At 64.7% G+C, this 55,301-nt stretch carries 53 protein-coding genes and 1 pseudogene (2 of these 54 only partly in view); 20 read left to right on the forward strand and 34 right to left on the reverse strand.

Annotation, left to right across the window (positions count from 1 at the left end; translation table 11 throughout):
* Nucleotides 1-134 carry the beginning of a LysR family transcriptional regulator gene (locus F0A17_RS16540; RefSeq protein ID WP_149329454.1) on the reverse strand. Its footprint begins 793 nt before the window's first position, so only the first 134 of its 927 coding nucleotides appear in the window; the start codon lies at nt 132-134; the stop codon falls past the left edge of the window.
* A 149-nt stretch (nt 135-283) separates the two neighbouring features.
* Here F0A17_RS16540 and F0A17_RS16545 point away from each other — a divergent pair, with 149 nt between their 5' ends.
* Nucleotides 284-1,060 (forward strand): ferredoxin--NADP reductase, encoded by a 777-nt coding sequence (locus F0A17_RS16545; RefSeq protein ID WP_149329455.1) that lies wholly within the window; start codon nt 284-286, stop codon nt 1,058-1,060.
* 87 nt (nt 1,061-1,147) lie between these two features.
* Here the strand turns inward: F0A17_RS16545 and glnK are convergent, their stop codons facing one another.
* The 3 genes from glnK to F0A17_RS16560 form a co-directional block, all read right to left on the reverse strand.
* Entirely contained in the window at nt 1,148-1,486 is a 339-nt protein-coding gene (gene glnK, locus F0A17_RS16550; protein WP_149329456.1) for a P-II family nitrogen regulator, read from the reverse strand.
* A 137-nt stretch (nt 1,487-1,623) separates the two neighbouring features.
* Nucleotides 1,624-2,949: an ammonium transporter gene (locus F0A17_RS16555; RefSeq protein ID WP_149329457.1), complete on the reverse strand. Its 1,326-nt coding sequence runs from the start codon at nt 2,947-2,949 to the stop codon at nt 1,624-1,626.
* A 30-nt stretch (nt 2,950-2,979) separates the two neighbouring features.
* A complete protein-coding gene (locus tag F0A17_RS16560; protein WP_149329458.1) occupies nt 2,980-3,318 on the reverse strand; it encodes a P-II family nitrogen regulator in 339 nt (112 codons plus the stop codon).
* Nucleotides 3,319-3,605: 287 nt separating this feature from the next.
* Here F0A17_RS16560 and F0A17_RS16565 point away from each other — a divergent pair, with 287 nt between their 5' ends.
* The 4 genes from F0A17_RS16565 (at nt 3,606) to F0A17_RS16580 (ending at nt 12,316) form a co-directional block, all read left to right on the forward strand.
* Entirely contained in the window at nt 3,606-3,935 is a 330-nt protein-coding gene (locus tag F0A17_RS16565; protein ID WP_149329459.1) for an accessory factor UbiK family protein, read from the forward strand.
* Nucleotides 3,936-4,010: 75 nt separating this feature from the next.
* Nucleotides 4,011-5,516: a YifB family Mg chelatase-like AAA ATPase gene (locus tag F0A17_RS16570; protein WP_149329460.1), complete on the forward strand. Its 1,506-nt coding sequence runs from the start codon at nt 4,011-4,013 to the stop codon at nt 5,514-5,516.
* 780 nt (nt 5,517-6,296) lie between these two features.
* Nucleotides 6,297-10,946, forward strand: coding sequence for an autotransporter outer membrane beta-barrel domain-containing protein (locus F0A17_RS16575; protein WP_149329461.1), 4,650 nt, complete (start codon nt 6,297-6,299; stop codon nt 10,944-10,946).
* Between the two features lie 311 nt (nt 10,947-11,257).
* Nucleotides 11,258-12,316, forward strand: coding sequence for a sodium:calcium antiporter (locus tag F0A17_RS16580; RefSeq protein WP_149329462.1), 1,059 nt, complete (start codon nt 11,258-11,260; stop codon nt 12,314-12,316).
* Between the two features lie 18 nt (nt 12,317-12,334).
* Here F0A17_RS16580 and F0A17_RS16585 read toward each other — a convergent pair whose 3' ends face one another.
* Nucleotides 12,335-12,817 (reverse strand): hypothetical protein, encoded by a 483-nt coding sequence (locus tag F0A17_RS16585; protein WP_149329463.1) that lies wholly within the window; start codon nt 12,815-12,817, stop codon nt 12,335-12,337.
* Entirely contained in the window at nt 12,811-13,794 is a 984-nt protein-coding gene (locus F0A17_RS16590; RefSeq protein WP_149329569.1) for an alpha/beta hydrolase, read from the reverse strand. Before F0A17_RS16590 ends, F0A17_RS16585 begins: the two co-directional genes overlap by 7 nt.
* A 311-nt stretch (nt 13,795-14,105) precedes the next feature.
* On the opposite strand from F0A17_RS16590, the gene F0A17_RS16595 reads away from it, so the two are divergent.
* Together F0A17_RS16595 and F0A17_RS16600 are read left to right on the forward strand one after the other, a co-directional pair.
* Complete coding sequence (locus F0A17_RS16595) at nt 14,106-16,280, forward strand: malate synthase G (protein ID WP_149329464.1); 2,175 nt, start codon at nt 14,106-14,108, stop codon at nt 16,278-16,280.
* Between the two features lie 140 nt (nt 16,281-16,420).
* On the forward strand, nt 16,421-16,834 hold the full coding sequence (locus tag F0A17_RS16600; protein WP_149329465.1) for a PaaI family thioesterase: 414 nt from the start codon (nt 16,421-16,423) through the stop codon (nt 16,832-16,834).
* Between the two features lie 36 nt (nt 16,835-16,870).
* On the opposite strand, the gene F0A17_RS16605 is transcribed toward F0A17_RS16600, so the two are convergent.
* Entirely contained in the window at nt 16,871-17,251 is a 381-nt protein-coding gene (locus F0A17_RS16605; RefSeq protein ID WP_149329466.1) for a DUF423 domain-containing protein, read from the reverse strand.
* A 103-nt stretch (nt 17,252-17,354) separates the two neighbouring features.
* Here F0A17_RS16605 and thiS point away from each other — a divergent pair, with 103 nt between their 5' ends.
* The 3 genes from thiS (at nt 17,355) to trmB (ending at nt 19,184) form a co-directional block, all read left to right on the forward strand.
* Complete coding sequence (gene thiS, locus F0A17_RS16610; RefSeq protein WP_149329467.1) at nt 17,355-17,555, forward strand: sulfur carrier protein ThiS; 201 nt, start codon at nt 17,355-17,357, stop codon at nt 17,553-17,555.
* A 62-nt stretch (nt 17,556-17,617) separates the two neighbouring features.
* Nucleotides 17,618-18,415, forward strand: coding sequence for a thiazole synthase (locus F0A17_RS16615; protein WP_149329468.1), 798 nt, complete (start codon nt 17,618-17,620; stop codon nt 18,413-18,415).
* Nucleotides 18,416-18,437: 22 nt separating this feature from the next.
* Nucleotides 18,438-19,184: a tRNA (guanosine(46)-N7)-methyltransferase TrmB gene (gene trmB, locus F0A17_RS20830; protein WP_149329469.1), complete on the forward strand. Its 747-nt coding sequence runs from the start codon at nt 18,438-18,440 to the stop codon at nt 19,182-19,184.
* Between the two features lie 10 nt (nt 19,185-19,194).
* On the opposite strand, the pseudogene F0A17_RS16625 reads toward trmB, so the two are convergent.
* A pseudogene (locus tag F0A17_RS16625) lies at nt 19,195-20,049 on the reverse strand (DMT family transporter); the annotation flags it as partial.
* Between the two features lie 105 nt (nt 20,050-20,154).
* Between F0A17_RS16625 and F0A17_RS16630 the strand changes: the two are divergent.
* The gene (locus F0A17_RS16630; RefSeq protein ID WP_149329471.1) at nt 20,155-21,063 is read left to right on the forward strand and encodes a LysR family transcriptional regulator; all 909 of its coding nucleotides are present in this window, start codon (nt 20,155-20,157) and stop codon (nt 21,061-21,063) included.
* A gap of 221 nt (nt 21,064-21,284) precedes the next feature.
* Here F0A17_RS16630 and F0A17_RS16635 read toward each other — a convergent pair whose 3' ends face one another.
* Nucleotides 21,285-22,202, reverse strand: coding sequence for an AEC family transporter (locus F0A17_RS16635; protein ID WP_149329472.1), 918 nt, complete (start codon nt 22,200-22,202; stop codon nt 21,285-21,287).
* Nucleotides 22,203-22,386: 184 nt separating this feature from the next.
* Here F0A17_RS16635 and F0A17_RS16640 point away from each other — a divergent pair, with 184 nt between their 5' ends.
* Nucleotides 22,387-22,839: a hypothetical protein gene (locus F0A17_RS16640; RefSeq protein WP_228716939.1), complete on the forward strand. Its 453-nt coding sequence runs from the start codon at nt 22,387-22,389 to the stop codon at nt 22,837-22,839.
* Entirely contained in the window at nt 22,839-23,438 is a 600-nt protein-coding gene (locus tag F0A17_RS16645) for an SCO family protein (RefSeq protein ID WP_422671012.1), read from the forward strand. The genes F0A17_RS16640 and F0A17_RS16645 overlap by 1 nt, the downstream gene beginning before the upstream one ends.
* 5 nt (nt 23,439-23,443) lie before the next feature.
* Here F0A17_RS16645 and F0A17_RS16650 read toward each other — a convergent pair whose 3' ends face one another.
* The 7 genes from F0A17_RS16650 to F0A17_RS16680 form a co-directional block, all read right to left on the reverse strand.
* Nucleotides 23,444-24,502, reverse strand: a complete 1,059-nt coding sequence (locus tag F0A17_RS16650; RefSeq protein ID WP_228716940.1) for a poly(3-hydroxybutyrate) depolymerase — start codon at nt 24,500-24,502, stop codon at nt 23,444-23,446.
* Complete coding sequence (locus F0A17_RS16655) at nt 24,489-25,172, reverse strand: FKBP-type peptidyl-prolyl cis-trans isomerase (protein WP_149329474.1); 684 nt, start codon at nt 25,170-25,172, stop codon at nt 24,489-24,491. The genes F0A17_RS16650 and F0A17_RS16655 overlap by 14 nt, the downstream gene beginning before the upstream one ends.
* A 104-nt stretch (nt 25,173-25,276) precedes the next feature.
* Nucleotides 25,277-25,720 carry a universal stress protein gene (locus F0A17_RS16660; protein WP_149329475.1) on the reverse strand — a complete coding sequence of 148 codons (444 nt, stop codon included), beginning with the start codon at nt 25,718-25,720 and terminating at the stop codon, nt 25,277-25,279.
* A gap of 27 nt (nt 25,721-25,747) precedes the next feature.
* A complete protein-coding gene (locus tag F0A17_RS16665) occupies nt 25,748-27,031 on the reverse strand; it encodes a TRAP transporter large permease (RefSeq protein WP_149329476.1) in 1,284 nt (427 codons plus the stop codon).
* A 23-nt stretch (nt 27,032-27,054) separates the two neighbouring features.
* Nucleotides 27,055-27,633, reverse strand: coding sequence for a TRAP transporter small permease (locus tag F0A17_RS16670; protein ID WP_149329477.1), 579 nt, complete (start codon nt 27,631-27,633; stop codon nt 27,055-27,057).
* Nucleotides 27,634-27,820: 187 nt separating this feature from the next.
* Nucleotides 27,821-28,837, reverse strand: coding sequence for a TRAP transporter substrate-binding protein (locus F0A17_RS16675; RefSeq protein WP_149329478.1), 1,017 nt, complete (start codon nt 28,835-28,837; stop codon nt 27,821-27,823).
* 113 nt (nt 28,838-28,950) lie between these two features.
* On the reverse strand, nt 28,951-29,454 hold the full coding sequence (locus tag F0A17_RS16680) for a TIGR02444 family protein (RefSeq protein ID WP_149329479.1): 504 nt from the start codon (nt 29,452-29,454) through the stop codon (nt 28,951-28,953).
* Nucleotides 29,455-29,555: 101 nt separating this feature from the next.
* Here F0A17_RS16680 and F0A17_RS16685 point away from each other — a divergent pair, with 101 nt between their 5' ends.
* Entirely contained in the window at nt 29,556-31,499 is a 1,944-nt protein-coding gene (locus F0A17_RS16685) for an ABC-F family ATP-binding cassette domain-containing protein (protein WP_149329480.1), read from the forward strand.
* Between the two features lie 135 nt (nt 31,500-31,634).
* Here F0A17_RS16685 and dtd read toward each other — a convergent pair whose 3' ends face one another.
* The 3 genes from dtd to thiD form a co-directional block, all read right to left on the reverse strand.
* On the reverse strand, nt 31,635-32,072 hold the full coding sequence (gene dtd, locus F0A17_RS16690) for a D-aminoacyl-tRNA deacylase (protein ID WP_149329481.1): 438 nt from the start codon (nt 32,070-32,072) through the stop codon (nt 31,635-31,637).
* A gap of 64 nt (nt 32,073-32,136) precedes the next feature.
* Nucleotides 32,137-32,982, reverse strand: a complete 846-nt coding sequence (locus F0A17_RS16695) for a universal stress protein (RefSeq protein ID WP_149329482.1) — start codon at nt 32,980-32,982, stop codon at nt 32,137-32,139.
* 80 nt (nt 32,983-33,062) lie between these two features.
* Nucleotides 33,063-33,875 carry a bifunctional hydroxymethylpyrimidine kinase/phosphomethylpyrimidine kinase gene (gene thiD / locus F0A17_RS16700; RefSeq protein ID WP_149329483.1) on the reverse strand — a complete coding sequence of 271 codons (813 nt, stop codon included), beginning with the start codon at nt 33,873-33,875 and terminating at the stop codon, nt 33,063-33,065.
* Between the two features lie 40 nt (nt 33,876-33,915).
* Here thiD and F0A17_RS16705 point away from each other — a divergent pair, with 40 nt between their 5' ends.
* Entirely contained in the window at nt 33,916-34,347 is a 432-nt protein-coding gene (locus tag F0A17_RS16705; protein WP_149329484.1) for a YqaA family protein, read from the forward strand.
* A 30-nt stretch (nt 34,348-34,377) separates the two neighbouring features.
* Here the strand turns inward: F0A17_RS16705 and F0A17_RS16710 are convergent, their stop codons facing one another.
* From F0A17_RS16710 to F0A17_RS16730, 5 genes are all read right to left on the reverse strand, one after another.
* A complete protein-coding gene (locus tag F0A17_RS16710) occupies nt 34,378-35,781 on the reverse strand; it encodes a TRAP transporter large permease (RefSeq protein ID WP_187774724.1) in 1,404 nt (467 codons plus the stop codon).
* Between the two features lie 11 nt (nt 35,782-35,792).
* Nucleotides 35,793-36,341 carry a TRAP transporter small permease subunit gene (locus F0A17_RS16715; protein ID WP_149329485.1) on the reverse strand — a complete coding sequence of 183 codons (549 nt, stop codon included), beginning with the start codon at nt 36,339-36,341 and terminating at the stop codon, nt 35,793-35,795.
* 104 nt (nt 36,342-36,445) lie between these two features.
* Nucleotides 36,446-37,201, reverse strand: a complete 756-nt coding sequence (locus F0A17_RS16720) for an endonuclease/exonuclease/phosphatase family protein (RefSeq protein ID WP_228716948.1) — start codon at nt 37,199-37,201, stop codon at nt 36,446-36,448.
* An 82-nt stretch (nt 37,202-37,283) separates the two neighbouring features.
* A complete protein-coding gene (locus tag F0A17_RS16725; RefSeq protein WP_149329487.1) occupies nt 37,284-37,934 on the reverse strand; it encodes a thiol:disulfide interchange protein DsbA/DsbL in 651 nt (216 codons plus the stop codon).
* Nucleotides 37,935-38,117: 183 nt separating this feature from the next.
* Nucleotides 38,118-38,738 (reverse strand): c-type cytochrome, encoded by a 621-nt coding sequence (locus F0A17_RS16730; protein ID WP_149329488.1) that lies wholly within the window; start codon nt 38,736-38,738, stop codon nt 38,118-38,120.
* A 255-nt stretch (nt 38,739-38,993) separates the two neighbouring features.
* Between F0A17_RS16730 and yihA the strand changes: the two genes are divergently transcribed.
* Nucleotides 38,994-39,608, forward strand: coding sequence for a ribosome biogenesis GTP-binding protein YihA/YsxC (yihA, locus tag F0A17_RS16735; RefSeq protein WP_149329489.1), 615 nt, complete (start codon nt 38,994-38,996; stop codon nt 39,606-39,608).
* Here the strand turns inward: yihA and F0A17_RS16740 are convergent.
* Genes F0A17_RS16740 through argH form a run of 7 tightly spaced genes read right to left on the reverse strand, consistent with a single transcriptional unit; the run spans nt 39,605 to nt 45,748 of the window.
* Entirely contained in the window at nt 39,605-40,363 is a 759-nt protein-coding gene (locus F0A17_RS16740; protein WP_228716941.1) for an HAD family hydrolase, read from the reverse strand. The genes yihA and F0A17_RS16740 overlap by 4 nt on opposite strands.
* The gene (locus F0A17_RS16745) at nt 40,360-41,274 is read right to left on the reverse strand and encodes a tyrosine recombinase XerC (RefSeq protein ID WP_149329490.1); all 915 of its coding nucleotides are present in this window, start codon (nt 41,272-41,274) and stop codon (nt 40,360-40,362) included. The genes F0A17_RS16740 and F0A17_RS16745 overlap by 4 nt, the downstream gene beginning before the upstream one ends.
* Nucleotides 41,267-42,004 carry a DUF484 family protein gene (locus tag F0A17_RS16750; protein WP_149329491.1) on the reverse strand — a complete coding sequence of 246 codons (738 nt, stop codon included), beginning with the start codon at nt 42,002-42,004 and terminating at the stop codon, nt 41,267-41,269. Before F0A17_RS16750 ends, F0A17_RS16745 begins: the two co-directional genes overlap by 8 nt.
* A gap of 35 nt (nt 42,005-42,039) precedes the next feature.
* Entirely contained in the window at nt 42,040-42,870 is an 831-nt protein-coding gene (dapF, locus tag F0A17_RS16755; RefSeq protein ID WP_149329492.1) for a diaminopimelate epimerase, read from the reverse strand.
* Nucleotides 42,870-44,162 (reverse strand): diaminopimelate decarboxylase, encoded by a 1,293-nt coding sequence (lysA, locus tag F0A17_RS16760; protein ID WP_149329493.1) that lies wholly within the window; start codon nt 44,160-44,162, stop codon nt 42,870-42,872. Before lysA ends, dapF begins: the two co-directional genes overlap by 1 nt.
* 3 nt (nt 44,163-44,165) lie before the next feature.
* Nucleotides 44,166-44,333 carry an LPS translocon maturation chaperone LptM gene (lptM, locus tag F0A17_RS21035; RefSeq protein WP_149329494.1) on the reverse strand — a complete coding sequence of 56 codons (168 nt, stop codon included), beginning with the start codon at nt 44,331-44,333 and terminating at the stop codon, nt 44,166-44,168.
* Entirely contained in the window at nt 44,330-45,748 is a 1,419-nt protein-coding gene (argH, locus tag F0A17_RS16770) for an argininosuccinate lyase (RefSeq protein WP_149329495.1), read from the reverse strand. Before argH ends, lptM begins: the two co-directional genes overlap by 4 nt.
* 253 nt (nt 45,749-46,001) lie before the next feature.
* On the opposite strand from argH, the gene hemC reads away from it, so the two are divergent.
* The 4 genes from hemC to F0A17_RS16790 are packed head-to-tail and all read left to right on the forward strand — an operon-like array spanning nt 46,002 to nt 50,605.
* Complete coding sequence (hemC, locus tag F0A17_RS16775) at nt 46,002-46,940, forward strand: hydroxymethylbilane synthase (protein ID WP_149329496.1); 939 nt, start codon at nt 46,002-46,004, stop codon at nt 46,938-46,940.
* On the forward strand, nt 46,941-47,738 hold the full coding sequence (locus tag F0A17_RS16780) for a uroporphyrinogen-III synthase (RefSeq protein WP_149329497.1): 798 nt from the start codon (nt 46,941-46,943) through the stop codon (nt 47,736-47,738).
* Between the two features lie 6 nt (nt 47,739-47,744).
* Nucleotides 47,745-49,370, forward strand: coding sequence for a uroporphyrinogen-III C-methyltransferase (locus F0A17_RS16785; protein ID WP_149329498.1), 1,626 nt, complete (start codon nt 47,745-47,747; stop codon nt 49,368-49,370).
* Nucleotides 49,367-50,605, forward strand: a complete 1,239-nt coding sequence (locus F0A17_RS16790) for a heme biosynthesis HemY N-terminal domain-containing protein (RefSeq protein WP_149329499.1) — start codon at nt 49,367-49,369, stop codon at nt 50,603-50,605. Before F0A17_RS16785 ends, F0A17_RS16790 begins: the two co-directional genes overlap by 4 nt.
* A 74-nt stretch (nt 50,606-50,679) precedes the next feature.
* Here F0A17_RS16790 and F0A17_RS16795 read toward each other — a convergent pair whose 3' ends face one another.
* The 3 genes from F0A17_RS16795 to ybiO form a co-directional block, all read right to left on the reverse strand.
* Nucleotides 50,680-52,827, reverse strand: coding sequence for a pyrroloquinoline quinone-dependent dehydrogenase (locus F0A17_RS16795; protein WP_149329500.1), 2,148 nt, complete (start codon nt 52,825-52,827; stop codon nt 50,680-50,682).
* Nucleotides 52,824-53,225, reverse strand: coding sequence for a hypothetical protein (locus tag F0A17_RS16800; protein WP_149329501.1), 402 nt, complete (start codon nt 53,223-53,225; stop codon nt 52,824-52,826). The genes F0A17_RS16795 and F0A17_RS16800 overlap by 4 nt, the downstream gene beginning before the upstream one ends.
* Before the next feature lie 213 nt (nt 53,226-53,438).
* Nucleotides 53,439-55,301, reverse strand: the 3' portion of a protein-coding gene (ybiO, locus tag F0A17_RS16805) for a mechanosensitive channel protein (protein WP_149329574.1). 417 nt of this gene lie beyond the right edge of the window; the window shows 1,863 of its 2,280 coding nt (coding positions 418-2,280); its start codon lies beyond the right edge, outside the window; it ends in the stop codon at nt 53,439-53,441.

Below are 55,301 nucleotides of genomic sequence, written 5' to 3' on the forward strand. Positions count from 1 at the left end.
AACTGCCGCTCGAGCTCCGCCAGTGCGGTGCTGGTGGCCGACTGCGACAGGGATAGCGCCCGTGCGGCGTGGGACACGCTTTCTTGCTGGGCCACAGCGACGAAGACTTCCAACTGGCGCAGGGTGAAATGCATGGGAGATGGGCTCTGGTTTGATCTATATCATTAGTATAGATAAACGATATCCATACAATCCAATTAACAGATAAACCTGACGCTCTTATAATCCAGCTAAACCATATTGCCTTAGGCGTTATTCGCTACTGGAATATCAAGGAGCCGGCATGAGCAAGTTTGCCTTGGAGGACGTGCTCAGCGTCCACCACTGGAACGATACCCTTTTCAGCTTCCGTACCACGCGTGAGCGGAGCCTGCGTTTCAAGAACGGCCAGTTCGTGATGATCGGCCTCGAGGTCGAGGGCAAGCCGCTGATGCGGGCCTATTCCATCGCCAGCCCCAACTACGAGGACCACCTCGAGTTCTTCAGCATCAAGGTGCCAGACGGCCCCCTGACCTCGCGCTTGCAGCATCTCAAGGTAGGCGATCAGATCATGGTCAGCCGCAAGCCTACCGGTACGCTGGTCACCGACGACCTGCTGCCGGGGCGCAACCTCTACTTCCTCTCTACCGGCACCGGGCTCGCGCCGTTCATGAGCCTGATACAGGATCCGGAAGTCTACGAGCGCTTCGAGAAGGTGATTCTGGTGCATGGAGTGCGCAGCGTCAGCGAACTCGCCTATGCCGACTTCATCCAGAAGGAGCTGCCGGCGCATGAATACCTGGGCGACGACATCCGTGAGAAGCTGGTCTACTACCCCACCGTGACCCGTGAGGAATTCCACACCATGGGGCGCCTCACCGACCATATCCGCAGCGGCAAGCTGTTCGAGGACACCGGTGTGGCGCCGATGGACCCGAAGCAGGATCGCGCCATGATCTGCGGCAGCCCGGCCATGCTCGACGAGACCAGTGCGCTGCTCGACGACCTGGGCTTCAATATCTCGCCGCGCATGGGGGAGCCGGGGGATTATGTCATAGAGCGCGCCTTCGTCGAGAAGTAAGAAACGACGCTCGCTCATGTTTCGGTCTAGCCAAAAGACTCACGGTTCTACGCCGTGGGTTTTGGCATGCCTGGGTGGGCTTGCGCCTTATACCGCATCCTTGCCGGTTTCACCGGTGCGGATACGAATCACCTGTTCCAACGGGGTGATGAAAATCTTGCCGTCGCCGATCTTGCCGGTATTGGCCACTTGGGTGATGGCATCGATAACCTGCTCGGCCATCTCATCGTCGACGGCGATTTCGACCTTCACCTTGGGCAGGAAGTCGACCACATACTCGGCGCCACGATAGAGTTCGGTATGCCCCTTCTGCCGGCCGAATCCCTTCACTTCGGTCACGGTGATGCCCTGGACCCCGATTTCCGAGAGCGACTCGCGAACGTCGTCGAGCTTGAATGGCTTGATGATGGCGGTCACCAGTTTCATGGTCTGATTCCTCGTATCCGTAGAGAGCGGCGGGGTGGCCGCCGCAGTATGAGACCTCGTTGGGCTCAAGCATACACCGCCATTGACAGGAAGAAAAAAGGCTCCCGGGCAGGGAGCCTTGTAGAGTCATCAGGCGCTTACTCGACGTGAGGTTGCTGGCCGATGGGCGCGGCGGCACGGTAGCCGGATTGCGGACGTCCGCCTCCGCCGCCATACACCCTGGCGACGCTGAACTCGGGATAGGCCTCCATGCCGCATTCGACGAGATCGACCCCTTCGTACTCTTCCTCTTCGCTGACCCGTACGCCCATGATCGCCTTGAGCGTCAGCCATACGGCAAGACTGGCGGCGAAGACCCAGACGAAGATGCTCAGCGCGCCGATGATCTGAGCGCCGAAGCTGGCATCCGCGTTGGATAGCGGCACCGCCAGCAGGCCCCAGAGACCGGCCACACCGTGGGCGGAGATGGCGCCGACCGGGTCGTCGATCCTGAGCTTGTCGAGGGTCACAATGGCGGCCACCACGATCAGGCCACCCACGCCGCCGATCAGCGTGGCGCCCAGCGCCGAGGGAGCCAACGGCTCGGCAGTGATCGATACCAGGCCAGCAATGGCGCCATTGAGAGCCATGGTCAGGTCGGCCTTGCGGAACCACAGCTTGGCCAGGACCAACGCGGCGATCACTCCGCCGGCCGCGGCGGCATTGGTATTGACCAGCACTTGGGCCACGTTGTTGGCCGAGGCGACATCCGAGAGCTTGAGTTCGGAGCCGCCATTGAAGCCGAACCAGCCCATCCACAGGATGAAGGTGCCTACCGTGGCCAGTGGCAGGTTGGCGCCGGGGATGGCGTGAATGCTGCCGTCCTTGCCGTACTTGCCCTTACGCGGGCCGAGGACCAGCACGCCGGCGAGCGCTGCGGCGGCACCGGCCATGTGCACAATGCCGGAGCCGGCATAATCGGAGAAGCCCACGGCGTCGAGCCAGCCGCCGCCCCAGGTCCAGTAGCCGGATACCGGATAGATAATGCCGGTCATGACCACGGCGAAGGCGAGGAAGGCCCACAGCTTCATGCGCTCGGCCACGGCACCGGAAACGATCGACATCGCGGTGGCGACGAACACCACCTGGAAGAAGAAGTCGGCCCGCATCGAATAGTAGGGAGCGTCGTCGCCGCCGGCGGTAACGGCCTCGACCCCGTTTTCGCCGCCGATCAGCACGCTCAGATTGGGCAGGATGCCGCCCGCGTCGCTCGAGTACATGATGGCGTAGCCCACCAGCAGGTACATCGTGCAGGCGATGGCGAACAGGGCGATATTCTTGGTCAGGATCTCGGCGGTATTCTTGGCACGCACCAGGCCGGCCTCGAGCATCGAGAAACCGGCGGCCATCCACATCACCAGCACGCCGCAGATCAGGAAATAGAAGGTGTCGAGCGCGTAGCTCAGCTCAGCAAGGTCACTCATGGGAATCTCTCCGTTGTGCTTGTTGTGGCATTACACGGCGTCGGCGCCGCGCTCGCCGGTTCGGATGCGGATCACATCCTCCAGCGGGGTCACGAAGACCTTGCCGTCGCCGATCTTGCCGCTGTTGGCGGCGCTGCAGATGGCGTCGAGCACGCCCTCCAGTCGCGAGTCGTCCACGGCGACCTCGACCTTCACCTTGGGCAGAAAATCGACCACGTACTCGGCGCCGCGGTAGAGTTCGGTATGACCCTTCTGACGGCCGAAGCCCTTGACTTCGGTGACGGTGATGCCCTGTACGCCGTTGTCGGCCAGTGCCTCGCGCACGTCGTCGAGCTTGAATGGCTTGATGATGGCAGTAATGAGCTTCATCGCGTTTCTCCCTGCTGGATTAGGGGGCGGCGAAGTTCGCCGGCCGGCTATACCACGCGATATGCTCAGACCATGCCAGATTGGCCGATTATTACCCGCAAACAGGCGGTTGCGGGCGCGTTCGCCCGGGAGATGCGCTGCGATGGCGCATCGCCAGCCACCACTCTGCACCAGGCTGGTGCTGGCCGCGGTGCAAGTGCGCCACGACGGGGCGGGAGAATCGAATGCGTCGGGCCGGGCCCTTGCGTATCCTGTAGGCAACGACTCGAGCACAGGAGAAACGCACCATGGCGAACCAGGACCCTATCAGCCGGCTGGCGCAGCAGCTGGGCGAACGCCTTCAGGGAGCGGCCCAGGCTCCGGAGGAGTTTCAGAAGGGCGTGCAGCAGATCGTGCGCGGCGCCTTCGATCGCCTGGAGCTGGTCTCGCGGGAGGATTTCGACATCCTCATGGACGTGATGCAGCGCACGCGCATCCGGGTCGAGGCGCTGGAACAGCAGGTGGCCGCGCTGGAAACGGCGCTGGCCGCGCGCGACACCCCTGCGCCACGGGCGACCCTGGAACATCCCGGGAACGGCAAGGAAGACGAGACCGGGGTGATCGACCCCGATCGCTGAGCCAGCGTCGAGCACCCGCTGCGGCACAGTGCTAGTATCTAGGCCTTACGCTAATTAACTGCGAGGGACCGCACGATGCTGGCGATCATTGCCACGCGGGCCGGCCTGGGACTGGAAGCGCCCGAGGTACAGGTCGAAGTACACCTGGCCAATGGCCTGCCGGGAATGACCCTGGTCGGCCTGCCCGAGGCCGCCGTCAAGGAGAGCCGCGAGCGGGTGCGCAGTGCACTGGTCAACGCCGGCTTCGATTTCCCCAACACCCGTCGAATCGTGCTCAACCTGGCGCCCGCCGATCTGCCCAAGGTCGGTGGGCGCTTCGACCTGCCCATCGCGCTGGGCATCCTGGTGGCCTCCGGTCAGCTGCCTGGCGAGGCACTCGAGAGCATCGAGAGCGTCGGCGAACTGGCGCTGGACGGTCGGCTACGCCCGATTACGGGGGTACTGCCGCTGGCCATGGCGGCGCGCCGGGCGGGCCGCAAGCTGATCGTGCCGCGCGAGAACGCCGACGAGGCGGCGCTTGCCGGAGACCTGCAGGTGCTCCCCGCCGACCACCTGCTCGATGTGATGGCGCATTTGCTGGGGCAGACGCCGATCGCTGCGCATCGCCTCGCGGTGCCGCCCGTCGCCGATGGCATCGAAGGCGATCTCGCCGAGGTGCGCGGGCAGCACCAGGCGCGCCGCGCGTTGGAGATCGCCGCGGCCGGCTCGCACAACCTGCTGTTTGCCGGTCCTCCCGGTACCGGCAAGACCATGCTGGCCAGCCGGCTGCCCGGCATCCTGCCGCCGCTCACCGAGGACGAGGCGCTGGAGGTGGCCGCCATCCGCTCGGTGTGCGGCCTGCCGCTGGCCGAGCAGTGGGGGCGACGGCCGTTTCGCGCTCCCCATCATACTGCCAGCGCCGTGGCCCTGGTCGGGGGCGGCTCCTGGCCGCGCCCGGGCGAGATCTCGCTGGCCCACCACGGCGTACTGTTCCTGGACGAACTGCCCGAGTTCAGTCGTCACGTGCTCGAGGTGATGCGCGAACCGATGGAGTCGGGGCGCATCCATATCGCCCGGGCCAATCACGAGCGGCGCTTCCCGGCGCGCTTCCAGCTGGTGGCGGCGATGAACCCTTGTCCCTGCGGTCACCTGGGCGACCCGCGCCAGGCCTGCCAGTGCTCCGCGGCGCAGATTCAGCGCTACCAGTCACGGCTCTCCGGGCCGCTGCTCGACCGTATCGATCTGCAGATCGAAGTACCGGCGTTGCCGCCGGAGCAGCTTACGTCTCGCGATGTGGGCGAAAGCTCGGCCGAGGTGCGTGCTCGGGTCATGGCGGCGCGCGAACGGCAATACGCACGGGGTGCACTCAACGCCCACCTGGGCGGTCGCGAGCTGGAGGCGGCCTGTGCCCTGTCGACGGAGGATCGCGCCTGGCTGGCCGGCGTGCTCGAACGGCTGCGGCTCTCGGCGCGCGCCTATCATCGCGTGCTGCGGGTGGCGCTTACCCTGGCCGATCTGGCAGCCAAGCCGCATCCCGAGCGCGGCGAGCTGATGGAGGCGATCGGCTACCGCCAGCTCGATCGCCAGTTGCGCCAGGGTTGAGGAAGGACGCAGCGGGGCTACGCTGAAGAGCGGGTCGCCATGGCGATGGCGCCCGTAGGCGACCATCCCCAGGGAGGTGCCATCCTGTTGATGAAGAGAAGCACCGATTGATGCTGAGCGTTTTCTAAGCAGGCTTCAGCATGAGAAAAAGCTGCTAAGCATGCGGGCGCAAGCATCTTTTCTGTATAGAAGGTAAAAACTCAGATGTCAGGTGTCTAATTTTAATTAAACCTCTTGCGAAAAGTTTAAATGATAGTTCGATGCTCGACCTGTTCACACGGTCGTGGCCTTCCTGCTCCAGTGCACAGGATTAGGCATGAGACAATTCTTATGAGTAAGTAAGCGTTCCTCCATCCAGGCTGTAAGAAAATGCTTACATGTCGTTCGGCAACCATGTCGGCAGCGTCCCTGCTGGGCTTCAATCTCTGAGATTAAGCTCGCTGACCCCACCAAAGAGCAGATACATAAGACGCAAAAATTAGGCGTCCTAACTAATTATTGCTAGTCTTTAAGCGCTAGAGCACAGGATGTTAGCTGATCATCTTTCAGCCAAGGAGCGTTAAAAAAATGTTGACCACAATATTGCTTTGCATAGACCTCTCCCCTGCTTCTTTTTTCACACCGCTATTTCGCGGGCAGTGCCATGAATGCCCTGAGCGAACACAAAATGCTAAGGGAACCCTAGGGAAACCCGTCTGGCGGCCTACTGCCCCCTTTTAAATTCTTCAGAACAAGTCATTGGTCAGTCATAGGTTCCTGCGTAAAAAGGAGAAAAAATGTATGAACAAAGTACATCGCACCCTGTGGAGCCATGCTCGCCAAGCATGGGTAGTAGCTTCAGAATACGCACGCGGGAACGGCAAACCGGTCTGTGGCAAGGCTGCCGTTGCTGGGCGTCTGCACAAGGCTACATGGCTAATAGCGGCTACCGTGGGGCCTGGCATACACAACGTTACCGCATATGCGTTCGATTATACGGCCTCTAATGAAGCAGAATTGCGTAGTGCCATTGCTCAAGCAAACGCAAGTGGTGACAGTAGCTCTACTATTGAGCTCACTTCCAGCATTGCCTTATCGGACCCCGTCCTGCCGGATGTGGCGGCTGGGCGAATCGTGACCATTGATACTGGCGCTTTCACTCTGACTGCGCAAACCGCTCCTCTTAATTCGCCGGGTAAAGGAGCAACATTTGGAAGTGGAAGCATAGTGCTCCAAGGCAGTGTAGTAGGCGGCAGCACGACCTCTAGCACCTCAGCCGAAGCAGTGGCCAAAGGCGGAGATGGGGTGACTGCAAACGGTGCAGACATCACTAACAGGGCTACCGTGACAGGAGGCGACGGTGGTTCTCGCTTATACTCGAACCAAGCCCGAGCCGGAGACGGTGGCAGCGGCATGACGTTGTCAAACAGTTCCTTGACCAATGCTTCGACCGGTTCCATTTCGGGGGGAGATGGGGGTTCTGTGGATGTAAGCAATATGCCGACCAGCGGAGGTAGCTCGAACTCTGGAAATGGTGGCATTGGTGTTCAGATCACAGATGGCATGTTGAACAACGAAGGCCTCATAAGTGGGGGCGAAGGCGGCAGTCCCGCGAACAGCCCTGCAGGTGGCGACAATCAGTGGGCTGGGATTGGGGGTACAGGGGCAATTCTTATAGGAGGAGATGACCACAACAATAGTGGCACGATCATTGGGGGAAATGGTGGTACAGGTTCAAATCTGGGTGGATCGGGGCACGGTGCGGGCGGTGTAGGGGTAAGGCTGGCCGATGGTAGCTTGAACAATACATCGACCGGGTCAATTAGTGGTGCCGATGGAATTGCAGGCGGCGGCTCTGTAGTCGGAACAGGTAGCGCGGGTGGCAACGGCCTCGAACTCTCGAACGCCACTTTACGGAACGAAGGAACAGTCACCGGTGGTGATAGCGCTGCCTCGGTAGGGGCTCAAGGAGGTGGCATAGGCATCACTGGCTCAGATGCCACAATCATTAACAACGGCCAGATCACAAGTGGCCGTAATGGCGACGGTGGCTTGGCCTATGCCATCCATTTCACCGGTGGAACGAATTCGCTCGAATTGCATAGCAACTCGACCATCACTGGCAATGTCCTGGCCGCTACAACTGCGGATACGCTGGCGTTAGGCGGGAGCGCTAACGGCATCTTCGACACCGACCTAATTGGCGTTCAATACCAGAATTTTGGCGTTTTCAACAAGACAGGTACGAGTACCTGGGCGTTGACCGGGGCAACGAGCGAGGTGACATCATGGAACTTGCTCGAAGGCAAGCTTTCTGTCAGTGACGATAGCAGCCTGGGGGACGCTGCGGGAGAATTGAATTTTGACGGCGGCATTCTCCAAATCACGGGCACGACTTTGGACCAGACGGCGCGCACCATCAACTGGGGCGCAGCAGGCGGCGGTTTCGACATCGTCGATGGAGCTAACACATTTATCGTCGATCAGGCGCTGGTGGGCGGGGGGCCGCTTTCCAAAGAGGGTGCGGGCACGTTGGTGTTGACCGCTGAAAACTCCTACAGTGGCGGCACCCGCATAGAGGCTGGCGTGCTGCAGCTGGGTGATGGCGGGAATAGCGGCCGCATATCTGGCGACGTGCTGAACAATGGAACGTTGCTTGTGGACCGAGCGGATTCTCTTGCCATTGGAGGCACGATCTCTGGCAATGGCGCTCTGGTTCAGGACGGCAGCGGCACAACGATACTCAGCGGTGACAATACATACAGCGGCGCCACGAACATCAACCAAGGTACCTTACTGGTCAATGGCGACCAGTCAGCCGCGACCGGGACGGTCACTGTGGCAAGCGGCGCTACGCTTGGCGGTAGCGGTGAACTAGGGGGAACAGTAACAGCTCTGAATGGCGGTCGCATCTCGCCTGGAAACAGCGCAGGCACACTCACCATGGGAAACCTGGCCTTATCCAGCGGCTCCTTCCTAGACTTCGAACTTGGTGCCAAGAATATTATCGGTGGAACGCTGAATGACCTGCTTGAAGTCAACGGCGACCTGACGCTGGATGGAACCCTGAACGTAGACCTGACACCAGGCGGAGCCTTCGACCCGGGTATATACCGTGTCATCAACTATTCGGGGGGGATGACCAATAACACGCTGGATCTAGGCACACTGCCAGCTGGCACGGCACCCGGCGACGTTTATATCCAGACGGAAGTGGCTCAACAAGTAAACCTCATCAACACGAATGGCTTGACCCTTCGCTTCTGGGACGCGCAGGGCCCTAATAACGGTCTTTATGATGGAGGAGATGGCACTTGGTACGCCACAACCACCACTAACTGGACTGACAGCGATCCTGCGTTAAATAACGCATGGACAGATAATGCCTTTGCCGTTTTTCAAGGGCCCAAAGGAACCGTCACGGTAGATGACAGCCTAGGGACCATTAATTTCTCAGGAGGGCAATTCATCACCGACGGCTACGTCATAAATGGACCGGGTACGTTGACCACGAACACAGCGGATACCGTAATCCGAGTGGGTGACGGCACGGCAGCAGGACAGACTACCAGCGCCACGATAAACGCCAACATCGCCGGTACCGGGGGGCTGATGAAATCCGACGTCGGCACGCTGGTGCTAGGGGGCGAGAACAGTTACACGGGCGGCACCACAGTTGCGGCTGGTACATTGCAGGTCGCCAGCGATGCCAACTTGGGCGCAGCCAGTGGAGAGTTAAACCTTGATGGCGGCACGTTGAGCATCAGCCAGGATTTTGATTCGGCACGTGAATTCAATGTACTGACTGGGGGCGGCGTTATTGATACCCAAGCAAATACCGTCGGTTTGAGTGGGCCATTATCTGGCGCAAGCAACTGGAGCAAGCTAGGTAGCGGCACTTTGAAGCTATCAGGCACTAACAATACAACCGGCAGGGCTACGGTTGCGGAAGGCACGCTCGCAGCTGGTGCTGCGGGCGCCTTTGGCCCAGCTGCCTCATATAATGTTGCCACAGGCGCTACGCTTGACACCGCCGGCTTTGATCAGTTGATCGGCGATCTAACTAACGCAGGCACCGTGTCGCTCATCGGTGATGTGCCGGGCTCAACGTTAACGGTGCAGGGCGACTATATAGGCAACGACGGCTTGTTACGCATGAGTACTAAACTAGGAGCCGATGACAGTGCAACGGACCGTTTGGTCATAGACGGCGGTACGGCCAGCGGGACGACGATGGTTGAGGTAGTAAACTTGGGCGGCCTTGGCGCTCAGACTACTGGTGATGGCATCGAGCTGATTAGTGCAATTAATGGCGCCACCACGACAGCGCAGTCAACACAGGATGCGTTTGCGCTGAATAGTGGCCACCTTGCTGCAGGCGCATTCGAATATCGCCTATTGCCAGGTGATGCTGGGGGCGCCGGTGAAAACTGGTATCTGCGCTCCACTTTGGCCAACCCGAGCACACCGACGAAACCGAGCCCAGTCACTTATCGCCCTGAAATCGCCTTGAACGCTGTGCTGCCTAGCATGCTGACACATTCTGATATGACAATGTTAGGCACGCGACACCTGCGCCTAGGCGACGACGGCAGTGGGACACCTAAAACCACTACCGACCTATCGCAGCGCGTCTGGGCGCGGTACATACATAACGAGCTTGAGAACCGTCAGAGTGGTACCGTCTCTCCGAATAACGAAACGGAGTACTCAGGCGTGCAACTTGGCTTGGACCTCCTGCACAACGGCAGCGAGCGCTTGGGTCTGTATGCAGGTCGTCTGGAATGGAATGGCGAAGTCAACGGTTTTGCCAGCGGTGTGAGTAATAACTCGGTCGGCGATCTGGCAGGTCATAGCAATTATGCGGGCACGTACTGGATACACACAGGCGAGTCGGGCTGGTATAGCGACCTTGTGTTGCAGTACGGCTGGCATAATGGCGATGCGAGTTCCAACGGTGGTAGCGAGAACAGCTTGGATGGAAACAGCTTGATGGCCTCGCTTGAAGTGGGGAAACCTTTTGCCCTCAATGCAAGCTGGGGCCTGGAGCCACAAGCGCAGGTCATCGTCGGAAGACAAGACTTGGATACCGCCTCGATTTCCGCAGCAAAAATCGTGCATGAAACGGACACGACCATGACTGGTCGCCTAGGCCTTCGCTTGGTAGGAGACTTCCAGACCAATCACGGACGAGTGCAACCCTATGGGCGGATCAACTTGTGGCATGGCTTGAACGGCACGGACGAAATGCTTGTATATGGTCCGGGAGGCAGCACAACCATCGATACCAAGCGCGGTTATACCTCAGGTGAAGTCGCTGTGGGTGCCACTTGGTCAGTCAGCGACCGCATAAATTTTTATGGTGAAGTAGGCCGTCTGGAAGACGTGGGAGGCAACCAAGAGATTAGCTCGTCATATAATTTGTCCGCCGGGGCACGAATTACCTGGTGAATCGCTATGGACAAGCTGGACAGGGAACCAGCTTGTCCCACTTGCCGCTATGTCTTACATCGCAGCAGAAGCGAGAATACCTTGCCGCCGTCCTGTGCCTGTCGGTGGAAGACCGCGCCTGGCTGGCGAGCTGATGGAGGCGATCGGCTACCGCCAGCTCGATCGCCAGTTGCGCCAGGGTTGAGGAAGGACGCAGCGGGGCTACGCTGAAGAGCGGGTCGCCATGGCGATGGCGCCCGTAGGCGACCATCCCAGGGAGGCCCTATGCGCAGCACATCGCCGACGCCTGTTCGCTACCGCTTGCGTGCCCTATGTTCCTGAGCCCGGAAAGCCTATCCCTGCCGCTGGCCATCGCGCTGTTCGTCGCGACGGCAGCGTTGATCGGCGTGGTGGGGACTCGGCTGGCGCGTATCGTCGATGAACTGGCCGATCGAACGGGATTGGGCGAGGCGATCGCCGGGGCGGTACTGCTGGGGCTCGCGACGTCGCTGTCAGGGATCGTGCTGTCGGTCTCGGCGGCCTGGGGCGGGCGGGCGGAGCTGGCGATGAGCAATGCGCTGGGGGGGATCGCCGCCCAGACTCTGTTCCTCACCGTCGCCGACATCTCCTACCGGCGTGCCAACCTCGAGCATGCTGCCGCTTCCCTCGGTAACCTGCTACAGGGGGCGTTGTTGCTTTGCCTGTTGTCCCTGTTATTGGTGGGACGCTTCTCCCCCGAGCTGACGCTGTGGCATGTCCACCCGGTCACGCCGCTGTTGTTCTTCGGTTACCTGTTCGGCCTGCGCCTGATCCACCAGGCGAAATTCGAGCCCATGTGGAGCCCTGCCCAGACCCTCGAGACGCGCGCCGACGAGCCGGATGCCGCCTCGGCAGGACGAGCGCTGACCGGGCTCTGGTTTTCGTTCGTCGTACTCGCCGCGATGCTGGGTGTGGCCGGCTGGCTGATGGAACGCAGCGCCACGGCACTTTCCGCGACCACCGGCCTCGATCAGGCGGCGATCGGCATCCTGCTGACCTCGGTGGCAACTTCGCTGCCGGAGCTGGTCACCACGGTCGCCGCGGTGCGGCGTGGTGCGCTGACCCTGGCGGTCGCCGGGATCATCGGAGGCAATGCCTTCGATACGCTGTTTGCCGCCGCCGCCGACGTCGCTTACCGACAAGGCTCGATCTATCACGCCATGCCGGATTCGGTGTCGCTGTGGATCGCACTGTCACTGCTCATGACCGGCATCCTGCTGGTGGGGTTGATTCGTCGCGAGGAGCAGGGGCCGGGGCGAATCGGCTTCGAGAGCGTGGCTATCCTAATCCTGTATCTGGCCGGTATCGCCATGGTACTGATCGGCGGCGAGGGCGGCGGGGATGCCTCCTAGCCGCACCGCGTCATGCGGCTATAGCGCCGTAGCGTCGAAAGCGCCGTCAATGGCCGTTTGCCATACGGCATCCTCGAGGTCGGGACGGTAGAGTCGCAGCGTTAGACGGTAGGGCAGCAGGTCGCGGTCGGAGAGCGTCAGTCTCGGCGCGGTGGCCTCCAGGCGGCTCTCCAGTTTCCATTGCCGGGAGCGCCCCTCACCGCTCATGGCGGGGCGCCAGTCGATCACCTGGGGGCCGTCGGTGGCGCCCAACAGGGCTCGGGTCAGGTTTTCCAGAAAGCGCTCGCTCCCGATGCCCAGGCTGTCGTCCACTTCGGGCGCGACCAGCAGCAGCACTTGATCTTCGGTCGGCTGCAGTGAATCCACCTGGAGCACCCGGTCCACGGCGCGCTCGCTCAGGTTCTGCAGCGCACGGCGCACGGGGTCGGGCTCGGGGGGCTGGCCGGCACAGCCGACCAAGAACAAGGCCAGCACGGTGACCAGGACGGGGAATCTCAGCATCGGCTCAGCGGTTCCTGGGCGCGCAAGGGGCTGCCGGGCACCAGCTCGGCGACGAAATCGTCCAAGACGGTGAACAACGATTCGCGTATGGATGCGGCCTCGTTGACCAAGTGATGGCGTGCCTCGGGATGGCGATGAATGCGGGCATTGGGGAACTTGCGCTCGAGCACGCCCAAGTTCCATTCCCAATCCACGGTAAGGTCCTGTTCGCCCTGCAAGATCAGTGTCGGCAGTTCGCAGGGGGGCAGGGCGAGCAGTTGCGGCATCCAGCGGCGCATGGCCTCGACCCAATTCAGCGAAATATGGCAGGGCTGGAGCGGGTCCTGCTCGCGCAGGAAGGCGGCGAACTCGGCATCGGTGGAGTTGGCGCGGAACTTGCGCGGCACGCTGCGCACGAAAGGGCCGACCAGCCGATGCAGCCAGCTCGCCTGCGGCCAGCCGAAGGGGCGTACCAGCGGCGCGAGCAATGCCAAGCCGGCCCAATGGCCCGCGTCGGGATGAGCCAGTGCATCGGTGGCGAGAATCGCTGCGCCCGTGCTTTGGCCGATACCGACCCAAGGGCGAGGTGCCAGGTCGCGTTCGCCGAGCTGGGCCTGTAGGGCGTGCAGGCACTCGCCGTAGTGGGCGAAGTCGTCGATGCAGGCACGCCGACCGCTGGAGAGTCCATGCCCGGGCAAGTCCCACAGCACGACTTGCCAGCCGCGGCTCAGCAGGCGCTCCAGCAGGTGCCGGTAAAGCCCCAGATGGTCGAAGTAGCCATGCACCACGAAGATCGTGCCGATCGCTTGGGCCGGTCGCCAGACCTGTGTCCATAGTCGAAAGCGATCCGTCCCCAGGTAGCCGACGTAGAGACCGACATGCTCGGTGAGCAACGGGGCCAGCCCATAATGTGCGAGATAATCGCTCAGCGGCGGCTCGCCATCCGACCTGAGGGGGGCAATAGGGCCCAGGGCCTGCAGGGGGCTAAAGTCGGTCATGGCATTCTCCAGCGGCATACGGCGATTCATTGGCCTTTCCTACGGTGTGATTCCGCGTGGCCAGGAAAGTTTACCTGTCGGCATGCCGCCTAGCGATGTGAAAAGCATCAGCCATGGGGACGGTAGTTGACCGTTTGGTCAGAATGCATGATCTAAACCCTTTGTCTAGTGGGGTTGACCCAGCCTCGGGTTTACATGTGGAACAGTTTTCCACAAAATTGGCGCCATCGCAGTGGTTATCACCCCCACGACCCCCAACATGGCGGCAGGCGGTTAGCACGCTACCTGCCTTCCCGCACGAGGAGATCTTCATGTCCGAACGCGTCACTCGCCATCGTCTTCAGGTGGCCGCCGAGCTGGACCGTTTCATCAATGAGCAGGCGCTGCCGGGTACCGGCATCGATGCCGATGCCTTCTGGGCCGGCGTCGACGCCATCTTTCACGATCTGACGCCGAAGAACCGCGAGCTGCTGGCCGAGCGCGACCGATTGCAGGAGCAGCTCGATACCTGGCATCGCGAGAATCCCGGTCCGGTGCGCGACATGTCCGGCTATCGCGACTTCCTCGAGCGGATCGGTTACCTGTCCCAGGCCCCGTCCCAGGTTACGGTTTCCACCGCGAATGTCGATCGCGAGGTTTCTATCCAGGCCGGGCCGCAGCTGGTGGTACCGGTGAGCAACGCGCGTTACGCGCTCAATGCCGCCAACGCGCGCTGGGGCAGCCTCTATGATGCCCTCTACGGTACCGACGCCATCTCCGAGGAGGATGGCGCCGAGAAGACCGCCGAGTACAATCCCAAGCGTGGCGAGAAGGTCATCGCCTACGCGCGAAGCGTGCTCGATCTGGCCGCGCCGCTGGCCACCGGCTCACACCGCGATGCCGTCAAGTACGTCCTGCGCGACGGTCATTTGGTAGTAAGCCTGGAAGGCGGCCAGGAGACCGGCCTGAAGGAGCCGGGCAAGCTGGTCGGTTATCAGGGCGATGCCGCCAGCCCCCAGGCGATCCTGCTGGCCAACCACGATCTGCACCTGGAGATTCAGATCGATCCGGCGCATCCGATCGGCAAGACGGATCCGGCCGGTGTCAAGGATCTGCTGGTCGAAGCCGCACTGACCGCCATCATGGACTGTGAGGACTCCGTGGCGGCGGTGGATGCCGAGGACAAGGTCGGTGTCTACACCAACTGGCTGGGCCTGATGCGAGGCGACCTGTCCGAGCCGGTGGAGAAGGGCGGCAAGACGTTCACTCGCCGCCTGCACGGCGACCGGACCTACACCACGCCGGATGGCGGCAGCCTGACGTTGCCCGGCCGCTCGCTGATGTTCGTGCGCAACGTCGGCCACCTGATGACCACGCCGGCGGTGCTCGACGCCGACGGCAACGAGCTGCCCGAGGGCATCCTCGACGGTATCATGACGAGTCTGCTGGCCCTGCATGACCTGAAGAAGCGCGAGAACGAGCCGCGCAACTCTCGCCAGGGCTCGGTCTACATCGTCAAGCCGAAGATGCACGGCCCCAAGGAGGTTGCTTTCTCCAACGAGCTGTTCGGCCGCATCGAGGATCTGCTGGGTCTGGCCCGCGATACGCTGAAGATGGGCATCATGGACGAGGAGCGCCGTACCTCGGTCAACCTCAAGGCATGCATCAGCGAAGCCGCCTCGCGCGTGGTGTTCATCAACACTGGTTTCCTCGACCGCACCGGCGACGAGATGCACACCGCCATGGAGGCGGGCCCGATGATCCGCAAGGGCGACATGAAGCATGCCGCCTGGATCGGCGCCTACGAGCGCAACAACGTTCAGGTCGGCCTGGCCTGCGGCCTGCGCGGTCGCGCCCAGATCGGCAAGGGCATGTGGGCCATGCCGGACCTGATGGCCGCCATGCTCGAGCAGAAGGTCGGCCATCCCAAGGCGGGCGCCAACACCGCCTGGGTGCCGTCACCCACCGCCGCGACCCTGCATGCGCTGCACTACCATCAGATCGACGTCACCGCCGTCCAGCGCGAGCTGGAAGCGCAGGGCGAGCCCGACCTGCTCGACGACCTGCTCACCGTGCCGGTGGCCGAGAAGGCCGGCTGGTCCGACGAGGAGATCCAGCAGGAGCTCGACAACAACTGCCAGGGCATCCTCGGCTATGTGGTGCGCTGGGTCGAGCACGGCGTGGGTTGCTCCAAGGTGCCCGATATCCACGACGTGGGTCTGATGGAGGACCGTGCCACGCTGCGGATCTCCAGCCAGCACATCGCCAACTGGCTGCACCACGGCGTGGTCGACGCCGAGCGCGTGCGCAAGACCCTGGAGCGTATGGCCAAGGTGGTCGACGAACAGAACGCCGGGGACCCGGCCTATACGCCGATGTCGAGCGACTATAGCCATTCCAGCGCCTTCCAGGCCGCCAGCGACCTGGTCTTCAAGGGTCGCGAGCAGCCGGCCGGCTACACCGAGCCGCTGCTGCACCACTGGCGTGCGGTACACAAGGCGAAATAACCGGCTCGTCGCGCGTAGTCCCAAGAGCGTGGCGTTAAGCGCCCCGGGTACCCGCCCGGGGCGCTTTGGGTTATGTTGACGCGTGCGTCGGCCGCTTCGAGTCGACGAGCCGCCCGACAAGCATAACCAGGAGCCCGCAGATGACCGTGATGACCGCCGCCGCCATCGAGGACTTTCTCGACGAGGTATTCCCCCAGCGTGCGGGTACCATCGAAGGGGTCGATCATATGCGGGCGACCATGAGTCTGGCCATCGAGGACGAGCATCTCCGTCCCGGATCCAGCGTTTCCGGCCCGACCATGATGGGATTGGCCGATGTCTGTCTCTACGTGGCGATCCTGGCCCAGATCGGGCCTGAGCCGATGGCCGTGACCACCGACCTCAACTGCCACTTCCTGCGTCGCGCGCGCGGCGATCGCGACCTGATCGCCAATGCTCGAATCATCAAGCTCGGCCGTCGCCTGGCGGTGGGCGAGGTGCAGCTCTTCTCCGCCGGCGACGAACGGCCCGTGGCGCATGTCACGGCGACCTATGCCATCCCCGACGCCGACTGAGCGTTCTTCGAATGTGCCGGCGCTCGGGTGTTCGGCTTAGGCCGCCCTGGCGCGGAACGCGCACACCGCGAGTGCCAGCCAGCCGCCGATCAGCAGGACACCGCCGAGGGGCGTGATCATGCCCAGGCCGCGCATGCCGGTCAGGGCCAGCACATAGAGGGAGCCGGAGAACAGCAGCATTCCCGTTGTCCAAAGGCCCAGTACGAGATATTGGCCGCGATAAAGGCATGAAGCGCGCCAGGCCAGCACGCCCACCATCGCCAGGGTGTGCCACGCTTGGTAGCGTACGCCGGTTTCGAAGACGGCTGCCAGGCGCGGCGACAGCTGGCCCTGCAGGGCGTGAGCGGCGAAGGCGCCCGCCATCACTGTCAGGGCGCCCGACAGCGCCGCACCGCTCCACCAGAATCGGTCCTGCATTGCGCTGCTCCTGTATGAGTGGGGATGATACCTACCGTACCGCGGGGGGCCTGAACCGGCTACAATACGCCTCCGCGACACTCGTCAACGTAGAGAGGATGCCATGCAGATCCAGCTCAACGGTGAGGCCAAGCACCTTGCCGCCGGACTCACGGTGGCGCAGTTGATCGACAGCCTCGGCCTGAGAGGTCGACGCATCGCCGTCGAGCGCAACGAAGAGATCGTGCCCAAGAGCGAGCACAAAATCACGCGGCTGGTCGACGGCGACCGCATCGAGATCGTCCACGCCATTGGTGGCGGCTAGTGAGAGACGCCTCGCACGATCGCTCCGACCCAGGCCCCCCGGACCAGAGAAAGGCACATGCGATGACAGATTTCCTCCAGGACCAGCCGCTGCGGATTGCCGGCCACGCCTTCACTTCCCGTCTGCTGGTCGGCACCGGCAAGTACAAGGACTTCGACGAGACGGCCGACGCCATCGCCGCGTCGGGTGCCGAGGTGGTCACCTTCGCCGTGCGTCGCACCAACCTGGGGCAGGACGCCGATCAGCCGAACCTGCTCGATGTGGTCCCGCCGGATCGCTTTACCTTGCTGCCCAATACCGCCGGTTGCTACACCGCCAAGGATGCCGTGCGTACCTGCAAGCTGGCCCGCGAGCTACTCGACGGGCACAAGCTGGTCAAGCTCGAGGTGCTGGGCGACGACTCGACGCTTTACCCCAATGTGACCGAGACCCTCAAGGCGGCCGAGGAGTTGCTCGCCGACGGTTTCGACGTCATGGTCTATACCAGCGATGACCCCATCGTCGCCAGGGAGCTCGAGCGCCTGGGCTGCTGCGCGATCATGCCGCTGGGTTCACTGATCGGCTCCGGCCACGGCATCCAGAACCCGCATAATATCCGCCTGATCATCGAACAGACGAGCGTGCCCGTGCTGGTCGATGCCGGGATAGGCACCGCTTCCGATGCCGCCATGGCCATGGAGCTGGGTTGCGACGGCGTGCTGATGAACTCGGCCATCGCCCACGCCCGCCAACCGGTGCTGATGGCAAGTGCCATGAAAAAGGCCGTCGAGGCCGGGCGCGAGGCGTTTCTTGCCGGACGCATGCCGCGTCGCCAGACCGCCGACCCCTCCTCCCCCTTTGCCGGCCGCATCAACGGCTGACCATTCGAGCCCAGCGATTTCCATGAGCGATCCGCAACGCGATACCGTCACCTCGAGCACCGGCCCGGAAGGGCCGGACGCCCCTTTGCACCGCCGTGGCATCAAGAGCTATGTGCTGCGCGCCGGGCGCATGACCCAGGCCCAGACACGCGGCCTGGAAGAGGTCTGGCCGAGGCTGGGCCTGACCCTGGCCGACGGCCGCCAGGATCTCGATTCCCTGTTCGGTCGACGCGCGCCGCGGGTGGCGGAGATCGGCTTCGGCATGGGCGCCTCGCTGATCGAACAGGCTACGCGGCATCCCGATACCGACTTCCTCGGCATCGAGGTGCATGCGCCCGGCGTGGGCAAGTTGCTCGACGAGGCCGACAAGCGGGGTCTGACCAATATCCGGGTCTATCGCGAGGATGCGTTGGCGGTGCTCGAGCGGTGCCTGCCGGAAGCGAGCCTCGATACCCTGCAGCTGTTCTTTCCCGATCCCTGGCCGAAAAAGAAGCACCACAAGCGGCGTATCGTGCAGCCCGCCTTCGTCGAGCTGATCCGGACGCGGCTCAAGCCCGGCGGTCTGCTGCACATGGCCACCGACTGGCAGGGCTATGCCGAGTGGATGGCGGAGGTCATGACCGCCGCACCCGGTTTCGTCAATACGGCGTCTGCGGAGACGGCGCCCTATGTGCCGCGCCCCGACTTTCGCCCGTTGACCAAGTTCGAGGCACGTGGCGAGCGTCTGGGCCACGGCGTGTGGGATCTGATCTTCGAACGCCGCAGATAGCCAGTAACGCTCCGGCTCCTGCCAAGACCATGCCCGTCATGCCGGCCGTTCCCGGACGTTCGCCGAACATGATGGCGGCCCATAGCAGGGTCACGCCGGGAGTAAGGTGCACAAGTGAGGAGGTCAGGGTGACGCCGAAACGGCGCAGGCTGGCCACGAAGAAGCCGTAGCCGCCCAGGCTAGACAGCACCACCAGCCAGGCGAGCGCCGCCAGCGTGAGCGGTTCCGGCTTGGGCGGGGGCAGCTTGCCTCCTCCGTCGAGCAGCGCGGCGACCAGAAAGATGCCGGTGGCGGCAATGAGCTGTGCCAGCAGCGCGACGGGCAGCGGCAGCGTGGCCGCTCTGCGCACCGACAGCAGGCTGCCAAGCGTTACCGAAGCGACCGACAGTAGCGGCAGTGCATAGGCCCAGGCCGGCGCTCCGCGCTCGCCCCCCAGGTCGTCCCCCACGCACAGCGCCACGCCGATAAGGGCGAGCGTCATCCCCGTCCAGCCTCTTCGCCCTAGGCGCTCGCCCAGCAGCGGTCCCGCCACGGCCGCTGCCAGAAGTGGCTGTAGTGCGGTGATCAGCGCCGCAATGCCGGCACTGACACCGAATTCGAGGGCGAGGATGACCCCCAGCAGGTAGCCGCCCATGGTCAGGCTGCCAATCAGCATCTCGTAGCGGACTTCGCTCCCTGACACCGGCCGGCGGAACGTCAGGTACCACCACGCCCCGACCACCAGCGCGGCCAGCAGGAAACGCCACACGAACAGCGCCAGTACCGGCATGTCGGCTTCGGTGGCGAGCCGTCCGCCGACGAAGCCGGAACTCCAGCACACCACGAACCCGGCGGCGATCATCAAGGATACGATCCGGTTCGGCATGTCGGGTCCTCCTCTGCTGGGCTCGGGGTGCTGGGTTGGGGGACCTTGAGCTTGGCGATTATTCCAGCTTCAATGAAGCGAAACTTTTTGCAGAGAGAGTTCAATATGTCTGAAGTCGGAGCGGCCGCGCTGGATCTCGAGCTGTTACGCAGCTTCCAGGCCGCCGCTCAGCTCGGGTCGCTGGCGGCGGCGGCCGAGCAGCGGCATCGCACCGTCAGCGCCATCAGCATGCAGATCAAGCGCCTGGAAGCCGCATTGAACGCCAGGTTGCTGGAGCGCGGTCCACGCGGTGTCATCCCTACCGCGACGGGCGAGGCGCTGCTGCAGGAGGCCCGCGAGCTGCTCCGCATGCATGATGGAATCGTGGCCCGCTATGCCGGCCAGGGGCTGCGCGGCCGGCTGCGCTTCGGCTTGCCGGAAGACTATGCGCGCGCGCTGCTCGGTGACGTGCTGCCGGAATTCACCTCGCGCCACCCCGATGTGCTGCTGGAGGCCGTCACCGCCACCAGCGGCGAGCTTGGCCGCCAGTTGGGCCGCTCGCGACTGCACCTGGCCGTGGTACTCGATCGTCCGGTACCCCTGCCGGGAGGCGAGACGCTGTGGCGTACGTCTCCCGTCTGGGCGGGGCCGCGTGCCGCCGGCCTGGCGGACCGGGAGAGCCTGCCGCTGGCATTGCACGAGGTTGACTGTCCCTATCGGGCGCTGGCCACCGAAGCTCTGGAGCGGCTGGGCAGATCCTGGCATGCGGTGTTCACCAGTACCAGCATTCACGCCGTCGAGCGGGCGGTGGAGATGGGCCTGGCGATCAGCGTGCTCGATCGGGAGCGCCTCACCCCCGCCATGCGCGAACTTGGCTCGGCGGAGGGGCTGCCTGCGCTCGACCGCTGCGAAGCACGGCTGCACTTCGCTCGTCATATCGAGGCGGAATCGCGCCCCGCAGTGGAGGCGCTGGCCGCCATGCTGCGTGAGCGCTTGCAGGAGCGGGGCCCTTGGCGGGGGGGCGTAACGGTCTAGTAGGGGCGGGCAAGTCCCGGCTGAAGAAAGGGATAAAGGTGCGAGGCCAAAAAAAGCGCCCTCGGGGAGGGCGCAGGCAAGACCGTGACTAGCAATGAGGGGGAGAAACCATAGCGGGAAACTGGCAATTCCCCTAATGGCCGTGATGCCTCATCAACATCACGCCTTCAATGTAAGCCATTCTCATTATCTCTGTCAACACGAATACGAATATTTTTTATTCAACTTCCTGCCAAGTGTAGCCACAGCGGCAGCGTCGCCATGGCCAGGAGCGTCTGCCCAGTGATCAGGGCGGCCATCAGCTCGGCATCGCCACCCAATTGGCGGGCCAGAATATAAGCCGATGTGGCGGTCGGCAGAGCGGCGAACAGCAGCGCCACGTCGCGACTGACCGCATCCAGCCCCAGCAGTAGAGACAGCGCCAGCACTGCGGTGGGCATGAGCGCCAGCTTGATCAGATTGGCGGCCCAGACTCCACGATCCAGGCGCAGCAATGCCTGAGGCCGCAATGCCACGCCTACCGCCACCAGTCCCAGCGGCAGTGCTGCGCGCCCCAGCAATTCCACTGCGGCGCCACTCCAGCCGGGCAGTCCGATTCCCGTCAGATTGAGGCCGATGCCCGCCAGGCAGGCGAGAATCAAGGGATTGCGACACAATGCCGCCAGGCTCTTTCCCAGGCTGGAGGGGCCGAGCGTGCCGGCAGCGATGAAGCTGGCCACGCAAAGCACGTTGACCAGCGGTACCATCAGCGCCACGGCCACTGCTGCCACGGTGGTGCCGGCCGTGCCGTGCAGTGCCGCGGCCCCGGCGACGCCGACATAGGTATTGAAGCGCAGCGCGCCCTGAAAGACGGAAGTGAAGGCCGCCGCCTCGAGCCCCAACCGACGATGCGCCAGCCACAGCAGCGCCGCGAACAACAGCATGCCGCCCAGCAGGGCCACGGCCAGGCGCACGACCATGACCTCGCCGACGTCGGCGTTCGCCAGGGTGGCGATCAGCATGGCGGGAAACAGCAGGAAATAGATCAAGCGTTCTAGCTGGGACCAGAAGTCACCGTTCGGCTGGCGCAAGCGGCCCAGAAGGCCTCCCAGCAGGATTAGCAGGAAGAGTGGGCCCAGTGCGTCGGCGACGCTTTGCATATCGGTATCCTTGTAGCGATTGGCCATTAAATGAGCGTTAAACCCTGCGACAACGGTACACGCCTGGCCGGAAGACAAATGCTGTTAAGCTTACCGCTCTATCCGTTAAAGTGCTGCTTTCGCCGCCATGACTTCACCCTCTCTGCCTGATGCTGGCGAATCCCGTTTCCCGAGATTGCGTCTGATGATGCTGGCCACGCTGATCACCCTGTGCGTGGCGCTGTGGTATCTGGCAGCCCAACTGCTGCGCGGCGAGTCCGATGTCGATTGGTATCTCGCCACGCTTCCCTGCGACCTGCCTGCCGCCGCCTGTAGCGCCAGCCTGGGTGGGGCGCGTCGGCTCACGCTCAGCATCGACGCGCCGGGAGGAATCCGCGCGCTCGATCCGCTGCCGCTGAGAGTCGAGGTCACGGGAGTGGACGCCCAGTCCGTACGCGTCGACCTGATCGGTCGTGACATGGACATGGGCTTGCATCGCTTCCCTCTCGAAGCGGAGGATGGGGGACGGTTCGAGGGGGTCGTTCAGGTACCCATCTGTACCGAATCGGTGATGGCTTGGCAGGCCGAAGTCGTGGTGACGACTCCCGAGGGTCGGCTGGGCAGCCGGTTCGATTTTAGCGCGAAACGGAGCGGATGATGATGGCGAATCGCATGGGAATGGCGCTCGTCGCCCTGATGCTTCTGGTAGCTGTCGGTGGCTTCTTCGGCTACCAGCAGTTACAAGAGGAGGACGACGGCATGCCTTCAGGTGGGCCCGTGGAACTGCCCTCGACACGAGGCGATTTCTCGCTGACCCAACTGGAGGACGATCAACTGGCGGTGCTGTTCTTCGGATACACTCATTGCCCCGATGTCTGCCCCATGAGCCTGGCGGTGATGCGTCAGGTGATGCAGGGGCTGAACGAGGAGCAGCGAGGCCGGGTGGTGCCGGTACTGATATCCGTGGATCCGGAACGCGACACCCTGGATCGGCTGAGCGAATACGTGAGCTTCTTCGGCGACGACTTCATCGGCGCCACCGGCAGCGAGGAGCAGCTCAAGGAGCTGGCCGATCGCTATGGGGTGGTCTGGCGGCGGGTGGAAGCGCCCGACTCGGCCATGGCGTACACGGTCGACCATACCTCGTCGCTCTATCTGGTGGATCGCCACGGCAAGATTCGCCAACGCGTCCTCTATTCGCCGACGCCGCAGCCGCTGCGCTCGGCGCTGCACAGCGAGCTCGGCATCGGTAGCTGACCGGCCTAGCGTTCCGGACGCGCCTCCAGCCGGTCGATCATCGCCATCAGGGCCCGCACCTGAACCCCCTCACGGGTATCGTGGAGCGGATCGAGCTGCCAGGTGCTCTCCGCGAACCCCCACCAGTCCCAGCAGCCCTGGGGATTGGCGAGGCTGGTGGTCGCCTGCGGATAGAGCACCACTCGCCGGTTGGCCGCGGCCCACTCGTTGAGCCCGCTGTGGCGTACGAACGCATTGTCGATCTGTTCCAGCGTCATGCCGCAGCCGTGCAGCGCGACGGTCAGACCGCAGCCGCCGGACTCGCATGCTTCCGGTATCAGCACGTAGCCGATATCTCCCAGGCCGCGCGCATCGAAGGGTGTTTGATCGAAGGGGATCAGACGTGCGGCATCGTCTTCCGCGGGCGGCTTGAGCTCGCCGTGCAGCCAGCTCAAGGCCTCCCCCGCGATGTCGAAACCGCAGGCCAGCAGGTGGGTTCCGCCGCCGTCCCGGCACTCGCCCAACTGGCTCGGCGACAGCCGCTCGTCGGCTTCGACGGGCCAGCCATGACCGACGCCGGACGAGCGAACCACCTTGAGCTGAATGTCCGGCTCGGCAAGCCAATCCTCGAGTTGCTCGGCCAGCGCCTGACCCAACGAGGGGTCGATTACCCCATCCTCCTCGCCGTACCAGACGAAAGCGCGCAGCGCGGCCAGGTCCTCCTCCTCACCCACCAGCTCGCGCGCTCGATAGTCGCGCAGGCGGATGGCGAGCTCGTCCAGGTCGGGGTCGCCACGGCGTGTCGTCATGCACTGTCCCAACGCACGCCCCAGGCCACCCTGGGCACAGCTCCAAGGGCCGGCGGCGAGTGCCGCCAGGCCCCGAAAGCGCTGGGGCCAGGCCACCGCGAGCTGGGTGGCCATATAGCCACCCGAGGAGACGCCGATGAGGCTGATGTCATCGGGATCCGTAGCGAGCGGCGGTAGTTCGGACGGGGGGCTCTCGGCCCGCGCGCCGGCGGTGAACAGTAATCCGGCCAGCAGGGCGGGCAGTAACGGGGCCGGGCGGATATCACTCCATGACATTGAGGAGTTCGACCCGGAAGATCAATGTCTCGTTGGGGCCGATGGGGCCCTGGCCCTGGGCGCCATAGCCAAGCTCAGGGGGAATGTAGAGCATCCAGGTGTCCCCAACGCTCATCATCTGCAGGGCTTCCTGCCATCCCTCGATCACCTGGTCCACCCGAAAACTCAACGGCTGCCCGCGCTCGAAGGAACTGTCGAAGACGGTACCGTCGACCAGCGTGCCCTCGTAATGCACTTCGACGTGGGAAGTCGGTCCGGGGCTTTCGCCGTCGCCGCTCTCCAGCACCTCATACTGCAAGCCGGAATCGGTCGTGGTGACCTCCTCGCGTTGGGCATTCTCTTCGAGATAGGCCTCTCCTTCGGCGTGATTCTGCTCGGCCAGCTCTTCAGCCTCGGCCTGCCGGGCGGCTAGCGCCTCTCGCTGGAATTGGCTCAGCGTCTCGGCCATCTCGTCAGCATCCATGGCCGGCTCGTTGCCTTCGATGATGTCGCGAATGGCGTCGGCGAAGGCATCCACATCGAGGTCGGAATATTCCTGAGCGATGCTCTGGCCGTAGGCAATGCCCAGGCTATAACTGAGACGCTCGTCCTCTGTTTCCGGTGCGGCCAGTGCGACTGGCGCCACGGCCAGCAGAGCGGCCACGGAGGCGAAAGTCAGCAGTGTCTTCATGCAGAGTCCTATCGAAGGTTCATGGGAGCGGTCGGCTGACCTCATTATCGGACTCTAACAGGACCGGTTCGGTTCCGCACTCGCGGGGCGAACCGGCCCGGCGGTTATACCACCAGCGTGGGGCAGCGAGCGGAACCCGCCACCCGTTGGGCGACGCTGCCCAGCAGCAGGCTCTTTTCGCCATTGGTGCCCTGCGCGCCGATCACGATCAGGTCACACTCGCGCTTGAGAGCGAAGCGCACGATGGTGCGCGAGGGTCGCCCACCCTTGACGAAGGCGCGCAGCTGGGTCGGGTCAGCGCCAAGTGCCACGGCCTCGCTCTTGGCATGCACGGCGATCTCGGTGGCGTACTCCTTGAGCGCGTCGTCGGGAATGTCCAGCTTTGCGGGACGTACCATGGAGAGCGAGGCTTCCAACAGGCTGTGGTGCTTGAACACGCACAGGATGTAGAGCTCGGCACCGGTCAGCAGATGCAGCGCCACGGCCTTTTGCAGGGCCTTGAGGGCCCCCTTGGAGCCGTCTACCGGTACCAGTATTCGATTGAACATCACCGTCTCCTCAGCTCGGTTTCGCCGTCAGGTGAACGCCACGTCGCGCAGGAACAGGGCGATCTGCGGGAACATGATGATCAACGCCGCCGCCAGGATCAGTATGAAGATGAACGGTGGCGTACCGCGAATCACCTCCCAGTAGGGTCGCTTGAAGATGGCGATGGCGGTAAAGATGTCGCAGCCAAAGGGCGGGGTGGCCGAGCCGATCGCGACCTGTAGTGTGATCAATACCCCCACCAACACCGGATCGAGGCCCGATGCCGCGATCGCCGGGGCGAAGATCGGCGTCAGCACCAGAATCACCACGATAGGGTCGACGAACATGCAGGCGATGAAGAAGGATACCGAGATCGCTATCAGCACGCCGATCGGCCCGGCCTCGTTGACGCCGAACGCGCCCAGCAGGGTCTGGGGAATCTGGGCGAACGAGATGATCCAGGAGAAGCCGTTACCCACCGCCACCAGGATGAATACCACGGCGGTGATCAGACCGGTGGACTTGGCGATGGTGTACATGTCCGGCAGCCGCAGCGAGCGGAAGATCACGAACTCGAGCAGAACGGCATAGAGCACACACGCCGCCGCGGCTTCGGTGGGGCTGAAGATACCGCCATAGATACCGCCGACGATCAGCACGGGGAAACCGAGCGGCCATAGTGCGTCGCGTACGGCCCTGGCGCGTTCCTTCCAGTTCGACTTGGGCTCCGTGGGAACCTTGCGAACGATGGCATAGATCACGCAGTAGACCGAGAACATGGCCAGGATCAGCAGGCCGGGACCTATGCCGGCGATGAACAGCTCGCCGATGGACGTCCCGGAGATGACCCCATAGATGATCATGCCGATGCTGGGCGGAATCAGAAAGGCGATATCGCTGGAGTTGATGATCAGTGCCAGGGTAAAGGAGTCCGAGTAGCCGGCCTTGAGCATGCGCGGTCGTAGCGGCGAGCCCACCGCCACCACGGTCGCCTGGGTCGAGCCCGACACGGCGCCGAACAAGGTGCAGGAAGCGGCGGTGCTGACCGCCAGGCCCCCCTTCACGTGGCCGACGAAGCTCATGACCATGTCGATCAGGCGTCCGGCGGATTGGCCGCGGGTCATGATGTCGGCGGCCAGGATGAACATCGGCACGGCGATCAGGGCGGTGGGGCGGATGCCCCCCATCATCTGCTGGATGAGGGTTTCCATCTGTCCCAGGCCGCCGAAGGTCAGGAAGAAGCCGACGAAGGCTGCCGTCGCCAGCGGAATCATCATCGGGAATCCCAGCAGGAGGAGCACGATCATGATGGAAAGTATGATGGGTGTCATGGTTATTGTTCCTCGGCCCTGCGTCAGACTTCCGTTTCCGTATCCTTGTACCCATCGACCACGTGGGTCGACAGATAAACGTCACGGGAGGTGAGATTCTTGATGGCGGTGAGCAGGTACTGGATCCCGGTAATGGTGAAACCCACCGGTACCCAGAGATAGATCATCCATACCGGAACGCTAAGCGATGGCAGGACACGTCCCCGGCCGTATAGGGTTTCGATATAGCCGATGGAGAAGTAGCAGAGCACGAACATCACCAGCGAGGTGAACAGGCAGATCGCCACCATCAGCCAGCGACGAGCGCCGGTGGGCAGCGCATCATAGAAGGCGGACATGCGAATGTGCCGACCGTGCCGGGCCGCATAGCCGAGACCGGCAAAGGTAACCATTACGATGAGGATGCGGTTGATCTCCTCGGAAAAATGCAGGCTTTCGCCAAGGGCGAAGCGACTGACCACGTTGGCGACGGTATTGACGGCCATCAGGATCACGCCCAACGCCAGGATGGCCGATTCGGCGCGGCTGATCCAGGTGTCGATGATGCCGAGGGGGCCAGGAAGGGTGGAGCGGTAATTCTTCTCGGATTCTTCTTCAGTCATGCGACCGATCTCCTGGGGACTTCCCTGCAAGATAGTGGAGCGCTTTCCTCGACCTCAAGGGTAAGCAACGGCACGCCAAATAGGTGCCGAAGCCTTCAACGCTGTTTGGCCGGGAAAACGCACCGATCGGAAACGTAAGGGGGTAGCCGGTTGGCTACCCCCTCTGCTACGGCAGGCCGCGGCGGGCTTACTCGTTGGTCACGGCTTCCAGGTCGGCCTTGAACTGCTCGAGCAGCTCGCGACCGCTTTCGCCGGTCATTTCGATGAAGCGCTCCTCGACCTGCGGCGCGCGCTCGCGGAAGGCTTCGATCTCCTCTTCGTCGAGGCGCGTCACGGTCACCTCGTCGGAGTCCTCCTGAATCTTCTGCAGGGACTCCTCGGCCAGACCCGAGATATGCTCGATGGTATGGTCGTAGGCCGCTTCCGAGGCCTGGCGGATCAGCTCCTGGTCCTCTTCGGAGAGACCGTCGAAGAAATCCTTGTTGGCCATCATTGCGGTGGTGAACCAGCCATGGCCGGTGAACACCAGGTGCGGCGACACCTCGTAGAGGCCGCCGGATTCGATCCAGAAGATGGGGTTCTCCTGACCCTGCAGAATGCCGGTCTGCAGCCCGCCATACACCTCGCCCCAGGGCAGCGGGGTCGGGGTGGCGCCAAAAGCGCGGTAGGTCTCGGAGAGCAGCGGGTTGGTCATGGTGCGGATGTTCTTGCCGCGTAGATCTTCCGGGCTGCGAACCGGCTCGTCCACGGTGATGACCATTTCGCCTTCCGGATACATCTGGAGCAGCTCGAGCCCCTGCTCAGCGTAGAGCTCGGGAAACATTTCGTTGATCGCCTTGCTCTCTTCGAAGAACTCGAGCACGGTCTCTTCGTCGGTGGGCAGCAGGTAGGGGATGAAGAAAATCTGAGCTTCGGGGATCAGTGCACCGGTGAAGCCGGGCGACTGATTGACGAACTGGAGAATGCCGGCCTGCGTCTGCTCCATGATATCGTCGGATTCGCCCAGCTCGCCAAAACGATAAACCTGAACGGTATGATCGGAGTTTTCTTCGATGTACTCCTTGAAGGCGACAGCGAAAACGTCCTGAACGTCACCTTCGAATTCCTCATGCGCATAGCGCCATTCATCGGAATACGCAGCCGCCGACAAACCGAACAGCGCCGCGCCGATACTGGCCGTGGTCAACAACTTGGTTGCCTTCATTATTATGTTCTCCTCGCAGATTGGGCCCGTGAAAGCTCTAATAACAATTACGCATCAACAGGCGTCAGGCAGCCAGTTTGGGCTGCACAGCTTTTTTCAGGCTAGCGTGCCCCCTACAGAGGGTCAAGCTGGCAATCGAGGGTTTGAACTGCCAAAAGTTGCCCTTTTTTCTGTAATTCCCAGCGCGAAGCGAGGTAAATTTCCAGACTTGGGGCATGAGCGGAAAGGGGGGCCAGGCCATGGCCCCGTTCGGCCAAGCGCTGCAGGCGAGCGAGGGTCTCGCGCTCGGCGGCAAGCTCGGCCTGCTTCACTTGCTGACGGACATCGGCGACGCCTGCGTTTCGGGCCGCTTCGGCTTTCAGTCTCCGGCGCAGGCTACGCAGCGTCACCGTGGTCTGCTCCTGCCAGCGTTGAATGGCGGCCAGCTCAGGCATCGCCTCGACGAGCCGCAGTCCATGCCGATGGAGCCAGCAGTGCCAGAGCAGCTCACAGACGTCGATCCCCGCCTCGTCCTGCAGCAGCAGGCAGGCGGTCTCCACGCCGGGCCGGGCATAGAAGGCCAGGGCGAAATCCCATAGCGGATCGGCGGCCAGTTGGGGCCGCAGAACCGTGGTCATTGCGGTAGAATCTCCAAGCATGATCCGGTCGTCGCCTCCGATGCTCCCGCTGCATGAGCGGCATCCGCGATGGTTCTTTTTCCCTGCCAGTCGGAGCCTGCATGATTGCACTGCGCCAGGTTGCTCTGCAACGCGGTACCCAGACCCTGCTCGAGGAGGCCGAGCTGACCCTGCACGCCGGCCAGAAAGCCGGCATTGTCGGCCCCAATGGCGCCGGCAAGTCCAGTCTGTTCGGGCTGCTGCTGGGTACCCTGGCGCCGGATCGGGGCGAGATCGAGATGAGTGGCGGGCAACGCATCGCCCACATGGCCCAGGAAGTGGACGCTCTCGACCGGCCCATCGTCGACTACGTGCTCGACGGCGACCTTGAGCTGCGCCAGACCGAAGCGGCACTGGCCGAGGCGCGGGAGCGGAACGATGCCAACCGCGAGGCCGAACTGCACGGGGCGATCGAGGCGCTGGACGGATACAGTGCGCCGGCGCGCGCCGCCCAGTTGCTGATCGGGCTGGGGTTCGCTCAGGCCGATCTCGAGCGTCCGCTGTCGGCTTTTTCAGGCGGCTGGCGCATGCGCGCCAATCTGGCGCGCACCCTGTTCATGCCGTCGGACCTGCTGCTGCTCGATGAGCCCACCAACCACCTGGACCTCGATGCCCTGTTGTGGCTCGAACAATGGCTGGTGCGCTATCCCGGCACGCTATTGCTGATTTCCCATGATCGTGACTTTCTCGACGCGGTCTGCGACCACATCGTTCACTTCGACCGGCGCCGGCTGGTGCTCTACCGCGGCAACTACTCGACCTTCGAACGCACCCGCGCCGAGAAGCTGGCCCTGCAGCAGGCCGAAGCCGCCAAGCAACAGGCCCGGCGAGAGGAGATCGAGCGCTTCGTGGCGCGCTTCAAGGCCAAGGCGAGCAAGGCGCGCCAGGCCCAGAGTCGCCTGAAAATGCTTGAGCGCATGGGCGATATCGCCGTGGCCCACGCCGATTCACCGTTCCACTTCACCCTTCCCGCGGCAGACAAGACGTCTCACCCGCTGCTGGTGCTGGATCAGGCCCGGCTCGGCTATCGCGACGAAGCGGGTAACGAAACGGTGCAGCTCGATGAGGTGAAGCTCACCCTGCTGCCCGGACAGCGCATCGGTCTGCTGGGGCCCAATGGTGCCGGCAAGTCGACCCTGATCAAGTCGTTGACCGGCGCGTTGCCGCTGCTGGGGGGCAAGCGCGTGCCAGGGGAGCACCTCGCCGTCGGCTACTTCGCCCAGCATCAGTTGGAGGGGCTCGACATGGGCGCCACCCCGTTCCTGCACGTGCAGCGGCTCTCGCCCACGGCGAGCGATCAAGCGATACGCAACTTTCTGGGCGGCTTTGGCTTTCACGGCGATGACGCCTTCGGTGAGGTGGGACGCTTTTCGGGTGGCGAGAAGGCGCGTCTGGCGCTGGCGTTGGTGGCGTGGCAGAAGCCCAACCTGCTGCTGCTCGACGAACCGACCAACCATCTCGATCTGGAGATGCGCGAGGCGCTCACCGAGGCGTTGGCGAGCTTCGAGGGCACGGTAATCCTGGTGTCCCATGACCGCCATCTGCTGCGTGCCACCGTGGATGCGTTCTGGAAAGTGGCCGACCATCGTGTCGAACCCTTCGATGGCGATCTGGAGGACTACCGTGCCTGGCTCAAGGCTCGGCTGGAGGGCGAGCGGCGCGAGGCGCGCGCCGAAAGGGCCGAGCGGCAGGCGGTGAGCGCTGCCCCCAAGGAGGACCGCAAGGCGAGCCGCCGCGCCGCCGCCGAGCTGCGCGAGAAGCTGCGCCCGTTGAAGAAGACGCGCGACCGCGCCGAGCAGGCCATGGAAAAGGTGCAGGGCGAACTCGCCGCGGTGGAGGAGGCGCTGGCCGAGGCCGAGCTCTACACCGACCCGGCGCGCAAGGCCGAGCTCACCGAGCGGCTGGCCCGCCAGGGTGAGCTGAAGTCACGGCTGGAAGAGTTGGAAGCCGAATGGTTGGCCGCCGAGGAGGCGCTGGAAGCGATGGAGGCGGAGCTGCAGGAATAGTAGGGCCTGATTCGACGCGGCTGGCCCGGGGCACCGGACCGTCGACGAGGCGCTGTGAACCCATCCATGGGCGCGACCTCCCCCCGGCCCGCTTGCCTGAGCAGCCGTTATGTATGGCCACGGATTGACTGCTGATCAACTCTCCAGCAGAAACGTCACCGGCCCGTCATTGACCAGTTCGACCTGCATGTTGGCGGCGAACTCGCCGCTGGCAACTTTCGGCCAGGTCGCTTCGGCGTGCTCGAGCAGGTAGTGGAACAGCCGCTCGCCGTCGGCCGGGGGCGCGGCGCTAGAGAAGCTCGGGCGCAGCCCCTTGCGGGTATCGGCCGCCAGGGTGAATTGCGACACCAGCAACAGCCCGCCGTCGACCTGCTGCAGGTCGAGGTTCATCCTGCCCGCCTCGTCGGCAAAGACCCGATAGTGCAGCAGCTTGTGGAGCAAGCGCTGGGCGGCGGCTTCGTCATCGCCCTTCTCCACCCCCACCAAGGCCAGCAGGCCATGATCGATGGCGCCTACCCTCCGGTCGTCCACCGTCACGCTGGCGCGGCGCACGCGCTGTATCAGGGCCTTCATGGGCGAGTCTCCTTCTGTCGTCAACTCGCCGAAGGGTATCATGTGCCGAGTGGGTGACGAGACGTTACCAAGCCCTGCACAACATGATGTCGCAGTGCGGCTCGGCGAGCAGGGCCTCGGTGATGTGGCTCTGGCGGCTCAGCTGGCCGCGGCTGCTCAGCGCCAGCAAGTCCGGTGGCTGGCGGCGCAGCCGGGTGAGCAGCACCTCCAGCGGATCGCCCTGTTCGAGTACCAGCTCCACCTCCGGCACGCTGTCGAGTTCGCTCATCAGCTGGTCGGTTTCCCGCTCGAGCTGACAGCGCAGGCGCGCCACTTCGCTATCGCGCCAGCGCGCATAGTGCTGATCGGAGCCCAGGACACGCTCGCCGGCGATATTCCAGGCGTGCAGCAGGGTCAGGCGAGATTCGGGGAAGCGCTTGAGCGCTTCGCGCAAGGTATGGCGGCTCGCCAGCGAGAAATCCACCGGCACCAGGATATCCTCCCAGTCGCGATTGGCCGGTTGGCTGACCGAGAGCACCGGGCAGGGGGCGCTGCGCAGCACCCGCGCCAGGGTCGTACCTGCGATGAGATCGGGTTGGCCGCGCTTGCGATGCGAGCCGAGCACGATCAAGTCCGCATTGCGATCGTAGGCTTCGCGAACGATCTCGGCGTAGGGTGCCCCGGCCACCGTCTGCAGCATCACGCTCGGTGCCGTCAGTGCATAATCTTCGCGCAGGTCCGTCAGCATGGCCTGCATATCGGCCACCACGGCTTCCTCCAGGTCGTGCAGCACCCGGTGCGGGAGGTAGGGGTCGAGCACATGAAGCACATCCAGGCGTGCGCCACTCTCGTTGGCCAGTCGTATCGAGCGGGCATAGGCGGCGCGGTTCTCGGCCGAGAGATCGCAGGCGAACAGCAGGGTCTGGGTCATGACGTCTCTCTCCGTAACGGAAGAAGCGGCGAGCAGACTTCAGCATGGGCGGCACCCGTCGCGGGTGCAAGGCGTGCCTGTCACCACCAAGGGTGAAAGTGATGCACCGGCCCCTGCCCCTGCCCCACGTCGAGCCGCCGGCTCTCGGTCAGTGCCGTCTCGAGCCAGCCCTTGGCCGCGATCACCGCGTCGGGCAGGGTGTCGCCCAACGCCAGGCGGGCGGCGATGGCCGAGGAGAGCGAGCAGCCGGTGCCGTGCAGGTTGGACGTACCGATTCGACTCCCCTCGACCCAGCGCGTCTCGTCGGCCGTGATCAGCAGGTCGGGGCAATCCCCACCGCGCAAGTGACCGCCCTTGAGCAACGTCGCGCCGGCGCCGAGGGCGACCAGTCGCGGCGCCATCGCCATCATCTCATCGCGCGATGCCGGGGTGGCGCCGCTCAGCAGTACCGCCGATTCGGGCAGGTTGGGGGTGATCAGGTCGGCCAATGGCACTAGCACGTCGCGCACCGCGGCGATACCGGTCGCCTCGACCAGGACATCGCCGCTCTTGGCCACCATGACCGGATCGAGCACGATCCAGCGCGGCCGGCGTGCCGTGAGCACGTCGCGAATTGCCTCGGCCACCTCGCGACTGGCGACCATGCCGATCTTGACCGCGTCGATTGTCACGTCGTCGAGCAGGGTGTCGAGCTGCAGCCGGATGAACTCCACCGGTACCGGGTGAACACCGCGCACGCCCCGGGTGTTCTGCGCGGTCAGCGCTGTGATGACGCTGGTACCATAGGCTCCCAGGGCGGAGAAGGCCTTGAGGTCGGCCTGGATGCCGGCACCGCCACTGGGGTCGGAGCCGGCGATGGTGAGCACGTTGGGAATGGAACGGGTCGGGGTCATGGCGTCTTCGTCTCGCATCGTAAAGGGCCTGGGAGGCGACATGCTGAGTCTTTTCGTGGTGGCGCTGGCCAGCGCCACCCTGCTGCCGGGAGGCTCCGAGGTCTGGCTGGCGCGCCTCTGGTGCCTGGGCGAGCCGGAATCGATGCTGTGGTTGGTGGCCACGGTCGGCAATACCCTTGGCAGTCTGGTCAATGTCTGGCTGGGGCGCTATGCGCGCCGTTTCCAGCACCGCCGCTGGTTTCCCGCCTCGCCGCAGGGGCTGGTCCGTGCCGAGCGCTGGTACCTGCGCTTCGGCGAATGGAGCCTGCTGGCGAGCTGGGCACCGGTGATCGGCGACCCGCTCACCGTGCTGGCAGGCATATTCCGTCTGCCCTGGTGGCGGGCCATCCTGCTCATTGGCCTGGCCAAAGGGGTGCGCTACGCCGTGGTTCTCACTCTGGCCCAGACCTGGCTCGCCCCCCTGTGCCGCTGATCGTCGGGCCGCCTGTGTGCCGTTACCTTGTCAGAGCACGGACGGCAGCCAGGTGGCCAGCCCCGGGAACAGCGCCAGCGCCACCAGCATGGCGAGCTGGAGCAGGATGAACGGTATTACGCCGCGATAGATGGTCGAGGTGGGTATCGATTCGGGCGTCACGCCCCGCAGGTAGAACAGCGCGAAACCGAACGGCGGAGTGAGGAATGACGTCTGCAGGTTCACCGCGATCATGATGCCGAGCCAGATGGGATCGAGGCCCATCATGAGCAGCACCGGTCCGACGATGGGCACGACCACGAAGGTGATCTCGATGAAATCGAGAATGAAGCCGAGCAGGAAGATCACCAGCATCACCACCAGCGTCGCGCCGACGACGCCGCCGGGTAGCGCCTCGAAGAGACCGGTGACCAGCTCTTCGCCACCATAGGCACGGAATACCAGCGAGAACAGCGCCGCGCCGATCAGGATCAGGAATACCATGCTGGTGACCTGCGCGGTGGTCCGTACCACCTCGCGCAGCATCGGCAGGTTCAGGCGGCGGTTGGCCAGCGCCAGCAGGAACGCACCGGTGGCGCCCACCGCCGAAGCCTCGGTGGGTGTGGCGAGGCCCGCAAGGATCGAGCCCAATACGGCGACGATCAGCAATACCGGCGGGATCAGCCCCTTGAGTAGCATCGGCAGCAGGTTGCCGTTATGGCCGAGCTCCTGCTTGAGTGCTTCGCGGTCGGCCGGCGGCGCGCTTTCCGGCTTCCACCAGGCGATCGCCAGAAGATAGAGGATATAGGCCACGACCAGCAGCAGGCCCGGTATCAATGCGCCGACGAACAGGTCACCCACCGACACCGTCTTGGGGCTCCATACGCCCATGGCGAGCTGGGCACGTTGATAGGCATTCGACAACACGTCGCCCAGCAGTACCAGGGCGATGGAAGGTGGAATGATCTGGCCGAGGGTGCCGGTGGCGCAGATGCTGCCGGTGGCGAGTGCCGGTGAGTAGCCGCGCTTGAGCATCGTCGGCAGTGACAACAAGCCCATGGTGACCACGGTGGCGCCGACGATACCGGTGGAGGCGGCCAGCAGCATGCCGACCAGGATCACCGAAATCCCCAATCCACCGCGCAGTGAGCCGAACAGTAGCGCCATGGCGTCGAGCAGAGTCTCGGCGACCCGCGATTTTTCCAGCAGTACGCCCATCAGCACGAACAGCGGCACCGCCAGCAGCGTCTGGTTGGTCATGACGCCGTAAAGCCGGTTGGGCATGGCGCCCAGCATGCTCGACTCGAAGGGCACCGGGATGCCGAACTGCAGCAATAGATGCCCCAGTCCGGCGAACATCAAGGCGGTGCCCGCGAGAGCCAGGGCTACGGGGTAGCCCAGCATCAGCACTGCGCACACGGCGAGAAAAAGAAACAGCGGCATGAATTCGAGCAGTGCTTCCACGGTCAGAGCACCTCGTCGTGAGCGGGAGTGTTGCCCGGCGCCTGGCCGCGCAGGATCATGATTTGGCGAATGATCTGCGCGACTCCCTGCAGCAGCAATAGCGCCATCATCACGAGAATCAGCGTCTTGAGCAGGAATACGTAGGGCATGCCGCTATCCGAAGAGCGCTCGAGGATCGCCCAGCTGCTCTTTACATAGCCGAAACTGCCGATGGCGATGAACAGCGTGACCGGTATCAGCAGAAATAGGGTGCCAAGCAGATCGATCCAGGCGCGGCCGCGGGCGGAAAGCCTGCGATAGAAGATATCGACGCGAACGTGGCCGTCATGGCGCAGGGTCCAGGCGGCCCCCAGCATGAACACCATGGCGTGCATGAACATGACGCTCTCCTGCATCACCGTGCTGTGCATGCTGAAGACGTAACGCATCACCACAATGGCAAACTGGACTGCCATCATGGCGAACACCAGCCAGGCGATGGATCGGCCCACGACCTCGGTAAAGCCGTCGAGCCATGCGAGCAGGACCGGATCACGGTTCGCGGTTTGCATGGGGAAGTCTCGTATCAAAGCAAAACAAGGGACGCATCATCGCCGATTCGGCGCCGGGCGTCATCCCTGCGCCTCAACGCCAGCGCCCTAGCCGCTCGGGTGGGCTAGCGTGACTGCGCCTTCAGCATCGCCTGCAGGATCTCTCGGCATACGGCGGGCAGCTCAACGTCGACGGCGATCGGCAGATGATCGGAAAAGAGATGGTCGAGCACCCGGACGTCGCACGCCTTCAATGAGCTGGAAATCAGGATATGATCCAGCGCCCGGCGCGGTTGCCAGGAGGGGTAGCTGAGCAAGGGACGAACCGGATGCAGCGGCAGCGAGGCACAGAAGCGCGTATGCGTATGCAATTGATCCGGCGTGCAATTGAGGTCACCCATCACCACCACGTGACGCAGGGGCTGGATGATCTCACTGAGATAATCCAGCTGGCGCACCCGACCGCGATGGCTCAGCGCCAGGTGGGCGACGAACAGGTGAAGGGCGTCGGGGCCATCGCCGTAGCGGGCATGGATGGCGCCGCGACCGGGTAGCGTGCCCGGCAGGCGATGCTCCTCGATCCGGGTGGGGGCCAGGCGCGACAGCAGGCCATTGCTGTGCTGGGCGAAGCGGCCCAGGTTGCGGTTGAGCTGCTGGAAGTGATGGGGAAAGCCGCCGCGCGTCGCCAGGTATTCGACTTGGTTGATGTGACTGGAGCGGAAGCTGCCGCCGTCGACCTCCTGCAGACCGACGATGTCGAAGCGGCTCAGTACGTTGCTGACCATGTCCAGGCGTCGCATTCGCTGGGGATGCGGCAATAAGTGCTGCCAGCTGCGCGTCAGGTAGTGATGGTAGGCCGAGGTCTGGATACCGACCTGCATGTTGAAGGTGAGCAGCTTCAGGTGCCCACCCTCCAGGGGCGGCGTCCTGGCTTCGGCCAGGTGTAGCGATTCGGAGGACACGTCAGCCTTGGCGCTCCTGGCGTACGCGTTCCACCAGCGCATCGGCGACTTGCGGCATATTCTCCAGACTGCCGGCGCTGCTCGGGGTTACCAAGTAGCGGCCGTCGATGACCAGGGCCGGTACGCCCATCAGGCGCATGGTGCGCATGCGTGCGTGGGCCTGGTTGACCTTCGCCTTGACGCCGAACGCATCCAGCGCCTGGCGCACCTCGTCTTCGCTGACGTCGTACTGACTGAGGAACTTGGCGATGCTGTCGGCATTATTCAGCTTCTGGCCGTCCTGGTGAATGGCGCTGAAGATGGCGCCATGGGCCTCATCGTGGATACCGAGCTCCTCCGCGGCGTAGAACATGCTGGCATGCGTGTTCCAATCGCCGCCCATGGTGGCCGGCATACGGCGAAAGGCGACGTCGTCGGGCTGCTCGGCGACCCAGGCATTGAGCGGCTCCTCCAGGTTGTAGCAGTGCGGGCAGCCATACCAGAACACCTCGGTGACTTCGATCTGGTCCTCCTCGACCTGGGTCTCGACCGGCTCGGGCAGCATCTCGTAATGCTGGCCCTCGACCAAGTTGTCGGCTGCCGCCAGTGAGGCGAGGCCAAGACCGGCGATGGCGATCAGGGCGGACTGAAGCGTGCGAAATGGCTTGAACATGAACTCTTGACTCCTTGAAAGGGCCGCATGGAAGCGGTTGGCCCACCGGTACCGCTGCGAGCGCCGCCATCGATCACTTTGAGCCTGGCCGGCCGCCGCGGTTCCCGAGAGAGGGGAAACGCAGAAGGCGGCCGAAGCCGCCTTCCGTCGGCCTCGGGCCGGCCGATGTCAGCAGCGCTGCACTCAGTGCAGGCCGTGAATGTAGTTGGCCACGGCCTGCATGTCGGTATCGCTCATCTTGGAAGCGATGTCGCCCATCATGCCGTTGGGATCGTTGTTGCGCTCGCCGGCAGCGAAATCCTGCAGCGTGGCGACGATATACTGAGAGAACTGGCCTGAAAGGGCCGGGTAGATCGCGGTATGGATGCCGGCACCGGTCGGGCCATGGCAGGCCGCACAGGCGGGAATCCCTTTGGCCATGTCGCCGGCGCGGTAGAGTTCTTGTCCACGCATGAGGGCTTCCTCGGCCGGGTCGGCCTGACCGACGTTGGCGTCCTGCTCGGCAAAGTAGGCGGCGACGTCCCAGGCGTCCTGGTCGGAGAAATCGTCGACCTGCCCAGCCATTTCCGGTACCAATCGGTGGCCGTCGCGAATATCCATAACCTGCTTGGCCACGTAGGACATCTGCTGGCCGGCCAGGTGAGGGAAGGAGGGACTGGAGCTGATGCCGTTCTGGCCGTGGCAGGCCGCGCAGCTCTGCGCCTTTTCACGACCGGCGGCAGCGTCGGCGTCCGCTTCCGGATCCGCATGGGCGACGCCGACGGCGCCGAGGGTAAATGCCAGGCTTGCCAGTAGCTTTCTCATCGCTGTTTCACTATGCCTTATAGGTTACCGGTACGCATCCTGGGTGCCGCCCGGGCCTCACGGGATCCAGGTCGGGCTCGCCCCGCTGCTCGGCGCGCCGTCTCGGCGGTCGCTGCCGGCAAGAGCACGGTGGTACACTAGCGCGCCCAGGTCGCAGATAAAAGACACTGCATTATAACGAAACAAGCCGGCATCGGGAATGCGATCAAGACCCGACGGTGCCGCCCTGATGCCAACCGGTCCCATACTGACGCCATGACACGACTCAATTACCAGACTGCGCGCTTTCTCACCAGCGCGCCGACGCTCGCCCAGTGCCCTCCCGACACCGGCGCCGAGGTGGCCTTTGCCGGCCGCTCCAACGCCGGCAAGTCCAGCGCCATCAACGCCCTGACCCGGCAGAAGTCGCTGGCGCGCACCTCGCGAACCCCGGGGCGTACCCAACTGATCAACTTCTTCACGCTGGGGGACGACAGCGGCCGTCGCCTCGTCGACCTGCCCGGCTACGGTTATGCCAAAGTGCCCGAAGCGGTCAAGCGCGAGTGGCAGCAGCATCTGGCCGAGTACCTGCGCGGGCGCCACTCCCTGCGCGGCCTGGTACTGGTGATGGACGTGCGCCGTCCGCTGACCGAGTTCGACCAGACCCTGTTGGGCTGGGCCGACGATCAGGACATGCCGGTTCACATTCTGCTGACCAAGGCCGACAAGCTGAAGTCGGGGGCGGCCAAGAGCGCCCTGCAGCAGGTGCGCAGTCGGCTGCGGGAGTGGGAGGACCTGGTCACGGTGCAGCTGTTCTCATCGCTCAAGCGTCAGGGCATCGACGAGGCCGGCGTGCGCCTCGACGACTGGCTGGCGGACGCCGAGATCTAGTGCGGCCGGCCGGTCAGGTGGAACAGCAGATCGGGCAATTCGCGGATATGGTCGAGCCGATGCACGCCGGGCGGCATGGGCGTATCGTCCACGTGGGGGGATATCCACGCCACCTGCATGCCCAGGCGTCGGGCCGGCTCGACGTCCTCGCGCCAGGAATCGCCCACGTGCAGCGCCCGGGCAGGCGAAGTGGCGAGCCGGGCCAGGGCGGCAAGGAAAGGGCGCGGGTCGGGCTTGGGGGCGAGCATGGCGCCGGCGGCGATGGCGACTGGAAAATGGCGGCCTAGCGTCAGACGCTCGATCTCGACGTTGCCGTTGGTGATGCTGGCCAAGCGATAGCGCTCGCCCAGCGACGTCAGTAGCAACTCGACTTCCGGATGTGGCGTGACCCGATGGCGAAGCGCCAGGAAGCGTGCCATCGCCGCGTCGGCCCACTGCTCCACCGCGACCGGATCGAGGCCGTACTCTCTCAGCATTTCCTGAAGTGCCCGTTTGCGCAGCCAGGTGAAGTCGCCGCGGTGCAACGGGTGAGCACGAGCCAGTGCCCGGCGGTGCTGTTCGAAGCTCTCCAGCGGGAAGCGTTCGGCAAAGCGCGGCGAGCCGGATTCTCCACGATTCTGCAGCCAGCCGGCGAGCTCGCGGTCGAGCCACTCGTAGTGGCCGAGCTCGGTGGCTACCATCACGCCGTGGTTATCCCACAGGGTATCGTCGAGGTCGAAGGTGATGGCCTCGAGGCGCATGGTCTGACGGGTCATGGCATATCCGATTCGTCGCGGCGACGGCGCGCGCGCGGGTGCGCGGCATCGTAGGTCGTCGCCAGGTGCTGCCAGTCGAGCTTGGTGTAGATCTGGGTGGTGGCGAGGTTGGCATGGCCCAGCAGTTCCTGCACGGCGCGCAGGTCCTGGCTCGATTCCAATAGGTGACTGGCGAAGGAGTGGCGCAGTCGATGGGGGTGCAAATGCTCGGGCAGCCCCCGGCGGCGTGCCGCCTCGGTCATCCGCTTCTGGATGGCGCGATGGCCGAGCCGCTGGCCACGGGTGCCGACGAACAGTGCCGTCTCGCCGGGTGCGGCCAGCGCCGAGCGACAGGCCAGCCAGGTGTCGAGCGCGCGGCGGGCGCTACGCCCCACCGGTACCTGGCGCGGCTTGCCGCCCTTGCCGATCACCCGCACGCGGCGGCTGTCCAGGTCGCCGAGATCGAGCCCCGCCAGCTCTGCGAGGCGCAGGCCGCTGGAGTAAAACAGCTCCAGCATCGCCTGATCGCGCACCGCCAGCGGTGAGCCGTCGTGGGGCGTATCGAGCAGCCGGCTAAGCTGATCGATATCCAGCGGCTTGGGCAGGTGCGCGGGCTGGCGCGGGGTTGGCACCAGCTCGGCCGGGTTGTGACCGAGCCGTCCGCTCTCGACTAGGTGACGGGAGAAGTGCGATACCGCCGCGCGGCGCCGTGCCAGGCTGCGAGGCGCCAATCCGCGGCTGCGCTCGGCGCCGAGGAAACGCCGGATCAGACCGGCATCGAGCTCGGCGCCGTCATCGACGCCGCGCGCCTCGAGGAACTCGGCCATCGCCTCGAGATCGCGTCGGTAGGCGCTCACCGTGGCCGGGCTGGCGGTGTGCGCCAGTGCCTCCAGGCAGGCGCCGAGTTGGCGGCGCAAGGGCGTATCAGCCATGTGCCGGCGGGCAGCCCTGGGCGGAGATACCGAGGCGCAGCAGCAGCCGCGCGAGCACGTCGCCGAGATACTCGGTGAACAGGGTATCCATGCTGGCGCGAAAATGGTCCGGGTCGGGGCTGGCGAGCACCAGGTAGCCCATCGGTTCGCCCAGGGTCAGCCGGGTCAGGGCGCAGGAGCCGGCCTGGCGCGGCGGGCGTACGTGGGGCAGCAAACGTCCCCAGTCGGTGGGCGTCAGCCGCGTACAGCGGCTGGTGCGTCCATCAAGCAGCGCGGCGAGGCGCACACCGGCATGCTCGTCGAGAACCTGGCGCGGCGGCTGAGGCGGTAACGGCTCTTGGTCGGTGAACTGCGCCGGGCACCACAGCGCCACCGCCGGAATCTGGAAGCGCTCGGCCATTTGCGTGGCCAGCGCCTGACCCAGGGCATCGGCGTCCTCGGCCTCCAGCAATGCGAGCACCAGCTCACGGGTACGGCGATACTGCGCCTCGTTGTGGCGGGCCGACTCGAGCAGCTGTTCCAGCCGCCATTCGGCCTGCTCGGCGCGGCGTCGCAGGTCGTAGACCAATCGCTCGAGCAGCGAGGTAGTGCCGTGGGCTTCGGGATGCGGGACCTTGAGTTGCTGCAGCAGGCCCTCGCGGCCGACGAAGAAATCGGGATGTCGGGCGAGCCATTCGGCCACCCGGTCCGGATCCAGGGTCTTGCGCGGTTCGGGAACGGCTCGGCTCATGCATGGCTCCTTGAATATCGGATGGCCCGGGGCACTTAATCCAGGACGATGCGTCCGTCGAAGACGCGCTCGGCGGGGCCGGTCATGCGCAGCGAGGCGCCTTCGGGCCACTCGATGCGCAGATCGCCACCGCGCAGGTGCACCGTGACCGGGCTCTCGAGCAGCCCCTGGCGAATGCCGCAGGCCACCGCGGCGCAGGCACCGGTACCGCATGCCAGCGTCTCGCCGCTGCCGCGCTCGAAGACCCGCAAGCGAATTTCATGGGGGGTGACGACCTGCATGAAACCGACGTTGACCCGCCGCGGAAAGCGTGGATGGCGCTCGATTCGCGGTCCCAGTCGCTCGACGGGGGCGGAATCCACGTCGTCGACCCGCAGCACCGCGTGGGGGTTGCCCATCGAGACTGCGCCGATCGGGTAGGTCTCGCCGTCCACTTCGAGAGCGTGCCTCGGCAGGTCGCGCTCCGCCTCGAAGGGCAGCGCGTCCGGCGCGAAGCGCGGGGCGCCCATGTCCACCGTCACCTGCCCGTCATCCTGCACCACCAGCGCCAACGGACCGCCCGCGGTCTCGACGTGAATCTCGCGCTTGTGGGTGAGGCGCTGGTCGCGCACGAAGCGGGCGAAGCAGCGCGCGCCGTTACCGCAGTTCTCCACCTCGCTGCCGTCGGCGTTGTAGATGCGGTAGCGGAAGTCCATGTCGGGGTCGCGCGGCGGCTCGACGAGCAGCAACTGATCGAAGCCGACGCCGAAGCGACGGTCGGCGAGCCGGCGGATCTGCTCGTCGCGCAGCCGAGCCCGCTGGGTGACCAGGTCGACCACCATGAAGTCATTGCCGAGGCCATGCATCTTGGTGAAGTGCAGCAGCATCAGGGCGACTCCCCGGCCTGCGTCGGCGCGGCCTCGGGCAGCAGCGACTCACCGGCCCACAGCGACGCCACGCTCTCGCGGCGGCGTACGATATGGAAGGCGTCGCCGTCGACCATCACCTCGGCGGGGCGCGGCCGGCTGTTGTAATTGGAAGCCATGACGAAGCCGTAGGCGCCGGCGGAGCGTACCGCCAGGAGGTCGCCGGCGCCGATGGCCAGCTCGCGCTCCTTGCCCAGGAAGTCGCCGGTCTCGCATACCGGGCCGACCACGTCGTAGACGGCGCTCTCGCGCAGCGTCCGGGTATCCACCGGGATGATCGCCTGCCAGGCCTGGTACAACGACGGTCGAATCAGGTCGTTCATGCCGGCGTCGACGATGGCGAAGTTCTTGGTCTCGCCGGGCTTCAGGTATTCCACCCGTGTCAGCAGCACACCGGCGTTGGCGGCAATGGAGCGGCCCGGCTCGAACAGCAGCGTCAGGCCGGCGCCGTGTTTCCACCGGGCCAGACGCTCCAGCAGCGAGGCGGCATAGTCGAACGGTTGCGGCGGTCGTTCGCCGCGGTAGGGCACGCCCAGCCCGCCGCCCAGGTCGAGATGCTCGATGGTGATGCCTCGCTCCCGCAGGCGCTCGAGCAACACCAACAGCCGATCCAGGGCATCGAGGAAGGGGGCAAGTTCGGTGAGCTGCGAGCCGATATGGCAGTCCAGCCCCACCACTTTCACTGCCGGAAGCCGGGCGGCCAGCTCGTAAACGGACACCGCCTCCTCCACCGGGATGCCGAACTTGTTGTCCTTGAGCCCGGTGGAGATGTAGGGATGGGTGCCGGCGTCGACATCCGGGTTGACCCGCAGCGATACCGGCGCCACCTTGCCGAGCCGCTCGGCCACGGCATTGAGACGCTCGAGCTCGGGGCGCGACTCGACGTTGAAGCACTTGATGCCCGCCTCGAGCGCGCGGGCCATTTCGCCCTCCTGCTTGGCCACGCCCGAGAACACCACCTTGGCCGGATCGCCGCCGGCGGCCAGCACACGCTCTAGCTCACCCCCCGAGACGATGTCGAAGCCGGCGCCCAGACGTGCCAGCAGGCCCAGCACCGCCAGGTTGGAGTTGGCCTTCACCGCGTAGCAGATCAGGTGGGGGTGGCTGCCCAGCGCCTCGGTGTAGGCGCGAAAGTGCCGCGCCAGGGTCGCCTTGGAGTAGACGTAGCAGGGCGTGCCGACCGCCTCGGCCACCCGCATCAGCGGCACTTCCTCGCCGTAGAGCACACCGTCGCGATATTCGAAGTGATCCATGGTTCAGTCCGTGTCCTCGTCGGCATCGTCTTCGGCCTGCTCGCCCTGCTGCGCAGCGCCGTCATAGCGCTCGGCGGCCCGCTCGTCGTCGGGCAGGTAGAGCGGCCCCTTCTGGCCGCAGCCGGCCAGCAGCGCGAGCGCCAGCGCGGCCAGCGCCACCGCCCGGCTCATGCCTCGCGCCCCAGCGCTGCCAGGGCTTCGCGGGCACGCTGTGCAGCGGCGCGCACCTGATCCGGCGCGGTGCCGCCGATATGATGGCGCGCTGACACCGAGCCTTCCAGCGTCAGCACGTCGAAGACATCGGCTTCGATGGTGTCGGAGAACTGGCGCAGCTCGTCGAGACTCATCTCGGAGAGATCCTTCTTCTCGCGAATGCCGAAGGCCACCGACTGGCCAACGATCTCGTGAGCGTCGCGGAAGGCCACGCCGCGGCGCACCAGGTAGTCGGCGAGATCGGTGGCGGTGGAGAAGCCGCGGCGTGCCGCTTCATACATGTTCGCCTTGCGTGCCTCGATGGCGGGGATCATGTCGGCGAAGGCCTTGAGGCAGTCGCGCACCGTGTCGAGGGTATCGAACAGCGGCTCCTTGTCCTCCTGGTTGTCCTTGTTGTAGGCCAGCGGCTGCGACTTCATCAGCGTCAACAGGGCCATCAGGTGGCCGTAGACGCGCCCGGTCTTGCCGCGCACCAGCTCGGGCACGTCGGGATTCTTCTTCTGCGGCATGATCGACGAGCCGGTGCAGAAACGGTCGGGCAGATCGATGAAATCGAACTGGGCGCTGGTCCACAGCACCAGTTCCTCGCTCATGCGCGAGAGATGCATCAGCAGGATACTGGCGAAGCTGGTGAACTCGATGGCGAAATCGCGATCGCTTACCGCGTCGAGCGAGTTCTCGGCGGGGCGCTCGAAGCCCAGCAGCTCGGCGGTGACGTGACGGTCGATGGGGTAAGTGGTGCCGGCCAGGGCGGCCGCTCCCAGCGGCATCACGTTAACCCGACCACGACAGTCGAGGAGCCGCTCGTGGTCCCGGGCGAGCATTTCCTGCCAGGCCAGCAGGTGGTGGCCAAAGGTCACCGGCTGCGCGGTCTGCAAGTGGGTGAAGCCGGGCATGATGGTGTCGGCCTCGCGTTCGGCGAGCGCGATCAATCCTTCGCGCAGGCGCTTGAGTTCCACCTCGACCACGTCGATCTCGTCGCGCAGGAACAGGCGGATGTCGGTGGCCACCTGGTCGTTGCGCGAGCGGCCGGTGTGCAGCTTCTTGCCGGTGATACCGATCTTGTCGGTCAGGCGTGCCTCGATATTCATGTGCACGTCCTCGAGCCTGACCGACCACTGGAACTCGCCGCGCTCGATCTCGCCGCGAATTTCGGTCAGCCCCGCGACGATGGCGTCGCGCTCCGCGTCGGTCAGTACGCCCACCCGCGCCAGCATGGTGGCATGGGCGACGGAGCCCTGGATGTCCTGCAGGGCGAGTCGCTGGTCGAAATCGACCGAAGCGGTGAAACGTTCGACGAAGGCATCGGTGGGCTCGCTGAAGCGGCCGCCCCAGGACTGGTTGGTGCCGGGGGGTGTGGAACTAGGGCTCATCGGCGTGGGCATCCTGCGTGTTGCATGCGGTGGCGATCTCGGGGCCGCGCGCGGCGGCCAGGTCTTGGACTTGCAGTGTACCAGAGTCGGCGGATGTGGCGAGGGGCGCCGCCAGTGTGACGTCCTGCCCGGTTTTTCCTGCTTCGTCCGGTGCTTTATGATGAAGTCAATGTCCATCTTACGACCGCGACCGTGACCGGCCGCGGTGACAACCGCCGAGCCGGGTCATCGCGCCCGCTGCAGGGAGAACCACGTGCGATCCATTACCACGCTGCGCATTGCCACCCGCAAGAGTCAACTGGCCTTGTGGCAGGCCGAACACGTTCGCGACCTGCTCATGGCCGAGCATCCCGGGCTCACGGTGGAACTGGTCGCTCTCTCCACCCGCGGCGACAAGATCCTCGATACGCCGTTGGCGAAGATCGGCGGCAAGGGGTTGTTCGTCAAGGAATTGGAGGAGGCGATCCTCGACGGCCGCGCCGATATCGCCGTGCACTCGATGAAGGACGTGCCCATGCACTTCCCCGAGGGCCTGGGGCTGTCGGTGATCTTCGCCGGCGCCGAGCCCACCGACGCTTTCGTCTCCAATCAGTACGCCTCGCTGGATGAACTGCCCCAGGGCGCGCGCATCGGCACTTCCAGCCTGCGTCGCGGCCTGCAGATGCGCGAGACGCGCCCGGACGTGGAAATCCTGACGCTGCGCGGCAACGTTCAGACCCGCCTGGCCAAGCTCGATGCCGGCGAGTTCGATGCCATCATTCTGGCGACTTCCGGTCTCAAGCGACTGGGGCTTGGCGCGCGCATCGCCCAGGAATTGCCCCCGGAGGTGTGCCTGCCAGCCTGCGGCCAGGGCGCGCTGGGCATCGAATGTCGCATCAACGACCCGGAGCTGATCTCGCTGCTGGCACCGCTGGACGACCCGATCACCGCGACTCGGGTTCGCGCCGAGCGCGCCATGAATACCCGCCTGGAAGGAGGGTGCCAGGTGCCGATCGGCGGTTACGCCGTCTTCGAGGAGGATGGCCAGACCCTGTGGTTGAGGGCGCTGGTGGGCAACCCCGAAGGCACCGAGGTGCTGCGCGCCGAGGGGCGCGGCTCGATCCACGAGCCGGAGGCGTTGGGCGTGCGCGTGGCCGAGGACCTGCTGGAGCGGGGCGCCGGCGAGATCCTGGCGCAGATCTACGGCGCCTGAATGGCCACCGGACGCCCCGTCTTGATTTGCCGGCCGGGCGAGCGGGCCGGTGCCTTGGCCGCGGCCATCGAGGCCGCTGGCTTTGCCGTGGAGCATCTCGACGCCATGGCACTGGAGGCGCTGCCGGAGACACCGGCGATGCGTAGCGCCTGGCTCGATTTCGACCACTATCACAAGGTCGTGGTGATCAGCCCCTTCGCCGCCGAGTGTGTGCATGAGGCACTCGACCGCTACTGGCCGCAGCTACCGCTCGGCACCGCCTGGTATGCGGTGGGAGCGGCCACGGCCGAACGGCTTCACCGGCGGCTCGGCGTGCGCGTGCAAGTGCCACCGGCGCCGCGTCGCGAGGATACCAGCGAAGCCCTGCTGCAACTGGCCTCGCTGCGTGATCTTGCCGGGCAGCGCGTGCTGTTGGCGGCCGGCGAGGGCGGCCGGACGCTGCTGGCCGATACACTCGCCGAACGTGGTGCGCGCATCACCCGGTTGGCGCTCTATCGCCGCCGGCTGCAGCCCCCGCCCACGATGCTGCAGGCGAAGCTCGCAGCCGGCGATTTCCGGGCACTGGTGGTCAGCAGCGGAGAATTACTCGAACATCTGGCAAGATGGTGTACCGAGGCCACTTTGAACCAACCGCTAATCGTGTCCAGTCACCGTTTGGCTACACTGGCCGACGACTTGGGGTTTCGCACTCCCGTGGTGGCATCGGGTGCCACGCCCGCGGCGCTCGCCAGCGCCGTGGTCGCGGCCTGCGACCAGGAGGATGCCGATGCCGATCACGACGATCTCGAAAAGGGCTAGCGACAGATGAGCAAGCAGACCAACGATAAGGACGAACAGAAGGCGCCTTCCGCGGGGGCCCAGGACGGCAAGAGTCGTGAGACCGGGGATAAGAGCAGCGCTAGTGCCCGGGGCCATGGCAAGCCGTCTCAGTCGCCCAACGAAGGCAAGGCAGGCGAGGGAAAGCCGGCAACTGCTGCTAGCGATGCCGCCGGCCCTGGCGACGCCAAGGGCACGGCTGGTGCATCTTCCGAGGCTGCCAAGCCCGGCGCCGACACGGCCGGGGCCAAGTCGAGCGGGGGCCGATCCGCGCAGAGCGCACCGGCGGTGAGTGACAAGCCGGGGCAGGGGGCGTCCGGCGCCCCGTCAGGCTCGGCGACCGGACGGCCATCCACAGGCCGACCCGGCGGAGACGACAAGGCTGCCGGCAAGAGCGGTGCCGCGGATACCGGCAGTACCGGGGACAAGGGCAAGCCCAAGACCGCCGGCCAGGACAAGCCGGCCAGCCCGACGTCTTCCGGCAGGGGGGCCGGCACCGGGCCGGCGGCGGCAGCGGGCGGGGCCGGAGCGAGCACCGGGACTGCCACCACCACTAGCGGCAATGGCAAGGGAGGTGGACGTGTCGCCGGGGTGCTGGCGTTGATTCTGGTCCTGTTCCTGGGCATCGGCTCGGGGCTCTTCGCCTGGAATACCTGGGAACGTCTCGATGCCCAACAGCAGCGCTTGGTCGAACTCGAGGAGCAGGCCGGTAGGAAGGCATCGGCGGACGAGGTCGCCGATCTGCGCGAGCAATTCGAGAGCGGCGAACAGCAGCGCGATACCGAGCTGACCGAGGCGCTCGAGTCGATGCGCAGCGAGTTCGCGGGCTATCGTAGCGAAGTCGACGAGGCGTTGGACCGGGTACTCGAAGAACTCTCCCGCGAACAGAACACCGACGAGCGCGAATGGCTGCACGCCGAGGCCGCCTACCTGCTGCGGCTGGCCAACCAGCGCCTACAGCTGGAGCGCGATGTGGAAGGCGCCGCGGCCCTGCTGCGCACCGCCGACGCGCGGCTGAGCGAGGCCGACAACCCGGCGCTGCTCTCCATTCGCCGTGCCATCGCCTCGGAGCTGTCGATTCTCGACAGCGTGCCGCAGGTCGATCGTACCGGGCTCTACCTCACCCTGAATGCCCAGCAGGAGCGCTTGGCCGAGCTGCCGTTATCGCGCGAGCTGGAGGAGATCCCGGCCCGTTCCGGCATCGAGGAGGCACCCAGCGGTGGCTGGCAGGAGCAGCTGTCGCGCTTTGGCCAGGAACTGAAGGATCTGATCGTCATCCGCCATCACGACGAGGCGCTGGAGGGGCTGATCGCCCCGGAGCAGGAATCCTACCTTCGCCAGAGCGCGAGGCTCGTGGTCGAACAGGCCCAGCTGGCGCTGCTCGAGGAGGAGCAGGCGCTGTACGAGGCGAGCCTGGACAAGGTGCTGGAGCTGGTCCGCGGTTACTACGACACCGAGAATGACGAGGTCCAGGCGGTCATCGAACGGTTGGAGGAGCTCCGTGGCAAGACGATCCAGCCCGAGCTGCCCGATATCAGCGGTTCTCACGAGGCTCTGCAGGAGTTCATCGAGCGTCGTTTCGGTTCGCGTGGCGAACGGGGAGAGGATGCATGAGAAAGCTGCTGCTGATCGTTCTCTTCGGCCTGGCGCTGGGAGCGCTGTTCGGCCAACTGATGGTCTCGCTACCCGGCTATTGGCTGGTGCGGGTCGGTGACACCTCGTACCAGACCTCTTTCTGGTTCGGCCTGGTGCTGCTACTGGCGGTATTCCTGATTCTGCATTTCCTGCTGCGCGTGCTGATGCGCATGCGTCATCCGGTTAGCCGGCTCAAGGTATGGAACCGCCGGACCCGGCACCGCAACGCGATGAAGCGCACCGTGCGCGGTCTGGTGGCATTGGCCGAAGGGCGTTGGAAACGCGCCGAGAAGTCGTTGGTCAAGGCCGCCGACGACTCCAGCACGCCGCTGGTGAACTACTTGTCCGCCGCGCTGGCGGCCCATTATCAGGGGCGCTATGAGCAGGCCGATACGCTGCTCAAGCGAGCGCATCTCTCCACCGAAGGTGCCGATACAGCGGTTGGGCTGATGCAGGTGCAGCTCATGCTGGATCGCCAGCAGTACGAGGAGGCGCTGGCCATCCTCACGCGACTCGACCGGCAACTGCCCAATCATCCCCAGGTGCTGAAGCAGCTCAAGCAAGCCTATCTCAGCGTCAACGACTGGGACGGCCTGCGTCGCCTGATGCCGCGCCTGGCATCGCGTCAGTTGGTTTCGCCCGAGGAGCGAAACCAACTGGAGTTGCGCGCCTACCGCGAGTTGCTCGTTCATGAGGCGCGCGATCCAGGCAATGTTGAGCGTATCCGCAATCTGTGGGCCGATATGCCCGATCCGCTGCGCAGCAACGTCGACCTCGTGGTGCTCTACACCGAGGCGTTGGTGCGCGGTAACGAAGAGGGAATTGCCGAGCGCCTGCTGCGCCATTCGCTCAAGGAGCACTGGGACAGTCGACTGGTGCTGCGTTACGGGCTGCTCAACGTCGATCCGGCGCGCCAACTGGTACACGCCGAGAAGTGGCTGCAGGAGCGGCCCAACGACCCCGACCTGCTGCTGACGCTGGGGCGCCTGTCGCTGCGCAACGCCTACTGGGGCAAGGCCCAGGAGTATTTCGAGGCGAGCCAGCGGCAGCGACCCAGTGGCGTGGTGTGCGCCGAGCTGGCGCGGCTCTACGCCAACCTGGGCGAGCACAACAAGAGCCAGCTCTACTATCGCCAGAGCGTCGAGCTGCTCGACAAGTCGCTGCCCTCGCTGCCCCAGCCCGCCGAGCCGGAGGCGGCCGGTGAAAGGAGATAGGAAAACGAAAAGAGGTCGAAAACGGAAGGGCGCCGCCAGGCGCCCTTCTCTTACTCATCTGCCGCCTGGCAGCGTCAGTCGGGCAGGGCGAAAGCCACCACCTGATCGCTGACCTTGGGCAGTAGAATGGAGTTGCCGCCCACCGCGAAGGTAACGTACTGCTTGCCTTCGTAGGTGTAGACCGCCGGCATCGAGACGGCGGGGGCTTCCACCAGATGCTTCCACAGGACCTCGCCGCTCTCCAGGTCGATCGCTCGCACGCGTGAATCCATCGAGGCGCCGATGAAGATCAGCCCCGAGCGGGTGATCACCGGCGCACCGATGGTGACCGACCCCCACGACTCGGGCATGTAGAAGCCATGCTTCTGCACCTGGCCGAACGGCTCGTTCCACAGCCGCTCGCCGGTGCTGAGGTCGTAGGCGGCCAGGGTGCCATAGGGCGGCTTCCAGCACGGCATGCCGGCCCAGTTGAGGAACGTTTCGAGCTGGAAGCCGTAGGCCGTGTCACCCTGCGCATAGTAGCCGCCCGTCTCGCCCGACTGCTCCAACTGCTGGTAGTCGTCGCGCGGAATGAGGCGATAGATCTGCACCACGCTGTTGGAGTTGATCACGAACACGCCCTTCTCCGGGTCGACGGCGCCACCGCCCCATTGGGAGCCTCCCGTCGTGGGCGGATACGTGAGCGTGCCCTCGACGCTCGGCGGCGTGAAACGCCCTTCGTAGCGCAGCCCCTCGGCCTTGCGGCTACATTCGCCCAGGCCCACGATATCGGCAATCTTCGAGATGCCCGGCCACTCATCCGGAATGACCGGTTCGGGGATGTCGACGAAGGGCTGGGTCGGGGAGGCTTGCTCGCCCTCGGCATCCGAAGCCGGCACCTCGCGCTCCTCGATCGGGTAGACGGGCTCGCCCGTCTCACGGTTCAGTACGTAGAGGAAGCCCTGCTTGGACGGCTGCACCAGGGCGGGAATGGTTTCGCCGTCCTTCCGGATGTCGACCAGCGTGGGAGGCGCGACGGTATCGTAGTCCCAGATGTCGTGATGCACGAGCTGCCGGCTCCACACCACTTCGCCGGTCTCGGTATTCAGCGCCGTCACCGAGGTGGCAAGAGGGAGTTCCTCGGTGCGCTCGCCGCCGTAGTAGTTGGGACTCGGTGAACTGATCGGAATGTAGAGTAGCCCGGTTTCGGGATCCAGCGACATCGAGGCCCAGACATTGGCCGTGCCGGTCCGATCGAAGACTTCCTCGGGCAGCGCATAGAAGGTCCACTTGCGCTCGCCGGTACGTGCGTCGAGCGCGAAGACCGTTCCCGGGGGCGCGACGGCGTCCGCCCAATCCTTGCCGGCCCAACCGAGGAACAGGGTGTCGTTGTATACCGTGGGTGGTTGGAACAGCGAGAGCGGCCACTTGTCGTTGACGGTGTTCCACTGATCGACGTCGACCATGCCGTTGTCGCCGAAGTCGGCGCAGGGTTCCCCCGTGTCGGCATCGACACCGTAGAGCTTGGCGTCCATGGTGCCGATGTAGACCCTCTTCTGACAGGCTTCGCCCGCCTGTGGCTCGTCGGCCTCCCAGTAGGCCACGCCGCGGCCCTTCATGTTGGGCTGGGTAAGGGCCTCCAGGGGGGCCTCGGGGTCGAAGGTCCACTTCTCTTCGCCGCTGCCCGGATCCAGGGCGATGATGCGATAGAAGGGTGTGCCCAGATAGAGGGTATCGTTGACGAACAGTGGCGTTGCCGACCATACCGACATGGGGATGTCGTCGCTGCCATCCGCGACATCGCCGGTATGGTACTCCCATGCCTGTTCGAGTTCGCCCACGTTCTCCGGCGTGATCTGATCGGCCGGCGAGTACTTCTGGGCGCGCAGGTCGCCGTTGAAGGTCGCCCAGCTATCCGACGACTCCATCCAGGCGTCCGGCCCCGTGCGGGGTGGTTCGGGCGGGTCGCTGCCGCTGGGGGGCTGTCCTGCGGGGCCCGTCTCCACACGGCCGCCGGGGCCGGTCGGGGTCAGGGTGGCATCGCCCGTATCGGCGCCATCCGTGTCGTCGGATGCGGCTTCACTGTCGGTCGTCTGTTCGGACTCGTCATCCTGTGTCTCGGTGATGCCCTGAGGTTGACCGCCTTCCTCTTCGGCAGGCGGCTCATCCTGAGCCAGCACTTGGCCCATCGCGCTCGTCAGCAGAAGCGCGGCGATCAGGGCGACGGCGTCGTGGCGATTCATGAAACGGCCTCCTTGCGTTGCGTCATGTAGCGGTCGCGCTTGCCCGTGGCGGGGTCGGCAATTACATGGACGAGCCAGGCCACGAGCCCGACCCCCATGCAGCCGAGCAGCCACTCGGTCTGCAGGAGATAGGCCGCCAGGCCCGTGCCCAGCAGGTCGAGCAGGATCAAAAAGGCGATCAGCCCGCCCAACCAACGCGGCATGCCGCGTGCGAAGGTCAGCATCAGTGACCCGATCAGCATCAGTGCGGTAGACACCAGCACCAGGTAAGTGCCGGGCGTATGGGCAATGCCGTTGCCTTCGTTGAACGTGGCGACAGCCGCGAGAATCAGCGAGATAGTGGAAATCGCGAGCAGCAGCCAGGCGCCATAGGCGACGCCCCGAGGATTGCTTGCCATAAGAATAGTCCCGTCCCTTGAACGCCTTCGAAGCATGGAGGGCTGCTGCCGGAACGCGGGCAGCGCTTCGCCAGTGCCCAGGAACAGTATAGGCACGACCCGCGATTCTTCCTGCCGGCGGATAATCGACTCGACAGTGGCCTCACAAAAGCGCATCCCCAACGGGATGCGTTGGGGATGCGGGACGCGGTGTCGTTGACGGGCCGGTGCGGGTCAGTCCCGCTCCTCGTCGTAATCGCCCCGGGGGGGCGGATCGGACTTGGCGCGCGGGTCGTCCTGCGACATGCGGCTGCTCTCTCCGGAGCGCGGCTGTCCACCCGGCCGCCCGTCGATGTCGAAGTTCTGCTGCATCAAGCGCACGTTGGCCGGCGGTGCCTCGGCCTCCTTGCCCACGCCGAAGTAGAGCGTGGTATGCGGGAAGGGGATCTCGATGCCCTTGGCGTCGAAGTGGAGCTTGACCAGACGGTTATAGGCGCGACCCACGCCCCACTGGGTGCCCGGCGTGGTCTTGATGCGTACCCGGATGTTCACCGAGCTGTCGGCCAGGGCGACGACACCGGCTACCTCCAGCGGCGCCACGATGTTCATCTTGTGCTCCTCGTCGGCGGCCAGTTCGTCGAAGGCCTCACGCAGGGCGACGATCGCCTCGTCAATGCTCTCGCGGTAGGCGATGCCGTACTCACCGACGTGGTAGCCGAACCCGCGCATGAAGTTGGAGACCGTGTCGACGCTGGAGAAGGGCACGATATGGTAGGTGCCGTTGAGGTCGCGGATGCCCACCGAGCGGATGCTGAGTCGCTCGGCGGTGCCGGTGATGCCGCCTACCGAGACCACGTCGCCGGTATTCATGGCATTCTCCACCTGGATGAAGATGCCGGTGATGATGTCCTGTACCAACTTCTGCGCGCCGAAGCCAATGGCCAGGCCGAGAACGCCGGCACCGGCGATCAGCGGGCCGATGTTGATGCCGATTTCGGCCAGCACGATCATCGCGGTCATGGTGATCAGGGCGATGGCCAGGGCGTTGCGAAACAGGGACAGCAGCGTCTTGGCGCGGGCATCGGGCTCGCCCTTGCCGGTCTCGGGGTTGAGCTTGTGTTCGATCAGGCTCGCCAGTGCCAACCACACGCCGATGGCCAGCAGCAGGATCATGGCCACGCTGACCAGCGTGCCGACCAGGCCGCGCCCCGCCTCGGAAGCGTACCAGGCGGCCAGATCGAACGCTCCCCAGGCGTCGAGGACGAGCATGATCACGGTAATCAGAATCAGGAACCGGATCACTCTCAGCGCATTGGGCACGTAGCTGTTGAGGCGCGGCTCAAGCTGCGGCAACTTGCGTCGCAGGTCGTCGGAAAGGCGAATGCGTCGGCCGATGGTCTGTGTCAGCAGGCTCGACAGCAGCATGCCGACGATCACCGCGCCCAGGGTCTTGAGCGTGGCGAAGAGCACGAATGGCAGGGCGTCGGCCGGGCGTGTCAGGGTCAGTACCAGCACCACCAGGAAGTAGGCCAGGGCAAACAGGTGCCAGGTGCGGGCAAAGAGCTGCAGCGAGACGCGTGTGGCTGTGAGATCGGAGCGGGCCGCCATCGCATTGAGGTTGTCGCGGATGCGGGTGCGGTTCCTGAGCACAACCGCCACGGCGTAGATGAAGGCGGCGAACATGATCAGGGCGCCGATCCCCTGCGCCAGCGTCGGCGCCAGGTAGGCGCTGGCCAGCGGTACCACCACCATCAGGCCGTAGCCCACCAGGCCGACCAGCCGGGCGAGCCAGCGATTCCAGTAGGAAGCCTCGGCAGCAGAGATGGGCAGCAGCCTGAGCCCCTCGTAGCGCGACGAGAACAGCATGCGCAGTGCCGCCTTGATCAGCTCGATGATCAGGAAGGCGTTGAGGAATAGCGACGCTCGAGTCGACAGTTCACCGCTTTCGCCGATGGCGAAGGTGGCGATCAGATTGCCGCCCACGTAGGCCAGTGCCACCACCAGCACGTCGGCCAGGGCGGCCAGAACCACGCAGAGCACCAGGCGCAGCACCGGGGTCATGCCGTTACTCTGTTGCGACCAACGACTGAGCCGGGC

Source organism: Billgrantia pellis (genome assembly GCF_008297955.1).
Taxonomy (GTDB): domain Bacteria; phylum Pseudomonadota; class Gammaproteobacteria; order Pseudomonadales; family Halomonadaceae; genus Halomonas; species Halomonas pellis.

What these genes read in the sequence shown, in the direction of transcription:
- F0A17_RS16650 (WP_228716940.1), bottom strand. Translation starts at nt 24,502, where the DNA reads ATGTCATGGAGTGATATCCGCCCGGCCCCGTTACTGCCCGCCCTGCTG.
- F0A17_RS16660 (WP_149329475.1), bottom strand. Translation starts at nt 25,720, where the DNA reads ATGTTCAATCGAATACTGGTACCGGTAGACGGCTCCAAGGGGGCCCTC.
- argH (WP_149329495.1), bottom strand. Translation starts at nt 45,748, where the DNA reads ATGAGCCCTAGTTCCACACCCCCCGGCACCAACCAGTCCTGGGGCGGC.
- F0A17_RS16780 (WP_149329497.1), top strand. Translation starts at nt 46,941, where the DNA reads ATGGCCACCGGACGCCCCGTCTTGATTTGCCGGCCGGGCGAGCGGGCC.
- F0A17_RS16590 (WP_149329569.1), bottom strand. Translation starts at nt 13,794, where the DNA reads ATGACCGACTTTAGCCCCCTGCAGGCCCTGGGCCCTATTGCCCCCCTC.
- F0A17_RS16705 (WP_149329484.1), top strand. Translation starts at nt 33,916, where the DNA reads ATGCTGAGTCTTTTCGTGGTGGCGCTGGCCAGCGCCACCCTGCTGCCG.
- F0A17_RS16560 (WP_149329458.1), bottom strand. Translation starts at nt 3,318, where the DNA reads ATGAAGCTCATTACTGCCATCATCAAGCCATTCAAGCTCGACGACGTG.
- F0A17_RS16635 (WP_149329472.1), bottom strand. Translation starts at nt 22,202, where the DNA reads ATGCAAAGCGTCGCCGACGCACTGGGCCCACTCTTCCTGCTAATCCTG.
- lptM (WP_149329494.1), bottom strand. Translation starts at nt 44,333, where the DNA reads ATGAGCCGGGCGGTGGCGCTGGCCGCGCTGGCGCTCGCGCTGCTGGCC.
- F0A17_RS16670 (WP_149329477.1), bottom strand. Translation starts at nt 27,633, where the DNA reads ATGACTGAAGAAGAATCCGAGAAGAATTACCGCTCCACCCTTCCTGGC.
- F0A17_RS16545 (WP_149329455.1), top strand. Translation starts at nt 284, where the DNA reads ATGAGCAAGTTTGCCTTGGAGGACGTGCTCAGCGTCCACCACTGGAAC.
- F0A17_RS16785 (WP_149329498.1), top strand. Translation starts at nt 47,745, where the DNA reads ATGAGCAAGCAGACCAACGATAAGGACGAACAGAAGGCGCCTTCCGCG.
- F0A17_RS16585 (WP_149329463.1), bottom strand. Translation starts at nt 12,817, where the DNA reads ATGCTGAGATTCCCCGTCCTGGTCACCGTGCTGGCCTTGTTCTTGGTC.
- yihA (WP_149329489.1), top strand. Translation starts at nt 38,994, where the DNA reads ATGACACGACTCAATTACCAGACTGCGCGCTTTCTCACCAGCGCGCCG.
- F0A17_RS16685 (WP_149329480.1), top strand. Translation starts at nt 29,556, where the DNA reads ATGATTGCACTGCGCCAGGTTGCTCTGCAACGCGGTACCCAGACCCTG.
- lysA (WP_149329493.1), bottom strand. Translation starts at nt 44,162, where the DNA reads ATGGATCACTTCGAATATCGCGACGGTGTGCTCTACGGCGAGGAAGTG.
- F0A17_RS16730 (WP_149329488.1), bottom strand. Translation starts at nt 38,738, where the DNA reads ATGAGAAAGCTACTGGCAAGCCTGGCATTTACCCTCGGCGCCGTCGGC.
- F0A17_RS16665 (WP_149329476.1), bottom strand. Translation starts at nt 27,031, where the DNA reads ATGACACCCATCATACTTTCCATCATGATCGTGCTCCTCCTGCTGGGA.
- F0A17_RS16745 (WP_149329490.1), bottom strand. Translation starts at nt 41,274, where the DNA reads ATGGCTGATACGCCCTTGCGCCGCCAACTCGGCGCCTGCCTGGAGGCA.
- F0A17_RS16740 (WP_228716941.1), bottom strand. Translation starts at nt 40,363, where the DNA reads ATGACCCGTCAGACCATGCGCCTCGAGGCCATCACCTTCGACCTCGAC.
- F0A17_RS16715 (WP_149329485.1), bottom strand. Translation starts at nt 36,341, where the DNA reads ATGCAAACCGCGAACCGTGATCCGGTCCTGCTCGCATGGCTCGACGGC.
- trmB (WP_149329469.1), top strand. Translation starts at nt 18,438, where the DNA reads ATGAGCGATCCGCAACGCGATACCGTCACCTCGAGCACCGGCCCGGAA.
- F0A17_RS16575 (WP_149329461.1), top strand. Translation starts at nt 6,297, where the DNA reads ATGAACAAAGTACATCGCACCCTGTGGAGCCATGCTCGCCAAGCATGG.
- F0A17_RS16640 (WP_228716939.1), top strand. Translation starts at nt 22,387, where the DNA reads ATGATGCTGGCCACGCTGATCACCCTGTGCGTGGCGCTGTGGTATCTG.
- F0A17_RS16630 (WP_149329471.1), top strand. Translation starts at nt 20,155, where the DNA reads ATGTCTGAAGTCGGAGCGGCCGCGCTGGATCTCGAGCTGTTACGCAGC.
- F0A17_RS16695 (WP_149329482.1), bottom strand. Translation starts at nt 32,982, where the DNA reads ATGACCCAGACCCTGCTGTTCGCCTGCGATCTCTCGGCCGAGAACCGC.
- glnK (WP_149329456.1), bottom strand. Translation starts at nt 1,486, where the DNA reads ATGAAACTGGTGACCGCCATCATCAAGCCATTCAAGCTCGACGACGTT.
- F0A17_RS16795 (WP_149329500.1), bottom strand. Translation starts at nt 52,827, where the DNA reads ATGAATCGCCACGACGCCGTCGCCCTGATCGCCGCGCTTCTGCTGACG.
- dapF (WP_149329492.1), bottom strand. Translation starts at nt 42,870, where the DNA reads ATGCTGCTGCACTTCACCAAGATGCATGGCCTCGGCAATGACTTCATG.
- F0A17_RS16615 (WP_149329468.1), top strand. Translation starts at nt 17,618, where the DNA reads ATGACAGATTTCCTCCAGGACCAGCCGCTGCGGATTGCCGGCCACGCC.
- F0A17_RS16570 (WP_149329460.1), top strand. Translation starts at nt 4,011, where the DNA reads ATGCTGGCGATCATTGCCACGCGGGCCGGCCTGGGACTGGAAGCGCCC.
- F0A17_RS16645 (WP_422671012.1), top strand. Translation starts at nt 22,839, where the DNA reads ATGATGGCGAATCGCATGGGAATGGCGCTCGTCGCCCTGATGCTTCTG.
- dtd (WP_149329481.1), bottom strand. Translation starts at nt 32,072, where the DNA reads ATGAAGGCCCTGATACAGCGCGTGCGCCGCGCCAGCGTGACGGTGGAC.
- F0A17_RS16555 (WP_149329457.1), bottom strand. Translation starts at nt 2,949, where the DNA reads ATGAGTGACCTTGCTGAGCTGAGCTACGCGCTCGACACCTTCTATTTC.
- F0A17_RS16655 (WP_149329474.1), bottom strand. Translation starts at nt 25,172, where the DNA reads ATGAAGACACTGCTGACTTTCGCCTCCGTGGCCGCTCTGCTGGCCGTG.
- F0A17_RS16565 (WP_149329459.1), top strand. Translation starts at nt 3,606, where the DNA reads ATGGCGAACCAGGACCCTATCAGCCGGCTGGCGCAGCAGCTGGGCGAA.
- F0A17_RS16675 (WP_149329478.1), bottom strand. Translation starts at nt 28,837, where the DNA reads ATGAAGGCAACCAAGTTGTTGACCACGGCCAGTATCGGCGCGGCGCTG.
- F0A17_RS16750 (WP_149329491.1), bottom strand. Translation starts at nt 42,004, where the DNA reads ATGAGCCGAGCCGTTCCCGAACCGCGCAAGACCCTGGATCCGGACCGG.
- F0A17_RS16680 (WP_149329479.1), bottom strand. Translation starts at nt 29,454, where the DNA reads ATGACCACGGTTCTGCGGCCCCAACTGGCCGCCGATCCGCTATGGGAT.
- F0A17_RS16580 (WP_149329462.1), top strand. Translation starts at nt 11,258, where the DNA reads ATGTTCCTGAGCCCGGAAAGCCTATCCCTGCCGCTGGCCATCGCGCTG.
- F0A17_RS16600 (WP_149329465.1), top strand. Translation starts at nt 16,421, where the DNA reads ATGACCGTGATGACCGCCGCCGCCATCGAGGACTTTCTCGACGAGGTA.
- thiD (WP_149329483.1), bottom strand. Translation starts at nt 33,875, where the DNA reads ATGACCCCGACCCGTTCCATTCCCAACGTGCTCACCATCGCCGGCTCC.
- F0A17_RS16595 (WP_149329464.1), top strand. Translation starts at nt 14,106, where the DNA reads ATGTCCGAACGCGTCACTCGCCATCGTCTTCAGGTGGCCGCCGAGCTG.
- F0A17_RS16790 (WP_149329499.1), top strand. Translation starts at nt 49,367, where the DNA reads ATGAGAAAGCTGCTGCTGATCGTTCTCTTCGGCCTGGCGCTGGGAGCG.
- F0A17_RS16605 (WP_149329466.1), bottom strand. Translation starts at nt 17,251, where the DNA reads ATGCAGGACCGATTCTGGTGGAGCGGTGCGGCGCTGTCGGGCGCCCTG.
- F0A17_RS16725 (WP_149329487.1), bottom strand. Translation starts at nt 37,934, where the DNA reads ATGTTCAAGCCATTTCGCACGCTTCAGTCCGCCCTGATCGCCATCGCC.
- thiS (WP_149329467.1), top strand. Translation starts at nt 17,355, where the DNA reads ATGCAGATCCAGCTCAACGGTGAGGCCAAGCACCTTGCCGCCGGACTC.
- F0A17_RS16800 (WP_149329501.1), bottom strand. Translation starts at nt 53,225, where the DNA reads ATGGCAAGCAATCCTCGGGGCGTCGCCTATGGCGCCTGGCTGCTGCTC.
- F0A17_RS16720 (WP_228716948.1), bottom strand. Translation starts at nt 37,201, where the DNA reads ATGCAGGTCGGTATCCAGACCTCGGCCTACCATCACTACCTGACGCGC.